Below are 57,671 nucleotides of genomic sequence, written 5' to 3' on the forward strand. Positions count from 1 at the left end.
GGTTGGTTGAAAAACATTTTCTTTATCATCAAAAAATAACCCCATGCAGTACATTGCATAACTGTCTGCCAGTATGTCTTGTTCCTGAGCTATTTCTGGGGACATAAGTGTTAATTCTGGATATGCATCTTTCAGCACAGGAATAATCAAAGCAGAGAGAATGCAGGTTACATTTGCCTGATGGATATGCGCAAAGCGTGCTGCGTAGGGAAACCATGCAAGCGTATCGCCCAAAGTGCCGACAGGAAATTGAATGACAACTTTTTTGTTTTTCAAATTCAATTCATGTTGGAAAACAATGCGAGCTTCTTTTTGAGGTAAAATATCTTCAACAATAATACCAAAGCGAACGTAAAAGCGTTTGGCAGAGTGTACGGTAGCGCCCGTATTTTCATTCTGGAACAGAATATTCCCTGTATCCAGGTCACGTAATGTAATCCGCCATTTTCCTTCTGTACGTGCAGGCAGAACAATACGGGCACCCTGATTGAAATCAAACAGAATTCCATCAGGCCCATGTAAAATTGGGAAAGCAGAAGGGTTGATGTAAGGAGATTTGACCGAAGCCGAATGGTTTGATGAAGCTTCGGTGATACCATCTGCAGAAGACGTAGAAATTGTAGTTTTTGAATTTGAAAAAACTTCGGTCATGAAACAATCAGTCCAAATATTTAAGAAAAATTATGGAGCCTGAAATTTACGCCCTTCATGGTAACCATAGAAAACATAATGGAGGAAAGGCCCTAATGGAAAAGATGCAATATCTGGATTCAAGCGCAAATAAGTTTCTGTATCAAAATCAGGGTTAGGATTTCTTTTTTCGTGTGCACCAAAATCCATGAAATGAACAAGAGGATCAATCCCAGCTTCTGCAACATCGGGATTTACTAAAAGATACCATTCACCATCAAAATAGATGGGAAATGTCTTTTCCTGGGAAGGAACTATTTTTTTCATCCGGACTGTTGGGGTGCGAGGATTACGTGATTCCAGATTTGCTGTTTTACGAAGCATAGCTGTTCCATCAAGATCATAAAAAATCTCTCCCTTAATACTAACGATAAGGGAGAGATTTTTAATTTTTAAGCAGATTTTGTTTTTACACGTGTCGTTTGCTGATCATTCACAACATAAGGGCCAGCAGCACGGATGATCATGGAGAGTATCCCCATTTTCCCATGTGACAGATGATCCCCTAAAGGCAGTTCGGCATTGCCATTTGTCCATGCACAATCTGTCCAATCGGTCTCATGCCAACCTTCTGGCTTCTCGGCCTGAAGGTGAGAGGTGATGTTGAATTGCTGTTTAGCGCACATCAGATGCACCTCGGAGACTGCAACCCCCATATGGCGTCGATCATCCACAAACGGACCAATCACATCAGATGGACGACTGGCACGTGAGACAATACGCACAGACTGCGTATCAGGCGGCAGCATGAAACTATACTGATGCGCCGTCTTGCGCATCGAACGCACAGTAGCTCCTGTATCCGTTACGAGATGCAGATCTGGATCATCCGTGAATTCCATCGTTTCTACCGGCATCTGTGCGCCAACCACACTGTTTTCACGCCATTCCAGTGCTCGAAATAGTGGCTCCACAAAGGAACGATCAACACAGAGTGGCGCACCGGCATCATGTTCCCATGTCCGAGGCTTTCCACCCAGCATGATAACGGAACCTTCCTGACGGAAAGAAGAGCGGTTCCCGGTATCCAGATAGCTTTCGGTCAGCATGCCGTCTGCCCGGATAACGGAATGCTTCTCTGTTTCTACATGGTAATAATCGTAGGAGGTAATGGATTTGTCATAGAAGATGGACACGCCATTCACCAGCATACGTACGGGCACAAACCGATCTTTAAAAAACAAGCAGTGCTCGGCAGTAATCAGCATATCCTTATAAGGCACACCATCGGCAATAGCGTCTTTCAGAACACGTACAGGATATCCGGCTTCATCATCAGGACGTTCAGGGCGGACGGTTGTATGTGCCTTGCCTGCCCAGATAACAGAACGTGTTTCTGTTTTGCCATCCACATAGACTGTGATGTTATCTCCAAAACGGATGTTTTCTACAGGCACATCACCTTGTGGGGTCTGGATCATGCTACCCGCAAGAAAACAGGTTTCTATGGCAAGCGTGCCATCACTATTTTCAACGAGATCAAATTGTTGACCATCCACAATATCTGAAGTTTTGGGGTCAAGTGTAACACTCGCTGTTCCACCACTTCCTGTCACTGTCAGGGTATATGTGGCAGCATCGTAGCTATATTTGGCAGAGGAATCATATGTCAGGGTAGAAAAATCAATAAGCCCACCACTTTGCAGGCCGACATTTGTAGCTGAACCACCATTGCCAACAGTTAATGTTCCACCGCTACTAATGATACACTGGTCAATGGTTCCGTTAAGGTAACCACCTGAACTCGTGGCGGAATCATACGAATATCCTCTTTCTACCGAAACGTTGCCGCCATTTTCAATGGTAGCTGAAGCGATGCTACCACCTGTGTTGTCTACACTCCCGCCGTTGGAAACGGTAATGTTGGAAACCTGAGACTTGGCATCAATATCAACCTCTGTTGTGTTATTGACCTGAACACCTGTAACAGTAGCGCCAGATTCAACCTTCATACTGGCACTTGTGGTCAACGTCACATTGGAAAGTGTGCCTCCTCGTAGGTCAATACCCGCACTATTGGAGGCCGAGACAGTGTCAACTGCGCCGCCTGACTCTACGATAAGATCAGCACTTCTACTGCCATCCAATGAAATATGAGAAGCACTGCCACCATCAAGCGCAAAGATATTACCACCCGAGGTAACTGTGGCGCTATTGAGTGTTCCGCCACTTTGCACAACGATAGATCCAATACCACCCCCATTCTGGGTCAGAGTGGCATTTGTCAAAGAGCCTTCCACAACAACATGGTCAGCTGTGTTGTAAGATGCACCATTGACTGTTTGACCAGCGGAAATCGTTTGGGTAGCCGCAGGAAGCGGATAATTAGACATCGTAACCGTAGCTTTCTTTGCCGCTTTCATGAAGAGCGTAAAATCGTGAAAAGAAATCCGGCTTCATGAAATATTGAGAAGAGACAAATATCCGATGTGAAAACACATCGGATATTTGCAAAAACTCCCTTCATCAAAAGAATGGAGGGAAGTATTCGGGTTAGGCAGAACGTCTGTTTTCCAAAACAGCTTTCGTGTTCTGTTCCAGATAGGGGCCAGCAGCTCGGATATTCAGAGAAAGAATACCCATTCCGCTCTGTGTCAGTTCATCCAAGGGCAAAACAGCATCACCATTTGTCCATGCGCAATCCGTCCAGTCTGTTGCGTGCCAACCAACTGGTTTTTCAGATTGAAGATGCGCAGTAATGTGTGTTTGCTGCTTGGCTGTCACAAAATATACGTCAGCTACAGCAACGCCCATCATGCGGCGGTCATCCACAAATGGCCCGATCACATCCGCTGGTCGGCTGGCGCGAGAGACAATACGCACACAGGCTGTGTTAGCCGGCAGCATAAAGCTGTAACGCTCACCATCATGGCGAATGGGGCGAATGATGGCCCCGCTTTCCGTGACGAGATGTAGATCTGGGTCGTTTGTCAGGTTTGACTTTGCAAGAGGAACTGAGGTCGTCTGTGTCAGACAACTAGTCCGTGCTTCCAGCTTTTGAAAAAGCGGTTCAACAAAGGACCGTTCCACTCCTAAAGGTGCACCGGCGTTCTTTTCCCAGCTTTGAACCGCACCACGTAAGGTGACAACAGTACCTGTCTGACGGAAAGAAGAACGGTTGCCTGTATCCAGATAGCTTTCTGTCAGCATGCCATCAGCCTGAATGACGGAATGCTGCTCGGTTTCCACATGATAGTAATCGTAGGAGGTAATGGATTTGTCATAGAAAATAGACACGCCATTCACCAGCATACGTACGGGCACAAACCGATTTTCAAAAAACAAGCAATGTTCCGCAGTAATCAGCATGTCTTTGTAAGGCACACCATCGGCAATGGCATCCTTCAGAACACGTACAGGATATCCGGCTTCATCATCTGGTAAGCCGGGCCGAACAACAGCATGTGATTTACCAACCCAGACAACGGGCCGGGTCACTTCCTTGTTGTTCTTCCAGTCGAAAGCAACAACTTCATCACCAATCTGAATATCTTCTACAGCTAAATCACCTTCACTCATACGGATCATGCTGCCAGACAGAAAACAGACTTCGTAGTAAAGACCACCATTACCATCAGAAATAATTTTGTTTCCGATTTTGTCGGCATCAGGAATATTCAGATGAAAATCAACACTATTTCCATTTTCATCTATACCAATAAAATCAATACCAGAAGATGTGGTGTTGATGTTCGTGACGCTCTTCAGATCAACGAGATCAATTTTACCGCCATTTTCCAAACCGCTAATCACGTTGGTGGGCATGGTGTTCCCACTGATAGTCAGCAGAGAACTACTGCCTGCCAGAAGTATATCACCACTACCGGCAGCACCGTTCAGGATCAGCTGACCACCATTGCTTACCGTAGTCGTGCCAACCAGTGTACTGGCACTATCAACATCAACAATACCGCCGCTCTCAACCGTAGATGCACTGAGCACACCACCACTGATAATATTGGCTGAACCGCTACCCAAGATGGTGGCACTGATAACAATGCCACCCATGTCTTTCATGACACCGCCCGACACAGTTACAACAGTGGCTGTCCCAGCGATTTTACCAGTAGAGTCTGTTTGAACATTGAACTGCCCTGCGCCAACCGTGCTGCTGGTAACAGAGCCCCCCAGCACATTCAACTGAGCCTGGTTACCGTCAACAGAATTGCCTGTACCTGAGGCACCGGCCTGAATGTTGATATAACCTGCAGATGCCGTAGAACTATCTACAGAAGCTCCACTAAGAACATTCAGACTACCGCCTTGTGTTGTAATGCCAGAAGCATAACCGCCAGCTTCAACATTGGCATAATCCTGTGTCTGATTGGCTGTATCTGTATTGCTGAGCGTACCTGAGCCTGAAATGGTGCTATTTTCAAATACACCTTTGTCGCCCACAAAAATGGTGCCGCCATTTATAGTCGCATTGTCCACCGTGCCACTGGAAAGATAAATACGTCCTACAGCCGTCCCACTGCTGCCATCCTGTACACCGCTAGCTGTTCCGCCCTTGTTAACCCACAACTCACCGCCTGATAGGGTGCTGTCCGTCAGCGTGCCACCCACAGCATTTAGCTGGCCGCCCTCAAAAACAGTATTACCTGTTCCGGAACCGCCAGTAGATACGTTAATATAACCGGACGACGCATGGGAACTTTCTACAAATCCACCACTACCGATGTTCAGACTACCACCCATTGTGGTAATTCCGGAGGCCGTGCCACCGCTTAGGACATTAACGTAGTCCTGCGTCTGGTTGGCTGTACCTGTATTTGTGTAGTTGCCGCTTCCAAAAATATTGGAATCGCCAATCAGGCCACCGCTCCCAATTTCAACGGCACCACCATCAATACTGCCGTTTACCAGCTTTCCACCATTACTGGCATAGGCCAGAGCATAGTTGCTGATGGTATAATCTTTAACAATTGCAGTGCCACCATCACCATGCGCGCTGATGGTGGCGACTGAAGCCACGCCGTTCCATCCTTGTGAACCAAGAGCAGTTACATAATCTACAGTGCCCCCGTTTCCAACATTCAGTGTACCACCACCATTTACTATGACATCATCTAATGATGCTTGAGCATATGGGTTACCACTAAAAACGTATGTCGTCTGGTTTACTTGTGTCGTCATAAAATCAGACCTCTCTTAATTCTTGAATTACGCAAAAAAAAGAACGTGTATTTTTTTTGTCTTGAATGTTTTTGTTGCATTAACAATACTTGAGGTGTAGGCGTTTCTGTGACTATTTTACATGGCAAGAGTAGGAATTCTGCTCTTGCGTAATTCAAGAGTTTTACAAGAAACCTTTGAGTATTTTTATGTGTTTAAGATTGAATGAAATCAGAGACTACACGCCGTAAAGTGGGATATGCCCGTGTCAGCACAATCGGGCAGACTCTCGAACTTCAATTAAAAACACTCAAGGAGTTTGGATGTCGCGGTATTTATCGCGAGAAGGCAAGTGGAGCCGATGCCGATCGTTCCGAATTAAGAAAACTTCTCAAAAATCTCAAACCAGGCCAGACCGTAGTCGTCACCCGTCTGGATCGTCTGGCACGTAGTACATTCGACTTGTTCTCAATTGTTAAAACTATTTCCGAACGCAAGGCTCTTTTTTACTCTCTGGCTGAACCCTGGACTGATACCAGCACAAGTACAGGTCGGCTTATGCTTGCAGTCCTTGGTGGCTTGGCCGATGTGGAACGTGACCTGATCCGGACACGCACCTCAGAAGGACGTGCACGCGCTCAGGCGTTAGGTAAGCGTATGGGACGCCCCACCAAAATTACCGATGCACAAAGACGCGCCATCATTGATCGCAGGCAAAGAGGAGAACCTCTAAAATCTATTGCCCTCGCCTTTGCGATAAGCGAGAGCACAGCATCACGGATAGCGCGTAGTAAAGACAGTCATCGCCATTATGGTAGAAGGGGTGGAAAGACCCCGATAACGTAGAACTATGGACTGTCATGGGATATATAAAATGGCGGAGAGAGAGGGATTCGAACCCTCGGTACAATTGCTTGCACAACGGTTTTCGAGACCGCCCCGTTCGACCGCTCCGGCATCTCTCCTATATCGCGAGCTTATAGACACGCTTTTCTAGCCCATGCAAGTACGTGAACTCCATATTTCTATTGACGCGCCTTACCCTCACCGCTTAAAAAGCCGCCCTAATCCACACAGATGGAACCATGCTGCGCGTATTGTGCAGCCAAAGAAGAAAAAGCGACCAGAATTTTCGCCTGTATCTAACAAGGTACCGCGAGAATCCAGAGATCGGAAGAGACAGTTTATGTACGCAGTTATCCGCACCGGCGGCAAGCAGTACCGGGTTGAGCCCAACATGGTGCTGAAGGTTGAAAAGCTGGAAGTTGAAGCCGGCGCAACCGTTACATTTGATGAAGTTCTGGCCGTTGGTGGCGAAAGCGGCAGCCAGATTGGTGCCCCCACCGTGGCCGGCGCAAAGGTAACGGCAACCGTTATCGCTCAAGACCGCCTCAAGAAGGTCATCATCTTCAAGAAGCGCCGTCGGCAGAACAGCCGCCGTAAAAATGGTCATCGCCAGCCGGTTACCGTTCTGCGCATTCAGGAAATCAACGCAGCTTAATCCCGCACAGGGTATTAAGCTGGTTAAGACCACGGAGGACTTAGGTCATGGCACAAAAAAAAGCTGGCGGTTCATCCCGTAACGGGCGCGATAGCGCCGGACGCCGCCTTGGCGTCAAGAAATTTGGTGGCGAGCAGGTTATTGCTGGCAACATCATCGTGCGCCAGCGTGGTACGAAGGTGAAAGCTGGCGTAAACGTTGGTGTTGGCAAAGACCACACCCTGTTTGCACTGATTAACGGCAATGTTCGCTTCGAACGCCGTGCAGAAGGCCGCGTACATGTTTCTGTGGACGCGCTGCCTGCCGCTGCTGAATAAGTAGTTCGGTTTTTCCACCGCACGTTTTCCCGTGTGGCCGGAGCAGAAACAGGGGCCGGTCCTCAGGATCGGCCCTTTTTCGCGTTCTGGACTTGAGTAAGGTATGTCATGAAGTTTCTGGATCAGGCAAAAATCTACGTCCGCTCAGGAGATGGCGGAGATGGCGTGACAGCCTTCCGGCGGGAAAAATATATTGAATTCGGCGGCCCCGATGGTGGGAATGGCGGGCGTGGCGGCGATGTTATTTTTGAAGCCGTACCTAACCTGAACACCCTTATCGATTTTCGCTACACGCAGCATTTCCGTGCACGCAAAGGCGGCAATGGTGCCGGGTCTGACCGCACAGGGGCTGCGGCCTCTCCTGTTATCATCAAGGTGCCGATTGGCACTCAGATTATGGATGATGACCGCGTCACCTTGCTGGCGGATCTCAACGAAGCCGGTAAACGCATTACCCTTTGCCGCGGGGGGGATGGCGGCTACGGTAATGCGCATTTCAAGAGCAGCACCAACCGCGCCCCTCGTCGGTCTGATAAAGGCTGGCCGGGTGAAGAGCGCTGGGTTTGGCTGCGCCTGAAGCTGATTGCAGATGTGGGCCTTGTTGGCTTGCCCAATGCTGGCAAATCTACATTTCTTTCTGTTGTTTCTGCTGCAAAGCCCAAAATTGCAGATTATCCTTTTACAACCCTGCACCCCCAGCTTGGCGTTGTGCGCCTTTCCATGACGGAAGAGTTTGTTGTAGCGGATATTCCCGGCCTTATTGAAGGCGCGCATGAAGGCACTGGGCTTGGAGACCGTTTTCTGGGCCATGTTGAACGCTGCGCCGTGCTGCTGCACCTTATAGATGGTGCCGCTGGTAGCGTTGTAGATGCATGGCGCACCATACGGCATGAACTTGCCGCTTATGATGGCGGGCTAGCAGAAAAGCCGGAAATTATCGCACTCAATAAAATGGATGCCATGACCCCGCGGGAAGCTTCTTCTCGGCGTTCTGCGCTGGAAAAAGCCAGTGGCGCACCGGTCGTGTTAATTTCTGCTGCAACCCATCAGGGCGTGCCAGAACTTTTGCGCATGCTCCAGAATCAGGTGACCGAAACCCGCAAGAACGCGGATAAAAACCCCGCCTGAACACTTAGCTACAAGCAGGCCCCTCTAGCCCCTTTCCTTTTACGGAACTGATCCATGACCGGATACACCAGCCCCTCCCTTACCAATGCCAAACGGCTTGTTGTTAAAATAGGTAGCGCGCTGGTGGTGGATCCAGAAAAACAGGCCCCGCGTCAGGAATGGTTAGCCAGTGTGGCTGCCGATATTGCATACCTGCGCAAACAGGGTACGGCTGTTACCGTTGTATCCTCTGGTGCTATTGCGCTTGCCCGGCACACATTGGGGCTAGCTGGCGGCACACTCCGCTTGGCAGAAAAGCAGGCGGCGGCGGCTGTGGGGCAGATTAGCCTCGCACAAGCATGGAGCAATGCCCTTTCAGCCCACGGCCTTGTTGCCGCCCAGCTTTTGCTAACCCCGGAAGACACGGAAGACCGCAAGCGCTACTTGAATGCCCGCGCAACGCTGAACACTCTGCTGGAAATGGGATGTGTTCCCGTCATTAACGAGAACGATACCGTTGCCACTGCCGAAATCCGTTTTGGCGATAATGACAGACTGGCAGCCCGCGTTGCACAAATGACGGACTCGGATCAGCTTGTGCTCCTTTCTGATATTGATGGCCTATACACAGCAGACCCGCGCACAAACCCCGATGCACAGCATTTGCCCGTGATTGAAACTCTTACCCCAGAAATTGAGGCCATGGGGGGTGAACCTCCTCCGGGTTATTCTTCCGGAGGTATGCGCACCAAACTATTGGCAGCGGGTATTGCAACGCGCTCAGGCTGCGCCATGGCTATTGCTTTAGGGAAAACATCCCACCCGCTCCGCTCTTTACTGGAAGGTGGGCGCTGCTCATGGTTTTTGCCGCAGGATTGCCCCCATACAGCCCGCAAGCAATGGATTGCAGGCAGCCTAACACCCGCAGGTGAGATTATGGTGGATGATGGTGCCGTAACCGCTCTGCAACAAGGTAAATCCCTTTTACCAGCAGGCGTGCTTGGCGTAAAAGGCGATTTCTCTCAGGGTGATCTGGTAGAAATTATCAATACTGATGGCATCGTGCTGGCACATGGGCTTGCTGCCTACGATGCAGATGACGCCCGGCGCATTGCAGGCCATCGTTCTACCGAACTTACAGATATTCTGGGATGGCATGGACGAGACGAGATCATCCATCGTGATGACCTCGTCATGATCTAAAACTTAATCGTTTGCCGGATTTTTTCTGGGCCAGTTCAGCACAGGTTCTGCACGGCCAGTATGCTCGTCAATACGCGGCATCTGAACAGATGGGTTGGGCTGCGGAGCCTCATGTGAAAAATCAGGCCGGTACGGTGGCTGATTAGCATCTGGCGCACGCTGCCGACGCAAGATTTCTGCACCAGTTTCCGCTGGTGGAGATTCTGGCTCGTGCCACGGCATGCGGCGCACCACCGGCTTTGCTGGGTCTGGCGCAAGATGCGGTGTTGGTGGGGCTTCTTCTCGCGCTTCATACGCATCAGAAACCTTAGGTGTCCGCAGTTCGGGAAAAACTGGCACTGCACGAGGTGCCGCAGAAGGTTTTTTCACCTCCGGCGGACGCACCTCTTCCACCACCACGCCGGGTGATGTTCTGCCGTCCCGCTCTGCCACAACAGACAAAGCTGGCTCCTGATACGCAGGAGCACCCCGCACGGCCTGCGCACGCAATTCGGCCTGAATTTCTTCCAACTGGAGAGAAATCTCACCCAACCGCCCTTTTACCCCAAACACGGCAAAAGGCATCATCATGAAAGCAAGCCCGAACAACACGCCAAAAGCCAGAACCAGAAGCTGGCCCCAAACAGGCATCCAATCAGGAAAAGACAGAGACATCATGGGAAATAGACCCGACTAGCCTTTTACATACCCAATGCGCGACGGTAGATATCCAGCAGTGTTTCCTGCTCTTCTACTTCAGCAGGTTCCTGCTTACGCAGGCGGATGATCTGGCGAATAACCTTTACATCAAACCCGGCAGACTTTGCTTCTGTAAAGATATCCTTGATATCTCCAGCCAGAGCTTTGCGCTCTTCTTCCAAGCGTTCAACGCGCTCAATAATGCTTCTCAGCCGATCTGCGGCAATACCGCCAACAGCTGCATCTTCATCCCCGGAAATGCGTTCGCCATCCATGCTTCGGCCTCCTAAATTTATATACAAACACCCAACACTGCGCAGGCAGAACCTGCTAACATTGCCAGATAGTGAAGCGCGGGCTTATCGCGCCACGTGTATGTGGTCAATGATGCAGCACATCAGAACCTCTTGCAAACACACGGGCGGCCTTCCATAAGCACAGCACCTTGTTCTTGTTCTGGGCATTTTGCCCGCAAACCACGACTTTTTTACGGCGGGCACCCCCCTCCGGCTGACCAGCGAGAACCCTGCATCATGGCTCTTGTGAACCGCACGGAACCTTTTGACTTTGTTATCTTTGGCGCGACAGGTGATCTGACACGCCGAAAACTGCTGCCTGCATTTTTGCGCCGCTTCCATGCCCGCGAATTTGATGAGGAAGCACGGATTATCTGCACGGCGAGGTCTGAACTCACCACTGAGCAGTTCCGTAATTTGTGCAGCGCCACTTTGCACGAATTTGCCCCCGATATTGCCAAAGACACAGAAACGCTGAACCAGTTTCTGGGGCTTTTGACCTATGTGTACCTTGATGCCACGCAGGATGCCTCTCACTGGCCGGAACTCAGCGCCACGCTCCCTAACCCAGAACGCACGCGGGTTTTCTATTTTGCCACGGCACCGGCGCTGTATTCCGCCATTTGCGCTGGGCTTTCCCACCATAACCTGATCACTCAGCACACACGGGTTGTGCTGGAAAAACCCATTGGCACAGACCTACAATCTGCCAATGAGATCAATGAAGGTGTGGGCCGCTACTTTTCTGAAGATGCCATTTATCGGATTGACCATTATCTGGGTAAAGAAGGCGTGCAGAATATTCTGGCCCTACGCTTTGCCAACCCCGCTCTGGAACAGTTATGGTCTTCCCAGGCGATCGCCCATGTGCAGATTACCGCAGCAGAAACAGTGGGCGTGGGAGACCGCGGCTCCTACTACGATAAATCCGGCGCATTACGAGATATGGTGCAGAACCACCTTTTGCAGGTTCTGTGCATGGTTGCCATGGATGCCCCAGCCTCTCTGCGCGCAGATGATCTGCGGAATGAAAAGCTGAAAGTGCTTAACGCCCTGCGCCCCATGACACCGGATATGGTGCGTAAAAATGTTATCCGTGGGCAATACACAGCGGGCCGCGTAAAAGGAGAAGATGTTCCGGGCTACGTGGATGATCTGAAAACGGGCCGCCCTAGTGATACCGAAACATTTGTAGCCATTCGCACCAAAATTCGTACGGCCCGCTGGGGTGATACGCCTTTTTACCTGCGCACAGGCAAACGGTTGGCTACAAAAACCACAGAAATTGTAATCCAGTTCCGCCCGCAGGTTTGGCCTATTTTTACCAACATGCCCTCTCCCGGCCGGTTGGTTATCCGCATTGCCCCGCATGAAGAACTCTCACTTGTTCTGGCAGCGCGAGACCCCGGAGCAGGTGGGTTTAGAGTGCGCAACGCCACACTGCATATGTCTTACGAAAACGAATTTTCTGTGCAGTATCAGGATTCCTACGAGCGCTTACTGCTAGACGCTGTAAGAGGAGACCCTGCCCTTTTTATCCGGCGCGATGAAGTTGAGGCCTCGTGGAAATGGGTAGAGCCTATTCTGGACTCCTGGCGCTACGCTCTTACGCCGCTGGAACCCTACCCCGCCGGAAGCTGGGGCCCTCCAACCACGCGTGCACTTCTAGCGCGTGATGGTGCCCTTTGGCACGAAGATATGCTGACATGAACACACCCTCCCCCAAAAAAATGACTGGCCGCGGGCCATTTGCAAAACGCACTCTGCGCCAACATATCCTGCGTCGGCTGGCAATCGTTCTGCCGCTTTCTTTAATGATGATTCTGTTGGCCAAAACCGGCACGCTGGATCGACTGGTGGATTCCTACACCTTCAAACCCGCAAGCTGGTTTGATGATACAGCCTTGGTGCAGCACCTGCGCCTGAAGGTCACCCATAATGGCATGACGCATGATCGGCCGGATTGTCTGCTGTTTGTGGTGAACGGAAATGATGCGCCCACGGCATCACGTATTGATGTTATGGAAAAGCATTCCGGCACTTGCCCCGGCCCGAAAGATGATTTGCCTAAACTGTTTACGTTGCGTGTAGATAGGCTGAACCGCATTGTTTATTCGGATCAGGGGTCACCGGGGGTTTTTCACCCCATTCCATAACGCACTAAGGTTAATTTTATGCGGCAAAGGCTTTCTTCAGCGCCTTACCCCCCAAGCGTAAGGCCGCCTTGCCATGCGGCATAAAGGCGTAAAAGTTCAGAAACGCATGCAGGGCACCGGGGTAACAGTGATATATCACTTTAACTCCCGCCCGCTCCAAAGCCTGCGCATAGGCCGTGCCCTCATCACGCATTGGATCACATTCGGCTGTAATAATAACGGCTGGCGGTAAGCCTTGTAAATCTGGGTTTAAGCCCGGCGCAAAACGTGGATGCAGCCAGTCTTCTTCCTTTTGAATATACTGATCTCCATACCACTGCATGGACCTGCGGGAGAGAAAATATCCTTTCTCGTAAGTGCGGTGAGATGGAAAAAGCTTCTCTCCGTATAAGGATGGATAATACAACAACTGTATAACAGGTTTGGGCCCCAGCCCCGCGCGCCCATCCTGTGCCAAAACAGCAGCCAGATTTCCACCAGCACTATCCCCCGCAACGGCAACTTTACCCCCCCAATACCGGGCAGAAGCACCAGCAAGCCACTGCAAAGCAGCCTGACTGTCATCAATAGCAGCGGGAAAAGGATGCTCTGGCGCCAAGCGATAATCGGGCAAGAGCACAGCCGCCCCAGAAGCCCGCGCCAAGCGGCAGCAAATACCGTAATGGGAATTCAACCCACAGTGCACAAACCCCCCGCCATGCAGGTACAGCAACGCGCCCCTTACCCGCCCATAGGGAATAAAAAGGCGCGCCCGCATAGGCCCCGCAGCACCGGGGATAGATAATGTCACGACCCTTCGCATCGGCACAGATGAAAGACTTACCGGGAAGGAAGGCGTATCCATAGCCTTGCGCAACCGCACAAGAAACGCAGCCATTTCCTGTGCTACATTATGGGGCCTGTCTGCTTCAGGCGCATCTTTGCCCGCATACTTCCGTTTAAGCTGCTCCTGCCATGTGATACAGCGCAGCAAAAGCCGAGATGGAAGATTGGGCCGTGCGGGCACAGAGTTTTGAGGCACATCAGAAAAATCAGACATAGCTACCTGATTACCGGCAATTTTCTGCATCGTCATGCCTTCATAACATCAGTTGCGGCTTGACCTGAACGCAAGCCCGACGCAGGGTGCGCTCCGTCAGGTGGTTGGGCGGTCGCTGTCCTGCTCTTTAACGGGTAGGAGAGAGGAAAGTCCGGGCTCCACGGAAGAACGGTGCCGGCTAACGGCCGGCGAGGGTAACCTTAGGGAAAGTGCCACAGAAAACAGACCGCCTTCCGGGTCTGACTTTGTAAAATCCTTATGGGATTTTATGGGACAGGCTGAAGGTAAGGGTGAAACGGTGCGGTAAGAGCGCACCGCTCCGCTGGTAACAGAGGAGGCACGGTAAACCCCACCGGGAGCAAAACCGAATAGGAACAGCAGAAACCCTTGTGGTTTCGGGGGTTCTTCCGCCCTGCTGTTCGGGTTGGTTGCGAGAGGCATGTTGCAAAACACGCCCTAGACGAATGACCGTCCAGCCTCTTTACAGAGGTGGACAGAACCCGGCTTACAGACCACCTGACACTCTCTTTATCTGCATTCATCCCGGTTTTTTCATCAAAAAAAGAACATAAAAAGAACAGAAAACGGCAATCTTTTGTTTGCCGCCACAAAATCAATACATTCGCGTCAGAAATCTTTTCTGCATGAATACTTAAATAATGGCGGTTTTCTGCTGTTTTTTCTGTCATTTTAATTTGCGTCCCATAACATCCCATGCTATCCCATACCAAACCACAAGTGTGGTGAAGGCGGTTCTGTTCCCCGCTGAATTGCGAACGGAAAGGCTGATTCTGCAAAGGCTTCTGACGTACGTGGGCGTATTTCTCGGCACGCATGAAAATCGATTCGACGCCAAGGGGCGTATTTCGATTCCTGCCGGGTTCCGTTCAGTACTCAAAACGCAGCAGACGGAAGGTGACGCGCTGATGATTCTCCGCCCCTCCCATACCCTGCCCTGTGTTGAGGCATGGCCTGCCGTGGCTTTTGCACGCCTGACTGAACCGCTTGATCGGCTGGACATGTTTTCTGATGAGCATGATGATCTGGCGGCTGCCCTATATGCTGATGCTTACCCCATAGACCCCGATCGTGAAGGCCGCATTATTTTACCCGAATTTTTACGTGATCATGCCGGGCTGGCAGATAGCCCCACGGCTGCCTTTATGGGCGTTGGTCGTATCTTTCAGATATGGGAACCTCAGGCCGCGCAGCAGCGCCGGGTAGAAGCACGCCAGCGTTCACGCCGCGTTAGCATTCCGGCTACAGGTGGGGCAGATTCAAAAGGGCGCAATGCATGAACGCTCTTTCTGCCTTTACACCCCCTGAAACGGCTCAGGGCCATATTCCCGTTATGTTGCCAGAAGTTCTGGAATATCTTCATCCCGCAGATGGTGAGCGTATTCTGGATTGCACGTTTGGTGGAGGCGGCTACAGCTCTGCCATTCTAAAAAGCGCAGATTGCAATGTCTGGGGTATTGACCGTGACCCGGACGCAATTGCGCGCGGGCAGGCACTCAGCCGTCATTTCCCTGCCGCCGATGGCACATCTCGCCTCCATATGTTGCAAGGCAGCTTTGGCAACATGCAGGCGCTTGCCAGTGCCGCAGGCATTTCCACGTTCGATGGCATTGTGCTGGACTTGGGCGTCTCCTCCTTCCAGTTGGATGAAGCTGACCGCGGCTTTTCCTTCCGTATGGAAGGCCCGCTGGATATGCGCATGGAAAAGTCCGGGCCATCAGCCGCAGATATCGTCAACAAGGCACCGGAAGCAGAACTGGCAGATATTTTCCATTTTTATGGAGAAGAGCGCCACGCACGCCGTCTTGCCCGCGCTGTTGTAAACGCACGTTCGGAAATGCCTTTTGAAACCACGACACAACTGGCCAATCTTGTACGCTCTGTTATTCCCAAAGATCGTTCCGGCATAGATTCCGCTACGCGCGCCTTTCAGGGCCTGCGCATTGCCGTGAATGATGAGCTGGGCGAAATTGAGCGCGGGCTTGAACAGGCGCTGGATATGCTGGCACCTGGTGGACGACTGGTTGTTGTTTCCTTCCATTCACTGGAAGACCGTATCGCCAAACGCATGGTGCAGCATGCCACGGGCAAGGATAAAAGCTTTTCACGCTATGATCCTCGCGCCGCAGGCACCCCAGCGCCAGAAGCCGATTTTGTGGCCCTTACACACAAAGCGCGGCGGCCCACCGATACCGAATGTAGCTATAATCCGCGCGCCAGAAGTGCACGGCTGCGCGCTGTCATGAAACGTGCTTCAACCCCTGCTTCCGTAAAAAAGGGCTAAGTCCATGATCCCCCGTCCATTTACATGCTGCTGTGCGGTTCTGGCGATTGCATCTGGCTTTTTCCTTTACACAAAGAAGCACCAGACCACCCTTCTCGATCAGCAAATTTCGCAGATCGTGAAGGAAACGGAGCACGTTCGCACACAAACATCCATCCTGCGCACGGAATGGGCTTTGGAAAACCAGCCTGAACGCTTGGCCCAGCTTGTGGCGCGGCATGAGGCTGGGTTGCAGACCATGAACCCTACGCAGTTTGTGCGTATGGCTGATTTGGAAAGCCACCTGCCTGCGGTTGTAAAAGATGCCCAGCCGCCTGCACCAGCATTGGTTGCAGACAAATCAACCAATGTTGCCCCCCCGCCAGTTATTGCGCCCACAGTGCACGCACCGGCTGTTGTGGCTGATGCACGCCCTGCGCACGTAACACCACCGGCAGTTCTCCATCAGGCGCGCCCCGTGGCCGCACCAACTATTGTTGCTGACGTACCGCATGTTGCAGCGGAACCTGCCCCTCGTCCACGCGCAACATCTGTAGCTGATGCCGCACCTGTTCTGCATGTACCTACCTTACATCATGATCACCCTCATACTGCGCCTGAACCCGTAGCTGCACCAGTGCGTGTTGCACAGACAACCGAGCCCGCCGTACCTTCGCACCCTGTGCACCATATGGCTGTAGAAACACCGCGCCCGCAGGCTGTTGCCTCCACCAACGTGGATGACGATGCACCTGTAGCCCCGGTTCGCCACAGCCTTACCCATGCGGCATCCCCTGCCATTCGGCACGTTGCACAAGCTTCGGATGATGATACGGCGCCAATCCGCCATCCTCTGCCAGTTGCAGCGGCTAGCTGGCATGCTACACGCCCGCATCGCGCATCTTCGGCGCCTTCCAGCTATATGGAAGCGCGCGCGACTTCCGGCTATAGCAGCGGTTCTTTGCTCAGCCGCGGTGGTGATGCGCTGCCGGCTCCGGTTCCGGTTGCCAACTGATTTTTGTGGTTAAAGGCCTTTCTGACCTGACATGTCTGTCTCCCCCAATGACCCCGACCCAACGCGTACAGTAGGTGTTACGGGGGACGATTTGCGCGCCCGCGCACATCGGGACCAAATGCATGTAAGGCTTTTGGGTGTTGCTGGCGGTTTTTGCCTAATTTTTGCCGTTGTCGCCATTAAGCTTACTATTGCAACCGTCGTTCACCCCATGGCGCCAGAAAAGCGGCAGATTGCGCCACAGGTTCCTGAAATTCCTAAAATTGACCCCAAGGGCAGCCTTGCTGGTGATTTCTCTCTGCCACAAGTGCACCGTGCTTCCATTGTGGATCGCAACGGCCAAACCTTGGCGCTTTCTCTGCCTGTTGCGCAGGTTTATGCAAACCCGCAAGAGCTGATCGACCCCAAGGATGTTGCGCACAAGCTAAAGTCTATCCTGAAGGATATAGATGAGCAGGAAACCGCTGATCGCCTTTCCCGCCCCAAGCAGTTTGTTTACATCGCACGTAATATTTCGCCCCAACAGGAACTGGCCATCAATAACCTTGGCATTCCGGGCATCTATTTCGAACCGGGTGAAAGGCGGCATTACCCGCTAGGCCGCATGGCCGCCCAGATTATGGGCACTGTTGATATTGACGATCACGGCGTGGCTGGGATTGAAAAATACTTTGATAAGCGCCTGCTTTCTGATCATCGCCCGCTCCATCTCTCACTGGATATTCGTGTTCAGTCTGCTGTGCGTGAAGAAGTGGCAAATGCCATGCAGACATTCCAAGCCATTGGGGCATGTGGCATTGTGATGGATGTACGCACCGGTGAAATTATCGCCATGGTCAGCCTGCCTGACTTTGATGCCAATAATTTTGCCCATGCCACTAATGATGAGCGCTTTAACCGTGCGGTTACTGGTTTGTACGAACCGGGGTCTACCTTTAAGCTGCAAACTACGGCTATGGGGCTGGAAACAGGCACTATCCATATTTGGGATCGGTTTTCATCCGTACCGTTGCATATCGGGCGCTTTACTATCCGCGATATGAAGAGTGACCATTTCTCTCCGTGGCTGACATTGCCCGAGGTGATGGCTTATTCCTCCAACCCGGCAGCCGCACATATTGCGTTGGATGTTGGGGGCAAAAAACAGTCCGAATGGCTGCGTTCCATGGGGTTTTTCTCCCCCGTTCCGGTGGAACTGCCAGAAGCTGCACGCCCATTGGTGCCACATCAATGGGGTATTGCCACGGTTATGACAGTTGGGTTCGGGCATGGTGTGGCAGAACCCCCATTGGCTATTGTGCGTGGCACAGCAGCTACGGTTAATGGCGGTATTCTGGTAACGCCTACTTTGCTGGATAAGGAAGACCCAGCCAATGCCACAGCCAGCGCGCCCGGCATAAGCCCGCAATTTGCCAGCGGCATTCAAAATGCAGCGCTTGAGCAAAGCGTGGAAGATGATACTCAAAGCAGCGGAGCAGATGCCCCAGTTACGCCCGCAGGCCCGCGTATTCTTTCCGAAAAAGTATCCAGCCTTCTGCGTCGTCTTTTACGGTTGGATGTTACCCACGGCACAGGGCGCACTGCGGAATCTCCGGGGTATTTTGTGGGCGGTAAAACCGGCACGGCAGAAAAAATTGGCCCACATGGTGGCTACCTGAAGCACGTCAATATCTCGGCTTTTACAGGCATTTTCCCCATGAACTCACCGCATTATGCTGTGTATGTTATGCTGGATAGCCCCAAACCCACCCCCCAAACCCACGGCTGGACCACTGCAGGCTGGAACGCGGCACCTACTGTTTCCAAAATTGTTTCACGCATTGGCCCCATGCTCCAGATTTTTCCAGATACAGAGCATGCTGAGCAAATTGATGCGCAAATGGCTCTGCCCCTGCACCCTGCAGTGCCGCGTGGCGTAAGGCCACTTGGCCCTGGGAACGATCCGGGAGACCCGCGTAAAGCGGAAGCCGAACACAAGGCAGAAAAAGAAGCCCTTAAACGTGCTATGGCTGAACGCAAAAAAGCGGCTGCGGAGGTTATGGACGAATGAGCCTTCCTCTTTCCACCCTTCTTGCTGCTGTAGGGCTTCCGGCTCTGCCCGGAAATCCTGAAATTTCTTCCATTACAGCGGACAGTCGGCAGGTAAAACCGGGCACGCTTTTTGCCGCGTTGCCGGGTGTAAAAACCGATGGCCGGGCCTTTATCGCAACTGCCGTGCAAAATGGTGCAGCAGCAGTTTTGGCACCCGCAGATACACAATGGCCGACTGATGTACCCGCCTGCCCGCTGGTTCTGGCATCTAACCCACGCCACGCACTGGCGCTTATGGCGGCTGTTCTGGCGGGGCCGCAGCCACAGCATCTGGTAGCTATTACTGGCACAAATGGCAAAACCAGCACTGCGGATTTTATGCGCCAGATCTGGGCGTTGCTGGGCTTTAAGGCCGCTGCCATTGGCACTCTTGGCCTTACCGGGGCGGAAGATACGTCCATTTCATTTCCAGCACTTACCACGCCAGATCCGGTTGCCCTTGCCAATGGGCTGGCAGCGCTTACTCAAGCTGGCTTTCAGCATGTGGCGCTGGAAGCCTCATCCCACGGGTTGGAACAAGGGCGGCTAGATGGTTTACATCTTGCCGCAGCGGGTTTTACCAATCTAACACGCGATCACCTGGATTATCATCTGACCATAGATGCCTATCGCACAGCCAAATTGAAGCTGTTTGATACCCTTTTGCCAGAACATGCCATTGCGGCTGCCAATGCCGATATGGATGCACAAACGCTCCAAGCTATTCGTGCCATTGCCGCACAGCGGAACCTACGGCTAAGGCTGGTTGGAGAGCACGGCACAACACTCCGCCTTGTGGCATATAACGCTCTCCCCGCCGGGCAGGAATTGACCATTGAACACGATGGCCGCACGAGCACGGTTCTGCTGCCTATTCCGGGACGCTTTCAGGCAGACAACGTATTGCTGGCTGTAGCCTTGGCCGCACAGGATAATGCCGAAATTGCGCGTATTCTCCCCCTTCTGCCCCATCTTAAAGGGGTGCGGGGACGTCTGGAACGCGCAACAGTGCTGCCCAACGGAGCCTGCGCCTATGTGGATTACGCCCATACGCCAGATGCACTGGCACGGCTTTTGGCATCTTTACGCCCCCACGCACGCGGCAAACTGATTGTTGTTTTGGGCGCAGGCGGAGACCGCGATAGTGGCAAGCGCCCTCTTATGGGGCAGGAAGCCGTAAAAGGTGCGGATATTGCCATTATTACAGATGACAACCCGCGCACAGAAAACCCAGCCTCCATTCGTGCAGATATAAAAACCGGTGCTCCGCAAGCGCTGGAAATTGCAGATAGAAAACAGGCAATAGCAGAAGCTCTTTCCATGCTTAAAGCAGACGACGTACTGGTTGTGGCCGGCAAAGGTCACGAACAGGGACAAATTATAGGCAATACCATTTTACCGTTTGATGATGCCGCCGTGTTGCGCACACTGGCGGGCCATCCATGAGCCTTTTGTGGACGCGCAAAGAACTGGAAACCGCAACGGGTGGAACGTTTTTAGGAAATGCCCCTGTTTCCATTACCGGCATTTCAATTGATACACGTTCCCTTGCCCCCGGAGACCTGTTTATTGCCCTCAAAGGCGACAACAGCGATGGCCATGCGCACATTGCTACAGCGCTAGAAAAAGGTGCCGCGGCCGTTCTGGCTCATTCAGCCGAAGGGTTAACGGACCCGCGTATTCTGCTGGTATCTGATACCATGCTGGGCCTTCAAAAACTGGCACTGGCCGCACGGGCGCGCTTTAAAGGTAAAGTTGTAGCCGTAACGGGCAGCGTGGGTAAAACCACCACCAAGGAAATGCTGCGCCTTTGCTTGGCACCTTCTGGCCCGACACATGCGGCCGAGGCCTCCTACAACAACCATTGGGGCGTACCGCTTACCCTTGCGCGCCTACCGCGAGAGGCTGCTTTCTGTATCAGTGAAATTGGCATGAACCATCCGGGAGAAATTCTTCCGCTTGCCAAAATGGTGCAGCCAGATGTGGCCGTTATCACCACCATTGGCTCAGCGCATCTGGGCCATATGGGCAGTCTGGATGCTATTGCGGTAGAAAAAGCCTCCATTATTACCGCACTGCCCGCAGGCGGTATTGCCATTGTGCCGGATGATGCGCACGGCACGCCGTTTTTTACAGCAGCAGCAGTAAAAGCGCAGGCTGTTTTGTGGCCCTGTGGTGTAAACCCTCAAAGCACTGCACATCTAAGCCATTTGCAAACTGGTGCTGATGGCTCTCACTGTGATGTTTCCATTTTGGGCAAAACTTTCAACGTCCACCTTCCCGCCCCCGGCACTCATCTGGCCCGCAACGCCGTTGTGGCACTCGCAGCTTGTGCCGCCCTAGGTGCAGATGTTGCAAAAGCCGCGGCCGCATTGGCAGCTTTCCGCCCGGGCAAAGGTCGTGGTGCCCTCACCAAAATTGCCGGTGGGGCCATTACGCTGCTGGATGAAAGTTACAATGCCTCAGCGGCTTCTATCCGGGCTGCTTTGGATGTTGTGCGCCATATTCCTGCCACGCGCCGTATTGCCGTTCTGGGCGATATGCGTGAACTGGGTGAATTTTCCATTTCCGAACATCAAGCGCTTGCTGCCCCTACAGCCAGTGCTGCTGACCTCGTTTTTTGCTGCGGATCCTACATGAAAACCCTTTTTGATGCCCTTCCGCCCTCTAAGCAGGGCGCATGGGCAGAAAGCGCTGCTTTACTTGCTCCTCATGTCTGCGCGGCTTTGCGCAAAGGAGACGCCGTGTTGGTGAAAGGCAGTTTAGGGAGCCGCATGCGTGATATTATTGCAGCAATCAACGCACTTCCCGCAGTGGAGTGTGCCTAATGCTGTATATGCTGATTTCTCACGCTGCGCATGATGGACACATCACAATCCTGAACCTGCTGCGCTACATCACGTTCCGCGCGGGGTGTGCGTGTATGACAGCCCTTGGCATCAGCCTGCTTCTTGGCCGCCCGCTTATTAGAATGCTGCGCCGTATCCAACGCGAAGGTCAGCCCATTCGCGCCGTTGGCCCTGAACGCCACATTCTGGAAAAAACCGGCACGCCCACAATGGGGGGGGTGCTTATTTTGATTTCTCTGGTGATCTCCATGCTGATTTGGGGAGATCTGGAAAACGGGTTTGTGTGGGCCGTTATGCTCACCACGCTGGGTTTTGGCGCCATTGGGTTTGCAGATGATTACCGCAAACTTGCGCGCCGCAACACGGATGGTCTTTCCAAACGCGCCCGGCTTGGTGGAGAATTTGGTATCTCGCTTATCTGCGGGTTATGGCTGCAATATCTTATGCCACCAGAACTGGCAAACCATCTGGCTTTTCCGTTTGTAAAAGACCTTCTGCTGCCGATGGGTATTCTCTACCCTGCGTTCGCCATGATCGTGATTACCGGCTTTGGCAATGCGGTTAACTTTACCGATGGGCTGGATGGGCTGGCTATTGGCCCCGTTATTGTGGCTTCCTTAGTGTTTGCCATTCTTTCCTATCTGGTCGGCAACCACGTTTTTGCTGATTACCTGCAAATCCACGCCGTGCCCGGTACGGGGGAACTGGCCGTATTCTGCGCCGCTCTTGTGGGGGCTGGCCTTGGGTTTTTGTGGTTTAACGCCCCTCCGGCCTCGGTCTTTATGGGGGATACAGGCTCTCTTTCCCTTGGTGGCGCACTGGGTTCCCTAGCCGTAGCTATCAAGCATGAACTGGTGCTGTGCATTGTGGGTGGCCTGTTTGTGGCGGAAACACTTTCTGTGGTCATTCAGGTGTTTTGGTACAAACGCACAGGGCGGCGTGTGTTTCTTATGGCCCCTTTCCACCACCATTTTGAGAAAAAAGGGTGGGCAGAACCCAAAATTGTCATCCGGTTCTGGATTGTCTCCATTGTTCTGGGGCTGTGTGGTCTGGCCACGCTGAAACTAAGATGAACGGCTTTTCACCCTCCCTGTTTTCCGGGCAACGCTTTGCTGTTTTCGGGCTTGGCAAAAATGGCTTGCCTGCAGTGCTTATGCTGGCCAGCACAGGTGCCACCGTACAGGTATGGGATGATGGTGAAGGTGGACGCAAAGGGCTGGCAAAAGCACTTTCCACTCTTGCGCCAGATGTTGCTGCACGTATTCAGTGCAAGCCGTTTGAAAGCCTAAATGGGTTTGAAGCACTTATTCTTTCCCCCGGCATTCCACACGACTTACCCAAGCCACACCCTATTGCCCTTATGGCCAAGGAAGCGGGCATTCCCATTCTTTCCGATGCGGAACTGCTTTATCGGGCTGTGCGCAAATCTGGCAGCAAAGCCCGTTTTGTTGGCATTACAGGCACCAACGGCAAATCAACCACCACCACTTTGCTGGCCCATATTCTGGCAGAAGCCAAACTGCCCGTAGCCGCTGGTGGCAACCTGGGGCCAGCCGCCCTTGCCCTGCCTTTGCTACCGGATAACGGCGTATATGTGCTGGAAATGTCGTCCTACATGCTGGAACGGCTGGATACCCTGCGCTTTGATGCCGCATGTTTACTGAACCTGACGCCAGATCACCTGGACCGTCACGCAGGCATGGATGGCTACGCTCAATCCAAAAAGCGGGTGTTCACCGGCCAGACAGGCAAGGATCTGGCTGTTGTTGGCATAGATGATACATGGTGCTGCACCATTGCAGCAGAGCTGGAACATGAACCTGCCAAGTGTGAAACCATTTCTGGCACCAATCCGGCCTGTTCTTACTACGGCAAGGATGGCGCCATATGGCACCACAGCACATGCATAGCACAAACCGGGCTAAGCCTTCCCGGTGCCCATAATGCAGAAAATGCCGCTGCTGCTATTGCAATAGCGCGCTTTCTGGATGTGCCAGATGCAACCATTGCGCAGGCTGTAGCCTCCTTTCCCGGCCTTCCACACCGGCAAAAGCTTGTAGCTTCCTGCAACGGGGTGGATTTTGTGGATGACAGCAAAGCCACCAACGCAGATGCAGCCTCACGCGCCTTGGGGTGTTATGAAAAACTGGTGTGGATTGCAGGCGGCACGGCAAAAGAAGGCGGCATTGCCTCTCTCACGCCCTATTTCCCGCATATTGCACATACATTCCTGATCGGGCGGGATGCTCCGCAACTGGCCCAAACACTAAAAGAACACAACGTGCCTTTTACTATGGCAGAAACACTGGAAAACGCCGTGCCTGCGGCTTATACGGAAGCGCACCTTACGCATACGCCTGTTGTGCTGCTTTCACCCGCCTGCGCCAGCTTTGATCAGTTTTCTGGGTTTGAGGCACGTGGCCTGCGCTTTCAGGAACTGGCAGATGAGGTTTGCGCCCGGCATGCGGGCATGACAGAGCAGTGAGAGACTGATGGCCGGTTCTTCCCGCACCGATGATTCCCCGTTTGGCCGCTGGTGGCGGAATGTAGACCGGACAACTCTGATCTGCACCTTCATCCTTATTGGTTTTGGCTACATCCTTATGCTGGCAGCCAGCCCTGCTGTGGCCGTGCGTATTGGCGCATCGCGCAATATGTTCATTTTCAAGCAGGTGATGTTTTTAGGCATTGCGGGGGTTATCGTGGTGGGCATTTCCATGCTCTCCCGCAAGGCTGTGCTGCGCCTTTCCATAATAGGCGGCATGCTTATGCTAGGGGCAACAGCACTTACCCTTGTGCATGGCATAGAAATTAAAGGGGCGCGGCGCTGGATTGCCCTGCCCATGATGTCTCTCCAGCCATCCGAGTTTTTAAAGCCCTGCTTTGCCGTTGTTACAGGCTGGCTGCTGACGCAGCGCCGTGTTTCACGCTACTTTCCCGGTATGCTTATTGCCTTTGCCCTATATGGGTTGATTATGCTGCTGCTGAAATCTCAGCCGGACATTGGCATGCTTACGGTTATTACGGCCGTGTTTCTGGTGCAGCTTTTTGTAGATGGCCTCAACCTCATTCTGGTTGCATTTGGCTTTGGCTGCATGATTGCCGCCGGTATTGCTGCGTTTTTCATCTTCCCGCATGTGCGTTCCCGCGTTGAGCGCTTTATGCACCCCGGCGTGGGGGACCACTACCAGATTGATACCGCCCTGCGCGCCTTTGGCAATGGTGGCCTACTAGGCCGTGGCCCCGGTGAAGGCCGCGTAAAAGATCTGCTGCCAGATGCCCATGCAGACTTTGTGTTTGCTGTGGCGGGGGAAGAATACGGGCTGGTTGTGTGCATGCTCATTATCTGCGTATTTGGCGTGATTGTGGTGCGCACTCTGCTGCGGCTGATCCGTGAGGACGATCCATTTGTTGTGATTGCCACATCTGGCTTGGTGACAGGCTTTGGCCTGCAAGCATTTGTGAACATGGCTTCTTCCTTGCATCTTATTCCCACCAAGGGCATGACACTGCCATTTATTTCCTATGGTGGGTCTTCTGCCATGTCTGTTGCGTTGGCTATCGGCATGGTGCTTGCTCTTACACGGCAACAACAGGGGCGTTCCCTGGCTGGCAATAGTTTTGTAACCACACTCAGACAATGGCGGTCAGCATGAGTTCACGTACTATCGTCATTGCCGCAGGCGGCACTGGCGGACACTTCTTTCCGGCCGAAGCGCTGGCAGATACATTGGCAGAACGCGGCCACCACCTTGTGCTTATGACAGATGGGCGCGCTGGTAAGCGGGAAAGTGGTGTATTTGCCCGTGGCCCGCAATATGTTCTCAATGGTGCTGGTGTGGCTGGGCGTGGGCCAATCCGTGCCATTCGTGCAGGCGTCACCCTGTTGGCAAGTGCATGGAAAGCGCGTGCCATTCTCCAACAAATCAAGCCTGATGTAGTGGTAGGTTTTGGGGGCTATCCTTCCGTGCCGCCTTTGTTAGGCGCACGGCTGATCGGGCGTAAACACCCCGCCCTGATTATTCATGAGGGCAATGCTGTGTTGGGTAAGGCCAATGCGGTTCTTTCCCGCTTTGCGGATGTTATTGCTACGTCTTTCCCTTCCGTTGCCAAGCTACCTATTGGCGCGCGTACCGTGTTTACAGGTATGCCCGTACGCCCCGCCATTGCCGCCCTTGCGGGTGAAGGATGGGTGCCACCAACAGACCATATTAACCTACTGGTATGGGGTGGTTCTCTGGGTGCGCGTATTTTCTCTCAGGTTGTGCCTGCTGCTATAGCCAAATTGCCGGAAGGCCTGCGCCAACGTATCCATATTACACAGCAGGCGCGGCAAGATGATCTGGATGCCGTGCGCACTGCATATGCAGAAATGGGTGTGCAGGCACGTGTTGAATCCTTCTTGCAGGATGTGCCCGAACTTCTAGCCTCCGCCCATCTGGTTATCGGGCGTGCTGGCGGCTCTTCTGTGGCAGAAATTACAACAGCGGGCCGCCCGTCCATTCTGGTGCCTTTGCCCATTGCCGCCAGCGATGAGCAAACGGAAAATGCCCGCGCCATTACCAATGCCGGAGCAGGCTGGATGATACGCCAGCCAGACTTCACCTCTGCGGCCCTTGCCAGCCGCCTGAATGATCTTTTCACCGCGCCGGATGAACTGGCACAGGCAGCCCAAGCCGCTGCCACGCTTGCCCGCCCGGATGCTGCCCTCCGCCTGGCCGATATAGTAGAAGAATGCTTCAATCCTTCCCCTGCACCCGCCCATCCGACGACCTCCAGCGAGACGGAGACACGCGCATGAGAGCCCTCCCCCTTTCCATCGGAACCATCCATTTTGTCGGTATTGGCGGCATTGGCATGTCCGGCATTGCGGAGGTGCTGTGCCTATTGGGATATTCTGTGCAGGGCTCGGATATTGCAGAAAACGCTAACGTTAAACGCCTGCGGGCTGCGGGTATTCCTGTAACCATTGGTCATAAAGCCGAAAATTTGGGTGATGCACAGGTGGTGGTTATTTCCACTGCTGTTAAGCGCGATAACCCGGAAGTTGTTGCCGCACGCGCCAAGCTAATTCCGGTTGTACGCCGGGCAGAAATGCTGGCTGAACTCATGCGTCTGCGCTGGTCTGTTGCTGTGGGTGGCACACATGGCAAAACCACCACCACCAGCCTTGTAGCTGCCGTGCTGGAAGCCGCCAAGCTGGACCCGACAGTTATTAACGGTGGTATTATTGAAGCCTACGGCACCAATACCCGTATGGGGAAAGGTGACTGGATGGTGGTTGAGGCAGATGAGAGCGATGGCTCCTTCCTGCGCCTGCCTTCCGTTATTTCGGTTGTTACCAATATGGACCCGGAACATCTGGACCATTGGGGCTCCCCCGAAGCAATGGAAGCAGCTTACGACCAGTTTGTTTCCAACGTGCCATTTTACGGATTTGCCGTGCTGTGCATTGATCACCCAGCCGTGCAGCAGATGATCCCGCGCCTGTCTGACCACCGGATTGTCACCTATGGGTTCTCTCCACAAGCCGATGTGCGTGCAGAAAAACTGATTACTGACAAACTGGGCGCCACGTTCGAAGTCACGCTAACAGATCGCGTAAGCCGCCACACCCGCAAGGCTGGCCCCTTCCGTCTGCCTATGCTGGGTTCTCACAATGTGCAGAACGCTCTGGCCGCCATTGCCGTAGCAACGGAAATGGACATCAGTGATGACGTCATCCGTTCAGGCCTAGCCAGTTTCCGTGGTGTAAAACGCCGCTTTACCCGCACGGGGGAAGCCGGTGGCATTACGGTGATTGATGATTACGGCCATCATCCTGTTGAAATTGCCGCTGTACTGAAAGCTGCCCGGCAAGCTGGTGCCAACCATGTTATTGCCGTTATGCAGCCGCATCGCTATTCGCGCCTGAAAATCCTGTTCTCAGATTTCTGCGCCTGCATGAATGATGCAGATACCGTGATTGTGTCAGATGTGTACGCTGCGGGTGAAGACCCATTGCCCGATGCCAGCCGCGACAAGCTGATTGAAGGCCTGCGTGAACGTGGGCACCGTTCGGTGGTACCATTGTCCAGCCCAGACCATTTGGCAGAAATGATCAACGCCATCGCCAAACCGGGGGATTATGTTGTGTGCCTTGGCGCAGGCACTATTACCAACTGGGCGCAGGCTCTACCTGCCCAGCTTGCTGCCCTGCAGGCAGAAGACAAGGGTGGCAACGCGGCATGAACAATCCGGCCTCCATGCAAGATATGGTCAAGCATGCCTTTGCCAATATGCGCGGAAGGCTAACACCACAGGCACCTTTGGGCCCACGCACGTGGTTTCGGGTTGGTGGGGCGGCAGAATGGCTGTTTCAGCCTGCTGATGCCGAGGATCTGGCTGGTGTTTTGCAACGCCTTTCCCCCGAACTGCCCATAACGGCTTTGGGAGCTTGCTCTAACGTCATCATCCGTGATGGTGGGTTGGAAGGCGTGGTGGTGCGTATGGCGCGTGGGTTTGCTGACATTACGGTAGAAGCTGACGGCATTATAGCTGGCTGCGCCTGTCTGGATGCCACCGTGGCCGAACATGCTGCACAGGCTGGGCTTTCTGGGCTGGAATTTCTGGCTGGCATTCCCGGTTCCATTGGAGGAGCTGTGCGGATGAACGCAGGCGCTTATGGGTCAGACATCGCCAATGTTCTGGATTGGGCCGAAATTATTACCCGTGATGGCAGCCTGATCCGGCTGGATAACGCTGCCCTGCGGTTTGGCTATCGTCGCTCTGGCCTGCCGGAAGGTGCATTTGTTATTCGTGCCCGTTTGCGGGGCACACCTGCAAATCCGCAAGATGTTGCCAACCGTATTGCAGAAGTACGCGCCGCGCGTGAGCTTTCTCAGCCTGTGCGAGCACGCACCGGGGGCTCCACCTTCCGCAATCCAGATGCAGAAACATCTGCTCGTAAAGCTTGGGAACTGATTGACGCCGCAGGGTGCCGTGGGCTGCGCCACGGAGATGCGCAGGTAAGTGAAAAACACTGCAATTTCCTCATCAATCTAGGCAATGCCACAGCAACCGATCTGGAAGAATTGGGGGAAGACGTGCGCACACGCGTTGCCCAGAATTCTGGCGTTTCCCTGCACTGGGAAATCAAGCGGCTAGGTAAAACGGAGGCCTCCCCCAAATGAGTGCACCAAAACGCGTTACCGTGCTGATGGGCGGAATGTCTTCCGAGCGCGTAGTCAGCCTTTCCTCCGGGCAAGGTGTGGCTGAAGCGTTGCGCAGCAAAGGGTATGATGTTTGCACGTTGGATGCCCAAGCAGATCTGGCAGCACTGGTTGAAACACTGAACACACAAAAGCCGGATGTGGTGTTTAACGCCCTACATGGTCGTTTTGGTGAGGATGGCTGTATTCAGGGCATTCTGGACTGGATGGGCATTCCCTATACCCATTCGGGTATTCGGGCCTCGGCCACTGCCATGGATAAAGCTGCTGCCCGTGCTATTTTCCAAACTGCCGGATTGCCTGTAGCCGAAGGGATGGTGGTAGATATTGCCACCCTTGCCGATGCAGATCCCCTGCCCACACCATATGTTGTGAAACCACTCAATGAAGGCTCATCCGTTGGGGTTTCCATTGTGCGCACGGGTTCCAACACGCGGGCAGATATTGTTAAAAACTGGACTTTTGGCCCACAAGCCCTTGTAGAAGCCTTTATTCCGGGCCGTGAAATTACCGTAGGTGTTATGGGAGATCGTGCTCTCACCATTACGGATATTACCCCCACCGGCACGGGGCATGATTTTTACGACTATGATTCCAAATATCAGGTCGGCGGTTCTGCCCACGTTCTGCCTGCACAAATTGATGCTTCTAGCGCCAAACTTGCGCTGGAAGTTGCTGTAAAGGCTCATCAGGCTTTGGGCTGCTCTGGCGCATCGCGCTCTGATTTCCGGTTGGATGATACCAATCCGGAGCAGCCACAGCTCATTCTGCTGGAGGTCAACACGCAACCGGGTATGACGGCAACTTCCCTGTTACCCGAACAGGCCGCCTATTGTGGCATCAGCTACCCGGAACTTTGCGCGTGGCTGGTTGAACAGGCTACCTGCCGACAATGAGGGTGCCCCCATCTCCTGCTGACAGGCCCTCTCGCATCGGGCTTTTTCTTAGGCGGCAAAAACGCTTGCTGCGGCCTATTACCGGGCTGCTGTTTCTGGCCGTTCTGGGTGGTGCTGGATATATCAGCCTGAAAATTCCTGCTGTGCAGGAACAGCTCGCCCCTTTGCGCGATAAGCTGCTGGGTACCTCTGCCCTGCGCGTTACCAGCATTCATATTGACGGTGCACAGCTCACCAGTGAGCAAAGTATTCGGGATGCATTGGGTGTGGAAGTTGGAGACCCCGTGCTGGACTTTAGTGTTTCCGCTGCACGGGAAAAACTGGATACCCTGCCTTTTGTTGATCACGTTACCATAGAACGCCATCTCTCTGGCGAAATTGACGTGCATATTACCGAACGCCTGCCCTATGCTGTCTGGCAGCATCAAGGGCATTTTGAACTGATAGATAAGCAAGGCAACCGTGTGCCAGACCAAGGCATGACAGGTAAGGATGCAGAAGCCTTTACCAAATTGCCGTTGGTTGTGGGGGATGGCGCAAACACATCCGCTGCCAACCTGATTGATATTATAGCACAAGAACCAGACATTAAAGCCCGTGTTACGGCTGCTGTACGTGTCAGTGACAGGCGTTGGAATCTTACACTGCGTGATGGCGCAACCGTGCTTTTGCCAGAAGGCGAGGAAGCACCGGCCATTCACAGGCTGGCAAAAATCAACGCTACAACACGGCTGTTGGATCGGCCCGTGCTGCTGATAGATATGCGCCTGCCAGACCGGTTGACCATTAAGGAAAAACCACCTGCATCTCCACCACCATCGGATGCAGGAAACAACACGCAAGATACTTCTGCACCGCACAAGGCAGATGCTCCCAAACCAGTCTCGCATCCTGTGCACCCTGCGGCTAAAGAAGCAAAAAAAGATAACCCGGAGGAAAACCCAGATGAGTGACCCCACGCGTTCACCCGCTTCCTCTGGATTTAGTCTTTCTGATCGGCTGCATAAAAAGCGCACGACAGCGGCAAATGGCTCTTCCCTGCTGATGAGTGGCGGGGAAAGCTCTCTCCCCCTGCCACCTAGCGAGAAAAACAAACGGCCACATACATGGCGCAATGGTTACACCGCTGTTCTGGACATTGGCTCCACCAAAATCACCTGCCTGATTGGCAAAGGTGAGCCCAACGGCAATTTACGCGTGGTTGGTTATGGCTGGCGGCGTTCTGCTGGTGTGCGTAATGGGGCCATTACAGAGTTGCAGGAAGCAGAAGCTGCCATTCGGGCCACCGTTGGGCAGGCCGAAACCATGGCAGAGCGCCCGATTGACAAGGTGGTGGTTAATCTTTCCTGCGGGCATCCGGCCAGCCGTCTGTTTAACGTGCGCTGGCCTATTGGCGGCCGGGTTGTCACAGAAGCAGATATTCGGCGTGTGGTAACGGAAGGCCGTATTCAGGCCACCGTTCAGGGGCGTGAAGTTATTCATACCCTCCCCATAGATTTTACCGTGGATGATACGGAAGGCGTTTCAGACCCACGGGGCCATCTGTGCGAAACGCTCAAAGCTCGCCTGCATATTATAGATGCGGCCACCACAGCACTGATGAATCTGGAAACTGTGCTGAGCCGTGCGGAACTGAAAATGGAAGCCTTGGTTTCGTCTCCTCTCGCTTCTGGCCTTTCCGTGCTGGATGCAGATGAGCGAGACCTTGGCACTACCGTAGTGGATATGGGGGGTGGCACCACATCTCTGGCGGTGTTTGGTGAAGGGCAAATTCTGCATACGGCTCAGATTGGTGTGGGCGGCCTGCATGTTACGCGTGATATTGCGCGCGGGCTCAGCACCTCCTTGGAAAATGCCGAACGCCTGAAAACCTTTTACGGCAGCGCAGATCTGGCATCAGATGTTGAAGATGAAGTGCTTACCGTTGAACTTTTGGGCAATGATGTCCCGCATTTTGAGCAGGTTTCACGCGCACAGCTCGGCCATATTATCCGCCCGCGCGTAGAAGAAACATTGGAACTGGTGCGTGAAAAACTGGATGGAGCAGGCCTTGGCACTGCGGCCAGTGGGCGCATTGTGTTAACTGGCGGCGCATCCTTGCTAGATGGCATTCGCCCTATGGCAGAACGCATACTTGGCATGCCAGTCAGTTCTGGACGTCCTTCTGGGGCAGGGTTTACGCGCTCCGTTCGCCTTGGGCGGCCTAAGCATATTATTGGGCTGCCCGAAAATACTGCTGCTGCTGCTGGCTTTGCAACAGCAGCTGGATTGCTGTTCTGGGCTGCCAGCGCAGAACGTCCTTTTGGAGACGTGGAGTTTCGGGAAGCAGCCCCTTCCGGCTTTTTACAAAAACTCGTCGCTTTTATTCGAGAGAGGGTTTGATTTAGCTTACAAATTCTTGGTAATCTGAATGTAATCTTATTTCTCTAAGCATATACCGGTAAGCTGCAGCCGTTCGGGAGACACACATGACACTCAACCTGACCGTTCCACCCCAAACACATGCTGATTTTTCCCCAAAAATCACAGTTATTGGTGTTGGCGGTGGGGGAACGAACGCAGTTGACAACATGATTGCGTCCAACCTGCAGGGTGTTGATTTTGTTGTTGCCAACACCGATGCCCAAAGTCTGGAAAAAAGTCTGGCAGATAGCCGAATCCAGCTTGGCCCACATCTGACCCACGGTTTGGGTGCCGGCGCAAAGCCAGAAGTAGGCCGGGCTGCGGCAGAAGAAGCAGCAGATGAAATTGCACGGTATCTGGATGGCGCTCACATGGTTTTTATCACCACCGGCATGGGTGGTGGCACGGGCACAGGCGCAGCCCCCGTTATTGCCCGCATGGCGCGTGAGCGGAATATTCTGACCATCGGTGTTGTCAGTAAGCCTTTTGCTTATGAAGGCAAACGCCGTGGACGCGTTGCGGATGAAGGTATCAAGGAACTTCAGCAGTATGTTGATACGCTGATTGTTATTCCCAACCAGAACCTTTTCCGTATTGCCAACGAACGCACGACTCTACGTGAAGCCTATCAACTGGCTGATCAGGTGCTCAACATGGGCGTGCGCGGCGTAACCGATCTGATGATGGATCGTGGTTACGTTAATCTGGATTTTGCCGATATCCGCAGCGTGATGGCTGAAATGGGCAAAGCCATGATGGGCACAGGTGAAGGTGAAGGTGAAAACCGCGCTGTAGAAGCAGCAGAAGCCGCTATTTCCAACCCGCTGCTGGAAGATACCTGCATGTCCACCGCCAAGGGCCTGCTGGTGAACGTAACCGGTGGCGAAGACATGACCTTCTTTGAAGCAGAAGAAGCATTTAACCGTGTCTGCCGTGAAGTGCCTGAAGATGCGAACATGATCTTCGGGACTGTTATTGATGAAAAAATGAGCGGCCGTATCCGGGTATCCGTGGTTGCCACTGGCATTGATATGCCTTCCGATTCGACCGATCGTCCGCATTTGGTGGCGGTTGAGGGTGAAGCTCCGGCAGAACAGCCGCAGGCTGCTGTTGGTGGCGCCGCGCCAGCGCCGACTGCTGCGCCTGTTCCACCCACAACAACGCAGGCTGCGCCTTCTACACAGGCCACAGCGGCACCGCAGCATGCGCAGGTTTTTCAGCCCGCTGGCGCCAATAATGTTTCTGCTCCGCCAGCACATACAGTGCCGGTACAGGCTGCGCCAACAGCAGCCACCAACCACCAACCTCAACAGCTACGCCCGGCGGTATCTCCCCGCGCTGGTCTGTTTACTGAAACGCCGCGCCAACCCGCCGCAGCCCCTCAGCAGCAGGAAGCCCCAGCACATCGCAGCCTTTTTGGCCGCGTAACTGGTGCGTTCCGCCGCAACGGAGCCGATGCTTCCCGGCAGGAACCCAACGCTCAGCCGCGCCCCACCATCAGCCAAGCTGATCAGGGATCTGGCCTGCGTTCTGGTGAAGGAGATTCCGGTCTGGAAATTCCTACCTTCCTGCGCCGTTAATTTTTTATACTTTACTCTATAAATGCGTCGCCTTTCATAAGGCGGCGCATTTTTTATGTAATAGATGGCAATAATCGTTGACTGGCTTCTCCCAGAAACAAGCTTTAGCGTTGTCATAACTTTCTATCTACGCAAGCATAGGATGCCCAGATAATGGACGGTCTGCTAAGGGAGCCTCTCCTGTATTCCGATATTGTAGAAAGCCCAGTATCTTTTATGCCATCTGTAAGGAAAACCCCGTCTGCTTTGCAGCATACGCTTCGTCATGCCATTTCGTGCACTGGCACGGGGCTGCATACGGGGCAATCCATTCGCATGAGCTTGCATCCTACCTGTGCCGGACATGGCATTGTGTTCCAGCGTACAGATCTGCCCAATGCGGCCCCCATTGCGGCCCGGTACGATAATGTGTTGGAAACACGCCTAAGCACCGTTTTGGGTGAAGCTCAACGCCCAGAAAACCGGGTGGCTACGGTTGAGCATCTTATGGCGGCCTTGAATGGCTGCGGCATAGATAACGTGCTTGTTTTGATTGACGGCCCGGAAACTCCGGTTTTTGATGGGTCTGCCGCCGATTTTGTATTCCTGCTGGATTGTGCCGGGCGGAAGGCGCAGGATGCCCCCCGCCGTTTTATTGAAGTTTCCAAGCCCATTCGGATTTGCCATAATGATTCATGGGCAGAGCTTCACCCCATAACAGGCCACCACCTTCATCTTTCCCTGAGCATTGATTTTCCGGCAAAAGCCATTGGCCAGCAAAGCTATAGCGCCGAGCTTACGCCGTGGTCTTTCCGCCATGAACTGGCAGATAGCCGCACTTTTACCCTTAAAGCGGAAATTGAAGCCCTGCATCGCGCCGGACTGGCACGCGGTGGCTCGCTCGACAATGCCATCGTGGTGGATGATGACCATATTCTCAACCCATCGGGCCTGCGTAAGCCGGACGAATTCATTCGGCATAAAGTCATGGATGCGGTGGGGGATCTCTACCTTGCCGGTGGCGTATTGTTGGGTGAATTCCGGGGCCACAGATCTGGCCATGCGTTGAACAACCAAGTTCTACGCGCCCTTTTTGCAGACCAGAATGCGTGGCGTGATATCACGACATCCCTACCCGCTGCGTCCGCCGCCTGATGCCTTTTTGGCGCAATAACGAATCAATAGCTGTTTCATTGCTTTTCTTGCGCAGTGGGCATGCTATAAGATGCCGTCTCTAAATGAAGAGCCGGTATGTCTGACATTTGTATCAAACCACAGTTACTTCGCCACGTCCTGCCCCGCGTGCTTTCAGTTGCCCTGCTGACGAGCCTGGCAGGCTGTGGCTTGTTTAATGAAAACAAGAAGCTGCCGCCGGCTCCCAAAATTGCTGCGCCTGAAACCCTTTACAATAACGGCATTGATGCCCTGCGCACTCGGCGCTATGCCCTTGCAGCTTCAGAGTTTGAAACGCTTCAGCAGAATTACCCCTATTCTGGTTACATCGCGAATGCCCAGCTTATGGAAGGCTACGCGTATTACCTGAAAGGGAAATACCCCGAAGCCGTGCAGCAGCTTAACCGCTTTATTAGCCTACACCCCACCAGTTCAGATTCCGCCTATGCCTATTATCTGCGCGCCCTGTGCTTTTACGAGCAGATTGCAGATGTCCAGCGCGATCAACAAGGCACGGCAGAATCTATGGATGCACTGGAAGAAGTGATCACACGCTTTCCGCAGTCCAAATACGCACGTGATGCGCAGCTAAAAATTGACCTCTGCCGAGACCATCTGGCCGGTAAGGAGATGCTGGTTGGCCGCTATTATCAGCGTGAAAAGAACTACGAAGGCGCGATCAACCGCTACCAACGTGTGGTGCAGGATTTCCAGACCACCAACCATGTGCCCGAAGCATTGGAACGCATGGTGGAAGTGTATCTGGATCTGGGATTAACGGATCAGGCGCGTAAATCTGCCATTGTGCTGGGTTACAATTACCCCGGCAGCAAATGGTATCGCTATGCCTATGATAATCTGCACCGCTATCATTTGCTAACGGATAAGTTCCCTATTCCCGGCAAAATTGTTTCTGCATCTGATATGCCCAAAGATGCCGAACCCGGAACAGCTGGCGCCAAAAAAGGCACAGCTATGGAACCAGATGCTCTGGCAACAGATACGCGTAATGAAAACACACAGCCGCAGGCCATGCCTATTAAGGCAGCACCTGTTACACCTGTAAAAGCAGAACCTACCGCTCCGGCCGCCCCTGCAAGCTCACCTGCAAAATAAAGAACACATAGAGAACATTTTTCTGGCGGCTCGTGCCTGAAATGAGTATTGTGCATTTGCCGCCCCTCGCGGGCGGGGCAAGCAGAAAGCTATTGGCTTTTGTGTTTTGCCGTCTTTCCTGTCCTTTGGGCGCAAGCCCGGAAAACCGGATGCCATTATGCTAACAAGCCTTTCCATCAGGGATGTTGTTCTGATTGAAACGCTCGATCTCTCAATCCACGCAGGTTTTACTGCACTTACAGGGGAAACCGGAGCGGGCAAATCCATTCTGCTAGACAGTTTGGGCCTTGCCATGGGTGATCGTGCAAGCGCTGGCCTAGTACGTGCCGGTGCACCAGAAGCGCGCGTAACTGCCAGTTTTGATGTTTCTGCTTCACACGAGGCATTCGGCATTCTGCAAGAGCAGGACATTCCCGCAGAATTACAGGAGCCCTTGGTTCTACGCCGTGTTATCTCCAAGGAAGGCCGCTCCCGCGCGTGGATCAACGATCAGCCTGTTGGTATCACGCTTTTGCGGCGCGTGGCCGCAACCCTCATTGAAATTCAAGGCCAGCACGAGCAAATGGGGCTGGCCGATTCCAGCACACATCGCGGTTTGCTTGATGCTTATGGTGTCAAACCTTCCCTATTAAGTGGTACTGCTGGTGCGTTTGATCGTTGGCAAACCCTGCGCTCAGAACTTGCCAATGCACATCGCGCTTTAGAAGAAGCCGCGCGGGAAGAGGAATGGCTGCGCCATACGGTTGATGAACTCACAGCCCTCGCCCCGCAACCGGGTGAGGAAGATGAATTGGCCCAACAGCGCCATGCGCTTCAACAAGCTGAACGACGTGGAGAAGCTGTAGCCGCAGCCCTTTCCGAACTCACCCCCAAAGACAGACGCTCCCCCGGCCCAGCCGCCGCCTTACGTGGCGCAACCCGCGCCCTGCTACGCCTTGTGCCAACAAATGCGTCTGCTCCCTCCCCAACATCGGCAGAAGCCGAACCGTTGGAAGCCCGCACAACAGAAGCCCTCACAGCGCTGGAAAATGCCGAAAACGCTTTGGCAGAAGCCGAAAACCTGCTCTCCCGCTTAGCTGCGGACACAGAAGCCAACCCGCGCCTGTTGGAAGATACAGAAGAGCGCCTGTTCGCCCTTCGCACCGTGGCACGCAAACATTCCATTCCCGTAGATGATCTGGCAGAGTTGCTTACTCGGCTTTCTAGCCGCCTGACAGCACTGGAAAACGGCACGGCGGCGCTGGAATCTCTTAAAATTGCAACTGAAGAAGCGCGGCTAACATATATTCAAAAAGCCAAAGCGCTGCACGAAGCCCGCACCAAAGCTGCCAGCAAGATGGAGCAGGCCGTTACCGCAGAATTAAAGCCTATCAAACTGGAAAAAGCCCGCTTTCTGGTGGATATCAAGCCGCTTCCTGCTGAACAGTGGAGCAGGCAGGGTATGGAACAGGTGATCTTTCTAATCGCGGCCAACCCCGGCCAACCAGCAGGGCCTTTAGCGAAAGTTGCGTCTGGTGGTGAGCTTTCCCGCCTTATGTTGGCGCTTAAACTGGTTCTGGCTGGTCAATCAGGTATTGGCACACTGATTTTTGATGAAATTGACGCGGGCGTTGGGGGAGCTACAGCCGCCGCCATTGGTGAACGCCTGCATCGGCTTGCGCAAAATGTGCAGGTTCTGGCTGTTACCCATAGCCCTCAAGTGGCGGCCAGCGCAGATGCACATTTGCGTATTGGCAAACTTACCCGCAACGGCCAAACCGTAACACACGCCACCCCACTTACAGACACAGAGCGTAATGAGGAAATTGCGCGTATGTTGGCCGGTGATACAGTAACCGATGCCGCCCGCGCCGCTGCCGCCAGCCTACTTGGACATGACAATAATGCCTGAACCCGCCTTTCTTCCCGCTACAATGACACTCCAACAAGCACGGGAAGAACTGGAGCACCTTGCTGCCGAAATTGCCCACCATAACGCGGCTTACTATCGGAACGATGCGCCAGAAATCAGCGATGCAGAATATGATGCCCTGCGTAGGCGGTATGATGCCATTGTGGCTCAGCACCCACAGGCCGAACCAGAAAACAGCGCAGCCCAAGCCGTAGGGGCCGCACCCGATACAGCTTTTGGCAAGCACATCCACCTTGTGCCCATGCTCTCACTGGACAACGTGTTTGACCGGGAAGATTTTGAAGGCTTTATCAGCCGCGCCACACGCTTTTTAGGGCTGGATCAGGAAGCGACAGAACAACTGATTTTTGTAGGGGAGCCCAAAATTGATGGCCTTTCTATCAGCCTAACCTACGAAAAAGGCCGTTTTGTACGTGGCACCACCCGCGGCGATGGCACTGAAGGCGAAGACGTTACCGCCAATTTGCGCACGCTTAAGGATTTGCCGTTACGCCTTTCTGGCTCCTACCCCGATCTCATCGAAATTCGTGGTGAGGTTTTTCTTTCCAAAAAGCACTTTCTGGAACTCAACGCAGCGCAAGAAGCTGCAAACAAACGGCTGTTTGCCAACCCGCGTAATGCAGCCGCGGGTTCATTACGGCAGCTAGATTCCAAAATTACGGCACAACGCCCGCTGTCCTTATTCGCTTATGCGCTTGGTTTCTGCTCAGAAAAAATCAGCCGCAGCCATTGGGCTTATCTGGAGCAACTCAAAGCATGGGGCTTTCCGGTTAATCCGCTTTCTCGCCAGATTAAAGGCGTAGAAGATGCCGAAGTCTTTTTTGCGGAAGTCAGCCAGAATCGGGCTGAACTTGCCTACGATATTGATGGCGTTGTTTACAAAATTGATGATCTGGCCCTGCAAGAACGCTTAGGTTTTGCAGGCCGCGCCCCGCGCTGGGCCATTGCGTGGAAGTTTCCGGCGGAACAGGCGGTTACCCGCCTGAAAGAAATAGAAATTCAGGTTGGCCGCACAGGTGCGCTCACCCCTGTTGCACATCTGGAGCCGGTAAATGTTGGTGGTGTGCTGGTTATGCGCGCAACCTTGCATAATGAAGATGAAATTGCCCGCAAGGATGTCCGCCCCGGTGATATGGTTTTTATCCAGCGGGCGGGGGATGTTATCCCTCAAGTGTTGGGCGTTGCCCCTTCTACAGATAGCACGCCCCGGCAGGCCCCTTATCACTTCCCCGATCATTGCCCTGCTTGCGGTGCGGCGGCGGTGCGGCCAGAAGGCGAAGCTGTGCGCCGTTGCACAGGTGGGCTCACCTGCCCCGCGCAGGTTGTGGAGCGGCTGATCCACTTTGTTTCCCGCCAAGCGTTTGACATTGAAGGCTTGGGAGACCGTAGTATTCGTGAATTCCACGATATCGGCCTGATTTTAACACCTGGTGACATTTTCCGTCTGCATGAACACGCCGCAGATATAGAAAAGCGCGATGGTTGGGGCGAGCAATCTGTTCAAAAGCTGTTGCAGGCCGTAGAGAGCCGCCGCACCATTTCTCTTTCTCGTTTTATTTATGCGCTTGGCATCCGTCGGATTGGCGCCAGCAATGCCCGCCTGCTGGCACGCCACTATGGCACCTATGAAAACTGGTTTAACCAGATGCAGGCTGCCGCCATTATTGGATCTGACGCACGGCTGGAACTGGGTTCCATTACCGGTATAGGCACAACCACAGCGGAAGATCTGGTGGCCTTTGTGGCAGAAGAACATAATCTGCAAACATTGGCGGATTTACGCGCAAATCTGACCATAACGGAAGAAACCGCAGCATCCGAAGGTGCCTTGGCTGGCAAAACCATTGTGTTTACCGGCACCCTACACACCATGACACGGCCAGAAGCCAAAGCAACGGCAGAACGCATGGGCGCTAAGGTTTCGGATTCTGTTTCCAAAAAAACAGATCTGGTTGTTCTGGGGGAAAAAGCTGGCTCAAAGGCCAAAAAGGCTGTGGAACTTGGCCTTCAAACCATGGATGAAGCAGAATGGAACGCTTTTTGCTCCGAGCAGGAATAGCGCAGCGCGGCACACTTTTTTTTGTATTCTGATACAAAAGAGAGATTGCCCGCCCAGCAAAACTGCGTCATGCTACTTTCCAACGAAGGGATGGATTACAAAGTCGTCCAAAACCAAGAATAAAAATAGTACGCAGGCCAGCCTATCGCCCCGTTATCTCCTTTTCCTCCCCTCGGTCGGGGCTTTTGGCTTTACTGTGTGCAGGAATGAAGTGAACGGCACATGACCAAGTGGATCTACAGTTTCGGCGCAGGCCAGAGCGAAGGCAACGCCGGGATGCGCAATCTCCTCGGCGGTAAGGGAGCTAATCTGGCAGAAATGGCCAATATTGGCCTGCCCGTCCCCCCGGGGTTTACCATTACCACTGAAGTCTGCACGGCGTTCTACGAAAACGGACGGAAATACCCGGCTGAACTGGAATCCCAGCTTGAAGAAGCTATGGGTCTGGTTGAAAAAGCCATGGGTCTGCGCTTTGGCGATGCCAATGCCCCTTTGCTTGTTTCTGTCCGTTCTGGCGCACGTGTTTCCATGCCCGGCATGATGGATACAGTTCTCAACCTGGGGCTGAATGACAGCACCGTTGAAGGGCTGGTAAAATCATCCGGTGATGCCCGGTTTGCATGGGATAGCTACCGCCGCTTCATTCAGATGTACGGCTCCGTTGTGCTGGGTGTTGCCCACCACCGCTTTGAAGATCTGCTTGAGCAGATCAAGCGTGCCATCGGCAAGGAAGATGATACATCTCTGAGCGCTGAGGAATGGCAGGAAGTCGTTAAAGGCTACAAACAGATTGTTCTGCAGGAAACCGGCACCGCTTTTCCTGAAAGCCCGAAAGAGCAGCTTTGGGGCGCCATTGGGGCCGTATTTGGCTCATGGATGAACCCACGCGCCAACACTTACCGCAAGCTGCATGATATTCCGGCAAGCTGGGGCACAGCTGTTAACGTGCAATCCATGGTGTTCGGCAACATGGGTGATGATTGCGCCACAGGCGTCTGCTTCACACGTGATCCTTCTACCGGTGAAAACATTTTCTACGGTGAATACCTGATCAACGCTCAGGGTGAAGACGTTGTGGCCGGTATCCGCACACCACAGCCCATGGCTGCATCCCGTGCGGCTGAAGGCCAAGTGCCTATGGAAAAGGCCCTGCCCAACGCGTATCAGGAACTGCTAAAAGTGCGCGATCTGCTGGAACGCCACTACCGCGATATGCAGGATATTGAGTTCACGGTGCAGGCTAACAAGCTGTACCTGCTCCAGACTCGCTCTGGTAAACGCACAGCCGCAGCCGCCCTACGCATTGCCATTGATATGGCCAAGGAAAACCTGATCACGCAGGAAGAAGCCGTTAACCGCGTGCCTCCTGCATCTCTCGATCAACTTCTGCACCCTGTGCTGGATCCCAAAGCAGAACGTCAGCTTTTGACACGCGGCCTTCCCGCTTCTCCGGGTGCGGCAACGGGCGTTATCGCGTTCTCTGCTGAAGATGTGGAAGACCGTGCAGCCAAAGGTGAAGATGTTATTCTGGTGCGTGTTGAAACCTCTCCAGAAGACGTGCACGGCATGCACGCTGCCCGCGGTGTGCTAACAACACGTGGCGGCATGACATCCCACGCTGCTGTGGTGGCCCGTGGCATGGGCCGCGTGTGCGTAGCCGGTGCTGGCAGCATTGCCGTGGACTACAAAGCCCAGACCATGAAGGTAGATGGCCACACGCTTAAAGCTGGTGACTGGCTTACACTGGATGGTGGCACGGGTGCTGTTTACAAAGGCCGTGTTCCCACCATTCCACCAACACTCTCTGGTGACTTTGCAACCCTTATGGGGTGGGCAGATTCCATCCGTCGCCTTGGTGTGCGCGCCAATGCTGAAACGCCAGAAGATGCGGCAACAGCCCGCCGCTTTGGTGCGGAAGGTATTGGCCTGTGCCGGACGGAGCATATGTTCTTCGGCCCTGATCGTATTGGCCATGTGCGCCAGATGATTATGGCGGATGACAAAGCCACCCGCGCCAAAGCCATTAACGCGCTTCTGCCCTTCCAGCGGAGTGACTTTACAGAACTGTTCCGCATTATGGCGGGGCTACCTGTAACCATTCGTCTGCTTGATCCGCCGCTGCACGAATTCCTGCCGCATGGTGAAGCTGAGCTGGAAGAAGTGGCCAAAGCGCTTGGGCAGGATGTTGAAACCCTGCGCGCACGCCGGTCTGCACTATCTGAAGCCAACCCGATGCTGGGCCATCGTGGTTGCCGTCTGGGCATTACATACCCAGAAATCTACGCCATGCAGGTGCGTGCCATTGCAGAAGCGGCTCTTGATATTGCCAAGGAAACAGGCAAGCCTGTTGCTCCAGAAATCATGATCCCACTGATTAGTACCAAGGCAGAACTGGATCTGGTGCGTAAAACCTGTGAAACAGCCATTGCTGATGTTCTTTCTGAACGGAAGGCAGAGCTGTCTTACAAGATCGGCACCATGATCGAACTGCCACGTGCAGCCATTACGGCAGATCAGATTGCGCAGAGCGCAGACTTCTTCTCCTTCGGCACAAACGATCTGACACAGACCACCCTTGGCCTTTCCCGCGATGATGCTGGCTCCTTCCTGCCAGAATACGTGGAAAAAGGGCTGCTTCCGCAAGATCCGTTTGTCTCGATCGACCGCGAAGGCGTTGGCGCACTGGTGCGTATGGGTGTGGAAAAAGGCCGTGCCACCAAGTCCGACATCAAACTGGGCATCTGTGGTGAACACGGGGGCGATCCGCTTTCCATCTCCTTCTTTGAAGAAGTTGGGTTGGATTACGTCTCCTGCTCTCCCTTCCGGGTGCCCGTTGCCAGATTGGCCGCAGCACAGGCTGCACTGGCTGCCAAAAACAACAAGGCCGTAAAAGCCTGAACAAAAAGGTGGCCGCCTCTCACCGAGGCGGCCATTTTTGAATCTAGATCATGCAAAAAAAAATCACGCTACACCTTGTCTCCGAAGCAACGGGCCAGACACTGGATTCCGTTGCCCGCGCCTGTATTGCGCAGTTTCCCAACACAGAAGTGCATCTGCGCCACTGGAACCTTATTCGCACGCAACTTCAGCTCCGCCGGGTTTTGCGCCATATCGCGCTGGATCGTGGGCCAGTTATGTCTTCCCTGACAGACCCAACCTTGCAGGCTGATATGGAAGCAGGCTGTGCAAGCCTACAGGTGCGGCTATTAGATGTGCTGGATAACGCCTTGCACTTTCTTACGGAAGAAACGGGAGAAGAAGCTACGCTTCATCCGGGTGGCCAGTACATCATGGATGAAACCTATTATCAGCGCATTGAAGCCATGCATTATGTGCTGGCGCATGATGATGGGCAGGAAACCAAAGGTCTGAACGAAGCTGATGTTATTCTAGTTGGTGTCTCGCGCGTTTCTAAAACACCTACCTGCTTTTATCTGGCAAATCGGGGCCTAAAGGCAGCCAATGTTCCCTTGGTAATGGGCATTGAGCCACCGCAGGATCTGTTTACTACCAATAAACCCGTTATCGGGCTGACAATAGACCCAGAACGCCTCATTGAAATTCGCCGTAACCGTTTGTCTCAAATGGTGCCATCCAAAGCCAAGATCGATCCTGTGGCAGATTATGCCTATATTGATCTGGAAAAAGTGCAGGAAGAATTGCACTGGGCGCGCCGCTTGTGCCGCCGCCATAACTGGCCGGTTATTGACGTTACGCGCCGATCTATTGAAGAAACATCCGCTGCTATTCTGGATCTGATTTCCGCCGGGTAAAAACACCTTCTTCTTCCTGTATGCATACAGGAAGAAGAAGGAAGTCCGTTCTAGTCAGCCATTTCTTCTGGAGTCAGGTGCTGGATGCGTATCGCCTGCCCTTGCGCATTATAATAAATAATGCTGCTTCCACGCCGCTGTGCATAACCATCTGGCTTGCCATCCTGTGTCCAGAATAACAACCGGTTGGCATCTGGCTGTTCCTGCACTTTATCGCCCTCTGGCTTGTAGCGATATTTGCTAAAATCCTTATGGGCACGGGGCAGCGGCGGCTTGGTTGCCAAGTTGTGCATATCTGCTGGACGATGCGTTTCTGCATCGTCATCGTCGCCCAACCCACCTTCTGCCATAGCAGACGGTATATTCAGAATAGGTAGAGCAACTGCGCAAACACCTGCCAGAACCAAACACTTCTTACGCAACACAGGCACCATGCTGCTGCTTTCCTTTTTCTGCTCCACTGCTAGCAGATACATAATCTGCAAAGCCGCGAAATGCGATTGTTTCCATATATTGGAACAAAACGATCCTACACCCAACAGGGCAAGCCTGTTTTTCACCATCCTGTCATGCCATTTTACCAAAGAAACAACCTTAATAAGGCCATAACTGCGGCTTTCTCATCATACATCCATCAGAATACATATTTGCTGGGCTTTAGGCAGGTTGTATCATTAAGCGCATGACCGAAACGCTTCTAAGCCCCTTTACTCTGGAACGGGATATTAAAAAAAGCCGCTTTCTTGCCAATGCTACGCCCATAAACAGTATAGAAGAGGCCGAAGCTTTTATCAGCCGCATCGCAGCCGCGGGGCCAGATGCCACGCATCATTGCTGGGCGTGGCAATTTGGCCCACATTGCCGCTGCCATGATGCCGGAGAGCCATCAGGCACTGCTGGGCGACCAATTTTACAGGTTGTTCTTGCACAAAAGCTTGATCGGGTTGCCATTGTGGTATCGCGCTGGTTTGGCGGTATCAAGCTTGGGGCTGGCGGCCTTGTGCGTGCTTATGCTGGCACTGTGGCAGAATGTTTGCGGGAAGCCCCAAAAGAACCGCTGATAGACCGTATCAAACTGAGCTTTCATTGCCCGTTTTCATTGATCGGGCTGCTACAGTCTCGTTTGCCTGAATGGGGAGTGGAGGCTGACACGCCAGAATTTGATGCTCTGGGTGCTCAATTTATTCTTACGCTACCCACAGACTGGCAGGAAAACATCACTCAACGCATCACAGACCTGACGAATGGTCAGGCCCAGATACGCTTGGTGGAAGAAAATTAGCGCGGGATAACCCACCCATTGCCGGTAGAATCCCCAACCTGCCCGGAACCAAACGGGCTGCTACTCTGATAGGCAGAACCATATTTGGAAATATCGGAACCGGTTACCGAGTCACGATGCACCTTGGCCAGATGATCCGGGTCTGCGCCATGCTGAAAATCCATGGATGGTGCATCCTGATACCCCGGTGGCAGGTTACGATGCCCATGCACGGTCTTCTTTTCAGAAGACTGGCTCTGCTGGCCATTAGAATCGAGGCTGCCAGAACCTTCAGAGAAGGAAACATTATCATCAGGCATCAGGGCTGGATCTGCATAAGCTGCAGAAATACCAGCCATAAGGCCAAATCCAACACATATGCCCGAAAGCGCCGTTACAAACGGTTTACGCAGCTGCGCCATTGCGCGTTACCCCGCGAAAAAATGAAAATTTACCCTGCCCGAAAAACCGTTCCAGCCGGGTTGTGCTGGTGCTATATTGCACCAACATGGCAAAATGCCAAACCAAGCGGCCATATGCCCGCCATACATTATAAGGCAAGCACACGCGTTTGGCATTAAAGATGAAATTTGCCTATTGGCGCTGTTTTAGACATAAAGGCTTCCCCTTGGCATCCGTACGCGGGTGTAAGGTGCTTTATGTCTCTTTATTCAACCTCTGACCTGACCACCCTTAAACTGACAGGAACCGCGTTATGAGTGCAACGCTCACCCAGCCCAACCCGACGTCTGCGACCTGGATGCCGGATAGCTGGCGTTCGTTTCCCGTAAAGCAGATTCCCAGTTATCCGGATCAGGCCGCGCTTAAAACGGTTGAAGATCGGCTAAGTTCCTATCCGCCGCTGGTATTTGCCGGGGAAGTACGCACCCTGCGCAACCATCTGGCGCAGGCTGCTACCGGGCAAGCCTTTGTGCTGCAAGGTGGCGCATGCGCTGAAAGCTTTGGTGAATTCAAAGCCAACATCGTGCGTGATACCTTCCGCGTGCTGTTGCAGATGGCCGTAGTGCTGACATTTGGCGCCAAAGTGCCGGTTGTTAAAATTGGCCGTATGGCTGGCCAGTTCGCCAAGCCGCGCTCTTCCGATACGGAAACCGTAAACGGTGTTACCTTGCCGTCTTACCGCGGCGATATCATCAACGGTTCAGATTTTACGCCGGAATCCCGTATTCCAGACCCTGTTCGTATGGAAACCGGCTACTTCCAGTCCACCGGTATCCAGAACCTTCTGCGCGCGTTCTCTCACGGTGGGTATGCCAACCTGCATCAGGTGCATCGCTGGAATCTTGGCTTTGTTGAGCGTTCTCCGCTTTCCAACCGTTACCGCGTTATGGCGGAACGTATTGGCGAAACGCTGGCATTCATGCAGGCATGCGGGCTGAACGCAGCATCTGCCCCGCAGATTGATGAAACAGAGTTCTACACCTCTCACGAAGCGTTGCTGCTACCTTATGAGCAGGCTCTGACACGCATCGACTCGACATCTGGTGAATGGTACGACTGCTCCGCCCACTTTGTGTGGATTGGGGACCGCACCCGCCAGCCTGATGGCGCGCATGTTGAGTTCCTGCGCGGTGTGCGTAACCCTATCGGCATTAAGGTCGGCCCCACTACCAGCGTGGAAGACATTAAAAAGCTGACAGAAATCCTGAACCCGAAAAACGAAGCCGGGCGTATTACGCTTATCTCTCGTATGGGTGCGGATAAGATTACAGAAAAACTGCCCCCGCTTATGCGGGCCGTAAAAGCTACTGGGCAGACTGTAACGTGGCTGACAGACCCTATGCACGGCAACACCACCTCTACGCAGCAGAAGATCAAAACACGCTCCTTCGATTCCATCGTGAAGGAAGTGAAAGGGTTCTTTGCCGTGTGTGCGGCAGAAAACGTGCCTGCTGGTGGTGTGCATCTGGAAATGACAGGCCAGAACGTAACCGAATGCGTAGGTGGCGCGCATTGCCTGACAGAAGAAGATCTGGGCAATCGTTATGAAACCTTCTGTGACCCGCGCCTGAATGCTGAACAGTCTTTGGAACTGGCCTTCCTGATTGCGGAAGAACTCAAAAGCGAACGCTAAGGCATACACGCTTTTATGAACTCAGCCTGAACACTCAGGCTGATCACAGAACCGGGGGGTGGGGTTTACCTTGCCCCCCGTTGTTCCCATCATCCCTGCAGCCCCAATGGCAGAAAGAGCAGATCAGGATGACACATTCCTTCTCCAAACCTTCAGCAGGCGTCTGTTCCGCCCGCACAGCAGCACCGCTTCCCGATGCGGAAATTCGCGCGCGTACAGATTCCTATTTTAATCGTACCCGCCAGATTGTCGGCCGGTTTGGAGATTGCGAGGTTACATACGCCTTCTTTATCCGTCGTCCGGTTATTTCTGCTCCGGGGCTGATGCTGGAATGGCTGAAAAACGTTATGGCCGAGCGCCAAGCCCCCTACTCTGTCGATGTGGTGCACCCAGAAGGTGAATGGGTGGGCGCTGGCGAGCCATTGGTTTACGTAACAGGTTCCTTTACCCATCTGGCTGATCTGGAAACACTGCTGCTGCAAAAACTTGGTAGCCCTTGTGTTGCGGCACATCGCGCTTATCAGATGGCACTTTCCCTGCCGCATACCCGCTTTTTAGCCATGGATGCCCGCCATTGCGCTGGCTATGAAATGCAGGAGCTTATGGCCTATGCGGCTTCTGTTGGGGGGCGTGAAGCGCAGGAAAACGGCGCTATCGGATTTGTAGGCACAGCCAATGATGCCGTTGCACCCTTTTTTGGCGGCACGCATGGCGCAGGCACCATGCCACATGCTTTAATTGGATATGCAGGTTCCACCGTGCGTGCGGCTGAAATGTTCCACGCGGAATTTCCTCATACAGATCTGGTTGTTCTGGTTGATTACTTTGGGCAGGAAATTACGGACGCGCTGGCCGTTTGCAACCGCTTTCCCAAACTGGCGGCAGAAGGCAAGCTGGCTGTAAGGCTGGATACACATGGCGGCCGCTTTATGCAGGGGCTGAATCCGCAGGAATCTTATGCGGTCGTCAACCGCCATGCACCTGAAGCACTACGCCGTTACCGTTCTGATAAAGAACTGCGCTACCTGATTGGCACAGGTGTTTCTGCCGCAGCTATCTGGAAAATGCGCGAGGAACTGGATCACGCAGGCTTCCCGCACGTTAAAATTATTGCGTCTTCTGGCTTCGGTGTTACCAAATGCGCCTGTATGGCAGACGCACACGCCCCCGTTGATGTTGTGGGTACTGGCTCCTTTATCCCTGAACTATGGAACGAAACCTACGCCACAGCCGATATTGTCTCCTACAACGGCGTTGAACGGGTAAAAATTGGGCGGGAATTCCTACTTCCCTCCTTCCGCAAAACCACCAAAGGCGAACAGACATGACCGACAAAACCGATACCGAAGACAAAACATGGAAAGTTCGCATTCTGGATCTTTCTGGCGGTGCGGAAGATAACATTGTGGAAGATGTTGGCGTTTTTCATGATCTGGCACACGCCAATGCATTTGCCCGCGCCTATGTGCGCGACAGTATAGAACGCTGCCGCACCCCCGGCGCCAGCGCCAAGGATGTGCTCACAACGTGGTTCAGCTTTGGTGAAGATGCTGTGGTACTAGATGCAGGTGAAGATGGCTGGCATTCCGCCAATGAGCTGGATGATTTTACAGCCCACCGCGCAACACCCATGGAACGAGACTGGCGTATGCTGGACCCGCGTCGGCTGGTTGAAGATAATGAAGACCTGACAGACCTTTACGCAGCGCCGGACGATGCAGATAATGGTGGCCACCAGCACTAACACAGCATAACGCTGTGGCTGGCCTTTCCTGTTCATTCGCGCCATAAGCTTCTGTCATGAAACTCCGTTTTGCTCCCAGCCCTACCGGCCTCCTGCATGTTGGCAATGCCCGTCAGGCACTTGCCAATGCCCTTTACGCCCGCCGCCACGGTGGCCAATTCCAACTTCGTATTGATGATACGGATATCGGCCGCTCCCGCGAGGAGCTGGTAGAAGCTATCCAGAAAGATCTGCACTGGATGGGCATTCAGTGGGATGAAACCTTCCGGCAGACAGAACGGCTGGACCGCTACGCTGCGGCCATTGAAAAACTGAAGGCCTCTGGCCACCTTTACCCCTGCTTTGAAAGTGAGCAGGAACTGGCCGCCAAGCGCGAAACACAGATCCGCCAGCGTCGTGCTCCGGTTTATGATCGTGCCATGTTGAAAATGACTGCCCAGCAGCGCGCACAGGCTGAAGCAAACGGTAAAGTACCCTACTGGCGCTTCAAACTTTCCAACACCATTGTACGCTGGCGCGATATGGTGATGGGTGATTGCCAGGTAAAACTTCCTTCTGTTTCAGACCCCGTTCTGGTGCGCACAGATGGCACAGTGCTGTACACACTGGCTTCTGTTGTAGATGATCTGGAAACAGGCATTACCCACATTATTCGTGGGGAAGACCACGTAACCAACACCGGCGTGCAGATTGATATTGCCCAAGCTCTTGGGGCACATCCTGATCACTTCCGTTTTGCGCATCTGCCACTGCTGCTTGATGAAAATGGTGGTAAACTTTCCAAGCGGTTTGATGCGTGCTCTCTGCGCACATTCCGGCAGGATGGCATAGAAGCAACAGCGCTTATCTCCTATCTTGCTCGCCTGGGGTCTTCGGATGACCCAGTGTTGCTGCCGTTTGATGAACAGGCCAAGATCTACGATATCTCCCATATCTCCCGCTCTGCCGCTCGGTTTGATACCCGCCAGTTGCTGGCCATGAACCACAAACTACTGGCCCAGACACCTTATGCAGATGTGGCAGACAGATTACCTAAAGGGGCCACAGAGGCATTCTGGCTGGCTATTCGCGGAAATATCGAACTGCTTTCAGAAGCACGCCTTTGGCATAATGTAACGGATGGAGATATCATTCCCCCCGTGCAGGAAGGAGAAGATGACTTCCTGAAAGAAGCCGCAAGCCTGCTACCTGCCGAACCGTGGAATGAAACCACATGGAAAGCATGGACAACCGCTGTGCGTGAAAAAACAGGCCGGTCTGGCAAAGCCCTGTTTCACCCCCTTCGTCTGGCCCTGACAGGTGAAGAACAAGGGCCGGAACTGCGTGATCTTCTACCATTAATTGGCCGCAATCGCGCCTTGGCGCGGCTGCTCCCTTCTGCATAAAGAATAACACGCATGCCCCCGCAATCAGCGCCTTTCCCACCTACCTTTATACCGGGCAAAAGGGATGCGCTGATTGTAGTGGATGTGCAGAACGATTTTCTGCCGGGCGGCACCCTGCCTGTGCCTAAAGGCCATGCCATTGTACCTGTTATCAACAAATTGGCACGTTTACCTTTTGGGGTGATCGTAACCTCGCAGGACTGGCACCCACCTGATCATGTTTCTTTCAATACCCACCATCAAAAGGGTTTGTGGCCCCCGCATTGTGTAGCCCATACATACGGGGCAGATTTTCCCAAAGATTTACACCTACCCGACCATACCCTGCATGTGTTCAAAGGTGCGCAGGCCGATCAGGATAGCTACTCTGCTTTTGGGGCCAAGACAGAATCGGGCCTATTGCTGGATACAGTTTTAAAACAACATGGCATCATGCGTGTTTTTGTGTGTGGCTTGGCATTGGAATACTGCGTGCAGGCCACAGCAATAGATGCACACAAAGCCGGATATGCAAGCGTGCTTCTAACAGATGCCACCCAAGGGTTAGAGGCTGATCCCACCCGTGCTCTTACGGCCTGTCAGGCAAAAGGCATTTTGCTGTATTCTGGGTTACAATTACACATATCTTGCCCAACGTGCTGATTCATACCCTACGCAAACCAGCCAGAGGTTTTTATGCGTAACAGTTTTTCTCGCCGTCGTTTTGGTCTTTGCTGTGCTGGTATGGGCATTTCTGCTCTGGCTGGGCCACCCATTGCTGCACGTGCAACATCCATTCCCGAACTGATGGAACGCGAACCGCCCATGCTGGAGACCCTTAAATGGGCGCCGCATGTGCATAAGGCCATTCAGAACGTTATCAACGCCAACGGGCAATATTCTTCCATCTATAATCCGCAACGTCGGCCTTATGTGGTGGTGGACTGGAACAACACAACCATTGTGGGCGATGTGCAGGAAACGCTGTTCCTCTACATGCTGGAACACTTTAGCTTTCTAATGCGCGCAGATGAATTCCGGCACCTTATCCACGTGCATGCATTTGCGCACCCCTTGCCTGCACCATTTTTTAATATGGCTGGGCAACCCGTTTCCTTCCCGGTGCTGGTAGATGATCTGATAGAGGATTATCGTGCGCTGGCGGCCCGTTACGGGCATATGCCGCATCCGCTCCCACGCGATGTGTTGGCAAAAGATATTACTCTGCAAGCTTTTCGGGCCAGAATGGCCTTTTGCCAACAGGCCGTTGCCACACTGCACGGGCCAGAAGCCGCGCAACGCTGGATGATACGGCTGGTGGCTGGACAAACGGCAGCAGATGTTATTGCCCTAAGCCGCGCGGCAAATGAATGGTGCCTTGGGGCCTCCATTACCACACAAACGTGGGAATGCCCGGCAGAGCGCCCCGGCAAAGCTGGCCCTGTATCTGCCAAAGTTGTGCAGGCCCTACGGCTTACGCCAGAAATGGCCAACCTGTTCCAGATTTTGCAAGAACATGGGATAGACCCGGTTATCTGCACCTCCGGCATGGAGGATATTACTGCGCTGTTCGCAACATCAGCAGAGTATGGATACAACCTGCCGCGTGAACATGTTTTTGGCGCACGTTTGGCAGAACGCAAAAAAATCCTGCTTTCTACCGAGGCTGCTCATTACCCCTTCCCGGCAGATGCTGGCAAAACAGCCATTATTCACAAATATTTTGTCGCAAAACGGCAGATGCCACCGTTAATGATTTTTGCGGGGGAAGACTGCTCCGCTCATATGCTGGACGCTTTTCCTGATACCAAGCTGTGTTGCCTGATTAACCGCAAACAATCTGCCCCTATGCAGAAATTTCTGCAAAAGGCTGCACAATCTGCATCAGACACCACGCCTCGCCAGTTTTACTTGCAAGGGCGTGATGAAAACACAGGAGAGTGGTTGCCAGAAGAAGGCAGTATTTTACTTGGTGAAACCAATCCTTCTTTACCCACCTGATGTTATCAGGATTTGGGCTTCCACCGGTTTAGCAACAGAGAATTGCTGACAACTGAAACAGAACTCATGGCCATAGCAGCCCCTGCCAGCACTGGGTCCAACTTACCAAGTGCCGCTAGTGGCAAACCGAGAATGTTGTAGATAAAGGCAAAAAACAGGTTCTGCCATATTTTGGAAACCGTGGCGCGAGAGAGGGAAAGCGCATCCACCAAGGCCATCAGGTTGCTGCGCATCAGCACAACATCAGCCGTTTCCAGCGCAATATCTGCTCCAGCCCCTATGGCAAACCCAACATCGGCTGAGGCAAGGGCCGGGGCATCATTTATACCATCGCCCACCATGCCAACGCACTTACCCTGCTCTTTCAACTTACGAATTTCGGCTGCTTTGCCATCTGGCAGCACACCAGCAATAACTGTTTTTATACCCACCTGCTGGGCCACATCCTGCGCAACACGGGCGTTATCCCCCGTTAGCATAACCACATCCAGCCCCTGCTGCTGCAAGGCCGCTACAGCTTCATGCGCTTCTGGTCGGATCTGATCTGCCAGCGCAAACCATGCCAGAACCGTTTGCCCCTGCGCCACCCCCACAACCGTACGCCCCTGCTGCTGCCAGCTTTGGGTGAATTCATGATCTACCTTACAGCCAAGAGTGCTAAGATACGTAGGAGAACCCAACGCGGCAGATTGCCCCTGAAACTCTGCGGTAACACCTTGCCCCGGCACCGCCTGAAAGCCAGATATCTCTGCCGCTGTTACATCCTGCGCTCGTACATAATTAACAACTGCACGCGCCAATGGATGTTCGGATTGGCTTTCCAGCGCATATGCCAGAGCCAGCGCATTTTGTGCAGAAGCAGGCGCTATAACCTGAACATCCACAACTGCGGGCTGCCCTTGGGTTAAGGTGCCTGTTTTGTCCACCACAAGCGTTGTAAGCTTACGTGTCTGCTCCAGTGCGTCTGCATTACGGAACAAGATACCCGCGCGCGCGCCCAGCCCCGTGCCCACCATAATGGCGGTAGGAGTTGCCAACCCCAGAGAACATGGGCAGGCGATCACCAACACGGAAATAGCGTTAACAAGGCTTTGGTCCCACACGCCTGTCAACAACCAGCCTGTTGCAAATGTCAGCACAGCCAGCGCCAGCACAACCGGCACAAAAACAGATGCCACCTTATCTGCCAGCCGCTGCACACTGGCTTTGCTACCCTGCGCCTGCTCCACCATATGCACAATGCCTGCCAGAACGGTCTGGCTGCCAATTCCGGTTACTTTGGCCCGCAGCGCGCCAGTCTGGTTTAATGTGCCTGCAAACACATTGGCTCCGACCTGCTTGGTAACAGGCACGCTCTCACCCGTCAGCATGGCTTCGTTCACATCCGATGCGCCAGAAAGCACCACGCCATCTACAGGAATACTCTCACCCGGACGCACCAAAAACACATTGCCAATTTGCAATTGTTCTACGGGTTCATCCGTTATCTGCCCGGCACGTTCAACATGCGCCGTTTTGGGTTGGAGCCGTAACAGACTTTCCATCCCAGCCCCTGCACGCGCCTTGGCCCGTGCTTCTAGCAGACGCCCCAGCAAAACCAGTGTAATAACCAGCGCGCTGGCCTCAAAATAAACAGGCTGATCAAGCCCAAACAACACCACAACCGCACTGAAACCATAAGCAATGCTGGTGCCCAAAACCACCAACACATCCATAGTAGCAGCACCACTACGCAATGCATGCCATGCGCCTGCATAAAAGGAACGGCCACACCAAAACTGAACTATAGTGGCCAGACCAAGCTGTACCCATAGCGGCAACATAACCGCATGGTGTGCGCCTACCATCATGCCCACCATTTCCAGCAAAAACGGCAAGCTTAAAACCGCTGCCAGCACAAAACCCGTAAGCGCTGTGCGCCATTCCTTCTGCCGCTGATGCTTGGCTTCTTCTGCTGTTTTCTGCTGGAAAACGCTTGCGCCATATCCGGCTTTTTCCACCGCTGCTATCAGCGTTTGCACGGTTACAATACCGGGAACAAAGGTCACATGCGCACGCTCGGTAGCCAGATTAACATTTGCATGTACGGATGGCAGGGCGTTCAGCACCTTTTCCACCCGCCCGGCACAGCCTGCACAAGAAAGCCCTGTAAGAGCCAGATCTACGCTGGATGTCTGTGCCCCAAACCCGGCTTTAGCTACGGCACCTAACACATCTGTTACGCTGCTTGCACCGGCCCCCAGATCAACCTGTGCTTTGGCTGTGGCAAAATTGACAGAGGCTTGCACGCCCTCCAACCTGTTCAGCACTTTTTCCAGCCGGGCAGCGCATGCAGCGCAGGACATCCCTTCTACCGGGAAACTGATTGTCTGGCTCATTCACCCTACTCCGCCTGTAGCTGCACACCTGCGTATCGCACCAAAACCAACTTATGATACGACTTTCTGCGTTGCAGGACATTTTCTTGCTCTCATATACACATTGCAGATATGGTGGCGAGATGATGGATCGCATCCTGCCTTTCAGAAAAATTCTGAGCAGCCTGCTTTTTGTAGCAGTGCTGGTGGGTTTGCATGCGCTTCTGCCGGGCAAGGTGTTTGCATCTACCCATGCAATGGGTGGGTGGCCTACAAGTATGCAGTCCGCCGAATGCCATTCTCATGATGCCATGAGCATGCCGATGGAACATTCGGCAGTTGCACCACCGGCAGCCCATGCGGCCCATTGTGCCTTGCAAAACCATGCACACCATCATCAACAACATTGTTGCCAGACAGACTGCTTTGCATCTGGGCTTTCTGCGCTTCTGCCTTATGCGCCTGTGCATGAAGCCGCATGGCAAATACCTGCACATCGGTTACGCAGGAATGTTCTGTTTCTACCAGATTACGCTGCCGCACCTCTGCTAAGGCCACCCAAACTGCATAACGCCTGATTTTTCACACGTTTTAATCAGTCGGTCTGCGCGTTCTTACATACGTGCAGCATAATGCAGAATGGACAATACCCATGCATATTCCTCCTGCCTTGAAAGGGAGAAATGTGTCTCGTCGGCAGTTTATAACTGGCGGCAGCGCATTGGCGGCCATGTATGCTTTTCGGCCACCTCAACAGGTTTTTGCTTCTTCCCACACATCCGGAATTGTACCCCCGCACACCAGCAGTAATTTTGATCTGACCATCGGTTGGGCAAACGTAAATATTGTGGATAAGCCGCAGCGCGTACCCACCATGAATGGCGGTGTGCCCGGCCCTATCCTGCGGTGGCGTGAAGGCGATGATTTACGCCTGAACATTCATAATACGTTGGATGAAACAACCTCCATCCACTGGCATGGCATACGCTGCCCGGCCCATATGGATGGGGTGCCGGGGCTAAGCTTTGCGGGCATTGCACCCGGCGCACACTTTACCTATCGCTTTCCTATCAAACAGAGCGGCACATACTGGTACCACAGCCACTCCAACATGCAGGAAGCCATGGGACTGTACGGGGCCATTGTGATTGACCCCAAGGAGCCAGACCCCAACAGTTATGACCGGGATTACGTTATCCTGCTTTCAGACTGGTCTGATGTGGCGCCCCATACCATCATCAACAAGCTGAAGTTTCAGGACGACTACTATAATTTCCGTCAGCGCACGGCTGCCTCGTTCTTTCATGATGCCAAGAAATCTGGCGTCTGGCCTACACTAAAAGACCGTATGCAATGGGCAGGCATGAATATGTCTGCTACGGATATTTCAGACGTCAGCGGCATTATTTACACCTATCTGATGAATGGCTGCACGCCTGCTGCCAATTGGACCGGTATTTTCAAACCCGGTGAACGCATCAGGCTACGGTTTATCAACGCCTCCGCCATGACCTTTTACGATATCCGCATTCCCGGCTTACAGATGGATGTCATTCAGGCAGATGGAAATAATGTTGAACCCGTGCGGGTAGATGAATTCCGCATTGGTGTGGCGGAAACGTATGATTGCATTGTGCAGCCACAAGACAACCAAGCCTACACCATTTTTGCCCAAAGTGAGGACAGAACAGGATACGCTCGCGGCACGCTCGCCCCCCATTCCGGCATGAGTGCGCCCATTCCCCCGATGGATGAACGCCCCGTACGCACCATGGTAGATATGGGTATGCCCATGCATCAGGTAGCAAAAACACATGCGCCACCCTTGAATGTAGAAAACCAAAACCGTGCCGCCATGCCCATCAACCGGCTGGCAGACCCCGGTGATGGCTTACAAAACAATGGCCGACGGGTTCTGGCATACGCAGACCTACGCGCCACCCACCCAGCCACAGATCAACGCCCACCCTCGCGCGAGATCACGCTGCATCTTACCGGCAATATGGAGCGTTATATCTGGGGATTTGATGGTAAAAAATTCTCGGAAGCTGAGCCCATTCCGCTGCGTTTGGGCGAACGGGTACGCTTTACCCTGATCAATGACACCATGATGGAACACCCCATCCACTTGCACGGCCTTTGGAGTGAACTGGAAAATGGGAACGGCCTGTACAACCCCGTAAAACACACCATTATTGTGCAACCGGGCGGGCGGCTTAGTTACTTGGTGTCTGCCGATACACCGGGTTTATGGGCTTTTCACTGTCATCTGCTTTACCACATGGATCTAGGCATGTTCCGCACGGTGGTGGTGTCATGAAAACATGTTTTTACCGCCAGATTTTGTGTCGTTGGCTCCTGTTGGGCATGCCCGCTCTGCTTATGGCTTTTACGGTTATTCCGCAGGCTAAAGCGGCTTCCATGCACCAT

48 protein-coding genes, 1 tRNA gene, 1 other RNA gene and 1 pseudogene (1 of these 51 running past the window's edge) are annotated in these 57,671 nt (G+C 53.3%); 40 read left to right on the forward strand and 11 right to left on the reverse strand.

Annotated elements, in window-relative coordinates:
* The 4 genes and pseudogenes from FKW19_RS04330 to FKW19_RS04345 form a co-directional block, all read right to left on the reverse strand.
* Nucleotides 1-651: pseudogene (locus FKW19_RS04330) on the reverse strand (autotransporter strand-loop-strand O-heptosyltransferase); the annotation flags it as partial.
* A 30-nt stretch (nucleotides 652-681) separates the two neighbouring features.
* Entirely contained in the window at nucleotides 682-1,014 is a 333-nt protein-coding gene (locus tag FKW19_RS04335) for a hypothetical protein (protein ID WP_238331322.1), read from the reverse strand.
* 68 nt (nucleotides 1,015-1,082) lie between these two features.
* Nucleotides 1,083-3,023 (reverse strand): Hint domain-containing protein, encoded by a 1,941-nt coding sequence (locus FKW19_RS04340; RefSeq protein WP_238331321.1) that lies wholly within the window; start codon nucleotides 3,021-3,023, stop codon nucleotides 1,083-1,085.
* A gap of 160 nt (nucleotides 3,024-3,183) precedes the next feature.
* Nucleotides 3,184-5,826: a Hint domain-containing protein gene (locus tag FKW19_RS04345; protein ID WP_089179324.1), complete on the reverse strand. Its 2,643-nt coding sequence runs from the start codon at nucleotides 5,824-5,826 to the stop codon at nucleotides 3,184-3,186.
* Between the two features lie 204 nt (nucleotides 5,827-6,030).
* Between FKW19_RS04345 and FKW19_RS04350 the strand changes: the two genes are divergently transcribed.
* Complete coding sequence (locus FKW19_RS04350) at nucleotides 6,031-6,651, forward strand: recombinase family protein (RefSeq protein WP_006117400.1); 621 nt, start codon at nucleotides 6,031-6,033, stop codon at nucleotides 6,649-6,651.
* Between the two features lie 29 nt (nucleotides 6,652-6,680).
* Here FKW19_RS04350 and FKW19_RS04355 read toward each other — a convergent pair.
* A tRNA-Ser gene (locus FKW19_RS04355) sits at nucleotides 6,681-6,770 on the reverse strand.
* 221 nt (nucleotides 6,771-6,991) lie between these two features.
* On the opposite strand from FKW19_RS04355, the gene rplU reads away from it, so the two are divergent.
* The 4 genes from rplU (at nucleotide 6,992) to proB (ending at nucleotide 9,933) form a co-directional block, all read left to right on the forward strand.
* A complete protein-coding gene (rplU, locus tag FKW19_RS04360; protein ID WP_026019364.1) occupies nucleotides 6,992-7,306 on the forward strand; it encodes a 50S ribosomal protein L21 in 315 nt (104 codons plus the stop codon).
* Nucleotides 7,307-7,353: 47 nt separating this feature from the next.
* Nucleotides 7,354-7,623, forward strand: a complete 270-nt coding sequence (gene rpmA, locus FKW19_RS04365; RefSeq protein ID WP_003623041.1) for a 50S ribosomal protein L27 — start codon at nucleotides 7,354-7,356, stop codon at nucleotides 7,621-7,623.
* A 108-nt stretch (nucleotides 7,624-7,731) separates the two neighbouring features.
* Entirely contained in the window at nucleotides 7,732-8,751 is a 1,020-nt protein-coding gene (gene obgE, locus FKW19_RS04370; RefSeq protein WP_089179326.1) for a GTPase ObgE, read from the forward strand.
* Between the two features lie 54 nt (nucleotides 8,752-8,805).
* Nucleotides 8,806-9,933 carry a glutamate 5-kinase gene (gene proB, locus FKW19_RS04375; RefSeq protein WP_089179327.1) on the forward strand — a complete coding sequence of 376 codons (1,128 nt, stop codon included), beginning with the start codon at nucleotides 8,806-8,808 and terminating at the stop codon, nucleotides 9,931-9,933.
* A 3-nt stretch (nucleotides 9,934-9,936) separates the two neighbouring features.
* On the opposite strand, the gene FKW19_RS04380 is transcribed toward proB, so the two are convergent.
* Nucleotides 9,937-10,590, reverse strand: a complete 654-nt coding sequence (locus FKW19_RS04380) for a hypothetical protein (RefSeq protein ID WP_063354406.1) — start codon at nucleotides 10,588-10,590, stop codon at nucleotides 9,937-9,939.
* Nucleotides 10,591-10,613: 23 nt separating this feature from the next.
* Nucleotides 10,614-10,886 (reverse strand): DUF2312 domain-containing protein, encoded by a 273-nt coding sequence (locus FKW19_RS04385; protein WP_003623048.1) that lies wholly within the window; start codon nucleotides 10,884-10,886, stop codon nucleotides 10,614-10,616.
* A gap of 96 nt (nucleotides 10,887-10,982) precedes the next feature.
* Between FKW19_RS04385 and zwf the strand changes: the two genes are divergently transcribed.
* Nucleotides 10,983-12,617, forward strand: a complete 1,635-nt coding sequence (gene zwf, locus FKW19_RS04390; protein ID WP_089179328.1) for a glucose-6-phosphate dehydrogenase — start codon at nucleotides 10,983-10,985, stop codon at nucleotides 12,615-12,617.
* On the forward strand, nucleotides 12,614-13,063 hold the full coding sequence (locus FKW19_RS04395; protein ID WP_035351951.1) for a hypothetical protein: 450 nt from the start codon (nucleotides 12,614-12,616) through the stop codon (nucleotides 13,061-13,063). The genes zwf and FKW19_RS04395 overlap by 4 nt, the downstream gene beginning before the upstream one ends.
* A 16-nt stretch (nucleotides 13,064-13,079) precedes the next feature.
* Here FKW19_RS04395 and FKW19_RS04400 read toward each other — a convergent pair whose 3' ends face one another.
* Entirely contained in the window at nucleotides 13,080-14,138 is a 1,059-nt protein-coding gene (locus FKW19_RS04400; protein ID WP_089179329.1) for an alpha/beta hydrolase, read from the reverse strand.
* Nucleotides 14,139-14,198: 60 nt separating this feature from the next.
* Between FKW19_RS04400 and rnpB the strand changes: the two genes are divergently transcribed.
* From rnpB to FKW19_RS04515, 23 genes are all read left to right on the forward strand, one after another.
* An RNA gene (rnpB, locus tag FKW19_RS04405) (RNase P RNA component class A) lies at nucleotides 14,199-14,626 on the forward strand.
* A 288-nt stretch (nucleotides 14,627-14,914) separates the two neighbouring features.
* On the forward strand, nucleotides 14,915-15,400 hold the full coding sequence (gene mraZ / locus FKW19_RS04410; RefSeq protein ID WP_035351980.1) for a division/cell wall cluster transcriptional repressor MraZ: 486 nt from the start codon (nucleotides 14,915-14,917) through the stop codon (nucleotides 15,398-15,400).
* Complete coding sequence (gene rsmH / locus FKW19_RS04415; RefSeq protein ID WP_089179330.1) at nucleotides 15,397-16,404, forward strand: 16S rRNA (cytosine(1402)-N(4))-methyltransferase RsmH; 1,008 nt, start codon at nucleotides 15,397-15,399, stop codon at nucleotides 16,402-16,404. The genes mraZ and rsmH overlap by 4 nt, the downstream gene beginning before the upstream one ends.
* A 4-nt stretch (nucleotides 16,405-16,408) precedes the next feature.
* A complete protein-coding gene (locus tag FKW19_RS04420) occupies nucleotides 16,409-17,398 on the forward strand; it encodes a hypothetical protein (RefSeq protein WP_089179331.1) in 990 nt (329 codons plus the stop codon).
* Nucleotides 17,399-17,429: 31 nt separating this feature from the next.
* On the forward strand, nucleotides 17,430-19,448 hold the full coding sequence (locus FKW19_RS04425) for a penicillin-binding protein 2 (protein ID WP_089179332.1): 2,019 nt from the start codon (nucleotides 17,430-17,432) through the stop codon (nucleotides 19,446-19,448).
* A complete protein-coding gene (locus FKW19_RS04430; protein ID WP_089179333.1) occupies nucleotides 19,445-20,914 on the forward strand; it encodes a UDP-N-acetylmuramoyl-L-alanyl-D-glutamate--2,6-diaminopimelate ligase in 1,470 nt (489 codons plus the stop codon). The genes FKW19_RS04425 and FKW19_RS04430 overlap by 4 nt, the downstream gene beginning before the upstream one ends.
* A complete protein-coding gene (gene murF, locus FKW19_RS04435; RefSeq protein WP_089179334.1) occupies nucleotides 20,911-22,296 on the forward strand; it encodes a UDP-N-acetylmuramoyl-tripeptide--D-alanyl-D-alanine ligase in 1,386 nt (461 codons plus the stop codon). The genes FKW19_RS04430 and murF overlap by 4 nt, the downstream gene beginning before the upstream one ends.
* Nucleotides 22,296-23,390: a phospho-N-acetylmuramoyl-pentapeptide-transferase gene (mraY, locus tag FKW19_RS04440; RefSeq protein ID WP_063354414.1), complete on the forward strand. Its 1,095-nt coding sequence runs from the start codon at nucleotides 22,296-22,298 to the stop codon at nucleotides 23,388-23,390. Before murF ends, mraY begins: the two co-directional genes overlap by 1 nt.
* Nucleotides 23,387-24,802, forward strand: coding sequence for a UDP-N-acetylmuramoyl-L-alanine--D-glutamate ligase (gene murD / locus FKW19_RS04445; protein WP_089179335.1), 1,416 nt, complete (start codon nucleotides 23,387-23,389; stop codon nucleotides 24,800-24,802). The genes mraY and murD overlap by 4 nt, the downstream gene beginning before the upstream one ends.
* A 7-nt stretch (nucleotides 24,803-24,809) precedes the next feature.
* Nucleotides 24,810-25,973, forward strand: coding sequence for an FtsW/RodA/SpoVE family cell cycle protein (locus FKW19_RS04450; RefSeq protein ID WP_006117418.1), 1,164 nt, complete (start codon nucleotides 24,810-24,812; stop codon nucleotides 25,971-25,973).
* Nucleotides 25,970-27,118, forward strand: coding sequence for an undecaprenyldiphospho-muramoylpentapeptide beta-N-acetylglucosaminyltransferase (murG, locus tag FKW19_RS04455; RefSeq protein WP_089179336.1), 1,149 nt, complete (start codon nucleotides 25,970-25,972; stop codon nucleotides 27,116-27,118). The genes FKW19_RS04450 and murG overlap by 4 nt, the downstream gene beginning before the upstream one ends.
* Nucleotides 27,115-28,548 (forward strand): UDP-N-acetylmuramate--L-alanine ligase, encoded by a 1,434-nt coding sequence (gene murC, locus FKW19_RS04460; RefSeq protein ID WP_035351936.1) that lies wholly within the window; start codon nucleotides 27,115-27,117, stop codon nucleotides 28,546-28,548. The genes murG and murC overlap by 4 nt, the downstream gene beginning before the upstream one ends.
* Entirely contained in the window at nucleotides 28,545-29,489 is a 945-nt protein-coding gene (gene murB / locus FKW19_RS04465; protein WP_089179337.1) for a UDP-N-acetylmuramate dehydrogenase, read from the forward strand. Before murC ends, murB begins: the two co-directional genes overlap by 4 nt.
* Nucleotides 29,486-30,424, forward strand: a complete 939-nt coding sequence (locus FKW19_RS04470) for a D-alanine--D-alanine ligase (protein WP_089179338.1) — start codon at nucleotides 29,486-29,488, stop codon at nucleotides 30,422-30,424. Before murB ends, FKW19_RS04470 begins: the two co-directional genes overlap by 4 nt.
* Nucleotides 30,421-31,377 (forward strand): cell division protein FtsQ/DivIB, encoded by a 957-nt coding sequence (locus tag FKW19_RS04475; protein ID WP_063354420.1) that lies wholly within the window; start codon nucleotides 30,421-30,423, stop codon nucleotides 31,375-31,377. The genes FKW19_RS04470 and FKW19_RS04475 overlap by 4 nt, the downstream gene beginning before the upstream one ends.
* Entirely contained in the window at nucleotides 31,370-32,806 is a 1,437-nt protein-coding gene (gene ftsA / locus FKW19_RS04480; protein ID WP_089179339.1) for a cell division protein FtsA, read from the forward strand. Before FKW19_RS04475 ends, ftsA begins: the two co-directional genes overlap by 8 nt.
* 86 nt (nucleotides 32,807-32,892) lie before the next feature.
* Complete coding sequence (gene ftsZ / locus FKW19_RS04485) at nucleotides 32,893-34,407, forward strand: cell division protein FtsZ (RefSeq protein ID WP_089179340.1); 1,515 nt, start codon at nucleotides 32,893-32,895, stop codon at nucleotides 34,405-34,407.
* Between the two features lie 153 nt (nucleotides 34,408-34,560).
* A complete protein-coding gene (lpxC, locus tag FKW19_RS04490; RefSeq protein ID WP_089179341.1) occupies nucleotides 34,561-35,541 on the forward strand; it encodes a UDP-3-O-acyl-N-acetylglucosamine deacetylase in 981 nt (326 codons plus the stop codon).
* A gap of 96 nt (nucleotides 35,542-35,637) precedes the next feature.
* Entirely contained in the window at nucleotides 35,638-36,675 is a 1,038-nt protein-coding gene (locus tag FKW19_RS04495; protein WP_063354424.1) for an outer membrane protein assembly factor BamD, read from the forward strand.
* Between the two features lie 157 nt (nucleotides 36,676-36,832).
* Nucleotides 36,833-38,566 carry a DNA repair protein RecN gene (gene recN / locus FKW19_RS04500; protein ID WP_162870704.1) on the forward strand — a complete coding sequence of 578 codons (1,734 nt, stop codon included), beginning with the start codon at nucleotides 36,833-36,835 and terminating at the stop codon, nucleotides 38,564-38,566.
* Nucleotides 38,559-40,646, forward strand: a complete 2,088-nt coding sequence (ligA, locus tag FKW19_RS04505) for an NAD-dependent DNA ligase LigA (RefSeq protein ID WP_089179343.1) — start codon at nucleotides 38,559-38,561, stop codon at nucleotides 40,644-40,646. The genes recN and ligA overlap by 8 nt, the downstream gene beginning before the upstream one ends.
* Before the next feature lie 222 nt (nucleotides 40,647-40,868).
* Nucleotides 40,869-43,544: a pyruvate, phosphate dikinase gene (gene ppdK / locus FKW19_RS04510; RefSeq protein WP_089179344.1), complete on the forward strand. Its 2,676-nt coding sequence runs from the start codon at nucleotides 40,869-40,871 to the stop codon at nucleotides 43,542-43,544.
* A gap of 50 nt (nucleotides 43,545-43,594) precedes the next feature.
* Entirely contained in the window at nucleotides 43,595-44,419 is an 825-nt protein-coding gene (locus FKW19_RS04515; RefSeq protein ID WP_006117432.1) for a pyruvate, water dikinase regulatory protein, read from the forward strand.
* A 50-nt stretch (nucleotides 44,420-44,469) separates the two neighbouring features.
* On the opposite strand, the gene FKW19_RS04520 is transcribed toward FKW19_RS04515, so the two are convergent.
* Nucleotides 44,470-44,895, reverse strand: coding sequence for a hypothetical protein (locus FKW19_RS04520; protein WP_035351972.1), 426 nt, complete (start codon nucleotides 44,893-44,895; stop codon nucleotides 44,470-44,472).
* A 206-nt stretch (nucleotides 44,896-45,101) separates the two neighbouring features.
* On the opposite strand from FKW19_RS04520, the gene FKW19_RS04525 reads away from it, so the two are divergent.
* Complete coding sequence (locus FKW19_RS04525) at nucleotides 45,102-45,701, forward strand: YigZ family protein (protein WP_089179345.1); 600 nt, start codon at nucleotides 45,102-45,104, stop codon at nucleotides 45,699-45,701.
* On the opposite strand, the gene FKW19_RS04530 is transcribed toward FKW19_RS04525, so the two are convergent.
* Nucleotides 45,698-46,102 carry a hypothetical protein gene (locus FKW19_RS04530; RefSeq protein ID WP_089179346.1) on the reverse strand — a complete coding sequence of 135 codons (405 nt, stop codon included), beginning with the start codon at nucleotides 46,100-46,102 and terminating at the stop codon, nucleotides 45,698-45,700. The two genes, FKW19_RS04525 and FKW19_RS04530, sit on opposite strands and share 4 nt — an antisense overlap.
* A gap of 293 nt (nucleotides 46,103-46,395) precedes the next feature.
* Between FKW19_RS04530 and FKW19_RS04535 the strand changes: the two genes are divergently transcribed.
* The 6 genes from FKW19_RS04535 to FKW19_RS04560 all read left to right on the forward strand — a co-directional run bounded on the left by FKW19_RS04535 (nucleotide 46,396) and on the right by FKW19_RS04560 (nucleotide 52,884).
* Nucleotides 46,396-47,775 (forward strand): class II 3-deoxy-7-phosphoheptulonate synthase, encoded by a 1,380-nt coding sequence (locus FKW19_RS04535; RefSeq protein ID WP_006117437.1) that lies wholly within the window; start codon nucleotides 46,396-46,398, stop codon nucleotides 47,773-47,775.
* A gap of 80 nt (nucleotides 47,776-47,855) precedes the next feature.
* Nucleotides 47,856-49,103, forward strand: coding sequence for a hypothetical protein (locus FKW19_RS04540; protein ID WP_006117438.1), 1,248 nt, complete (start codon nucleotides 47,856-47,858; stop codon nucleotides 49,101-49,103).
* Nucleotides 49,100-49,519 carry a hypothetical protein gene (locus FKW19_RS04545; RefSeq protein ID WP_063354428.1) on the forward strand — a complete coding sequence of 140 codons (420 nt, stop codon included), beginning with the start codon at nucleotides 49,100-49,102 and terminating at the stop codon, nucleotides 49,517-49,519. Before FKW19_RS04540 ends, FKW19_RS04545 begins: the two co-directional genes overlap by 4 nt.
* A gap of 56 nt (nucleotides 49,520-49,575) precedes the next feature.
* The gene (gene gltX, locus FKW19_RS04550; protein WP_089179347.1) at nucleotides 49,576-50,904 is read left to right on the forward strand and encodes a glutamate--tRNA ligase; all 1,329 of its coding nucleotides are present in this window, start codon (nucleotides 49,576-49,578) and stop codon (nucleotides 50,902-50,904) included.
* 12 nt (nucleotides 50,905-50,916) lie between these two features.
* On the forward strand, nucleotides 50,917-51,546 hold the full coding sequence (locus FKW19_RS04555; protein ID WP_089179348.1) for a nicotinamidase: 630 nt from the start codon (nucleotides 50,917-50,919) through the stop codon (nucleotides 51,544-51,546).
* Nucleotides 51,547-51,579: 33 nt separating this feature from the next.
* Nucleotides 51,580-52,884 (forward strand): lipoprotein pyruvate-formate lyase, encoded by a 1,305-nt coding sequence (locus tag FKW19_RS04560; RefSeq protein WP_089179349.1) that lies wholly within the window; start codon nucleotides 51,580-51,582, stop codon nucleotides 52,882-52,884.
* 5 nt (nucleotides 52,885-52,889) lie between these two features.
* On the opposite strand, the gene FKW19_RS04565 is transcribed toward FKW19_RS04560, so the two are convergent.
* Nucleotides 52,890-55,262: a heavy metal translocating P-type ATPase gene (locus tag FKW19_RS04565; RefSeq protein ID WP_150150522.1), complete on the reverse strand. Its 2,373-nt coding sequence runs from the start codon at nucleotides 55,260-55,262 to the stop codon at nucleotides 52,890-52,892.
* Nucleotides 55,263-55,384: 122 nt separating this feature from the next.
* Here FKW19_RS04565 and FKW19_RS15365 point away from each other — a divergent pair, with 122 nt between their 5' ends.
* The 3 genes in view from FKW19_RS15365 to FKW19_RS04580 are tightly spaced (at most 44 nt apart) and all read left to right on the forward strand, a layout consistent with a single transcriptional unit that may run on beyond the window.
* A complete protein-coding gene (locus tag FKW19_RS15365; protein ID WP_162870703.1) occupies nucleotides 55,385-55,819 on the forward strand; it encodes a hypothetical protein in 435 nt (144 codons plus the stop codon).
* A 44-nt stretch (nucleotides 55,820-55,863) separates the two neighbouring features.
* Complete coding sequence (locus FKW19_RS04575; RefSeq protein ID WP_089179352.1) at nucleotides 55,864-57,561, forward strand: copper resistance system multicopper oxidase; 1,698 nt, start codon at nucleotides 55,864-55,866, stop codon at nucleotides 57,559-57,561.
* On the forward strand, nucleotides 57,558-57,671 hold the beginning of the coding sequence (locus FKW19_RS04580) for a copper resistance protein B (RefSeq protein WP_089179353.1). The gene runs 882 nt beyond the window's last position; 114 of the gene's 996 nt are visible here — the first part of the coding sequence; the start codon lies at nucleotides 57,558-57,560; the stop codon falls past the right edge of the window. Before FKW19_RS04575 ends, FKW19_RS04580 begins: the two co-directional genes overlap by 4 nt.

Origin of the sequence: Acetobacter sp. DmW_125128, from assembly GCF_008704325.1 — a bacterium.
In the GTDB taxonomy this organism is placed as follows: Bacteria; Pseudomonadota; Alphaproteobacteria; order Acetobacterales; family Acetobacteraceae; genus Acetobacter; species Acetobacter oryzifermentans.

Excerpts from the sequence above, each read along its gene's own strand:
- FKW19_RS04335 (WP_238331322.1), bottom strand. The coding sequence starts at position 1,014 with ATGCTTCGTAAAACAGCAAATCTGGAATCACGTAATCCTCGCACCCCA.
- FKW19_RS04340 (WP_238331321.1), bottom strand. The coding sequence starts at position 3,023 with ATGTCTAATTATCCGCTTCCTGCGGCTACCCAAACGATTTCCGCTGGT.
- FKW19_RS04345 (WP_089179324.1), bottom strand. The coding sequence starts at position 5,826 with ATGACGACACAAGTAAACCAGACGACATACGTTTTTAGTGGTAACCCA.
- FKW19_RS04350 (WP_006117400.1), top strand. The coding sequence starts at position 6,031 with ATGAAATCAGAGACTACACGCCGTAAAGTGGGATATGCCCGTGTCAGC.
- rplU (WP_026019364.1), top strand. The coding sequence starts at position 6,992 with ATGTACGCAGTTATCCGCACCGGCGGCAAGCAGTACCGGGTTGAGCCC.
- rpmA (WP_003623041.1), top strand. The coding sequence starts at position 7,354 with ATGGCACAAAAAAAAGCTGGCGGTTCATCCCGTAACGGGCGCGATAGC.
- obgE (WP_089179326.1), top strand. The coding sequence starts at position 7,732 with ATGAAGTTTCTGGATCAGGCAAAAATCTACGTCCGCTCAGGAGATGGC.
- proB (WP_089179327.1), top strand. The coding sequence starts at position 8,806 with ATGACCGGATACACCAGCCCCTCCCTTACCAATGCCAAACGGCTTGTT.
- FKW19_RS04380 (WP_063354406.1), bottom strand. The coding sequence starts at position 10,590 with ATGATGTCTCTGTCTTTTCCTGATTGGATGCCTGTTTGGGGCCAGCTT.
- FKW19_RS04385 (WP_003623048.1), bottom strand. The coding sequence starts at position 10,886 with ATGGATGGCGAACGCATTTCCGGGGATGAAGATGCAGCTGTTGGCGGT.
- FKW19_RS04395 (WP_035351951.1), top strand. The coding sequence starts at position 12,614 with ATGAACACACCCTCCCCCAAAAAAATGACTGGCCGCGGGCCATTTGCA.
- FKW19_RS04400 (WP_089179329.1), bottom strand. The coding sequence starts at position 14,138 with ATGACGATGCAGAAAATTGCCGGTAATCAGGTAGCTATGTCTGATTTT.
- rsmH (WP_089179330.1), top strand. The coding sequence starts at position 15,397 with ATGAACGCTCTTTCTGCCTTTACACCCCCTGAAACGGCTCAGGGCCAT.
- FKW19_RS04420 (WP_089179331.1), top strand. The coding sequence starts at position 16,409 with ATGATCCCCCGTCCATTTACATGCTGCTGTGCGGTTCTGGCGATTGCA.
- FKW19_RS04425 (WP_089179332.1), top strand. The coding sequence starts at position 17,430 with ATGTCTGTCTCCCCCAATGACCCCGACCCAACGCGTACAGTAGGTGTT.
- FKW19_RS04430 (WP_089179333.1), top strand. The coding sequence starts at position 19,445 with ATGAGCCTTCCTCTTTCCACCCTTCTTGCTGCTGTAGGGCTTCCGGCT.
- murF (WP_089179334.1), top strand. The coding sequence starts at position 20,911 with ATGAGCCTTTTGTGGACGCGCAAAGAACTGGAAACCGCAACGGGTGGA.
- mraY (WP_063354414.1), top strand. The coding sequence starts at position 22,296 with ATGCTGTATATGCTGATTTCTCACGCTGCGCATGATGGACACATCACA.
- murD (WP_089179335.1), top strand. The coding sequence starts at position 23,387 with ATGAACGGCTTTTCACCCTCCCTGTTTTCCGGGCAACGCTTTGCTGTT.
- FKW19_RS04450 (WP_006117418.1), top strand. The coding sequence starts at position 24,810 with ATGGCCGGTTCTTCCCGCACCGATGATTCCCCGTTTGGCCGCTGGTGG.
- murG (WP_089179336.1), top strand. The coding sequence starts at position 25,970 with ATGAGTTCACGTACTATCGTCATTGCCGCAGGCGGCACTGGCGGACAC.
- murC (WP_035351936.1), top strand. The coding sequence starts at position 27,115 with ATGAGAGCCCTCCCCCTTTCCATCGGAACCATCCATTTTGTCGGTATT.
- murB (WP_089179337.1), top strand. The coding sequence starts at position 28,545 with ATGAACAATCCGGCCTCCATGCAAGATATGGTCAAGCATGCCTTTGCC.
- FKW19_RS04470 (WP_089179338.1), top strand. The coding sequence starts at position 29,486 with ATGAGTGCACCAAAACGCGTTACCGTGCTGATGGGCGGAATGTCTTCC.
- FKW19_RS04475 (WP_063354420.1), top strand. The coding sequence starts at position 30,421 with ATGAGGGTGCCCCCATCTCCTGCTGACAGGCCCTCTCGCATCGGGCTT.
- ftsA (WP_089179339.1), top strand. The coding sequence starts at position 31,370 with ATGAGTGACCCCACGCGTTCACCCGCTTCCTCTGGATTTAGTCTTTCT.
- ftsZ (WP_089179340.1), top strand. The coding sequence starts at position 32,893 with ATGACACTCAACCTGACCGTTCCACCCCAAACACATGCTGATTTTTCC.
- lpxC (WP_089179341.1), top strand. The coding sequence starts at position 34,561 with ATGGACGGTCTGCTAAGGGAGCCTCTCCTGTATTCCGATATTGTAGAA.
- FKW19_RS04495 (WP_063354424.1), top strand. The coding sequence starts at position 35,638 with ATGTCTGACATTTGTATCAAACCACAGTTACTTCGCCACGTCCTGCCC.
- recN (WP_162870704.1), top strand. The coding sequence starts at position 36,833 with ATGCTAACAAGCCTTTCCATCAGGGATGTTGTTCTGATTGAAACGCTC.
- ligA (WP_089179343.1), top strand. The coding sequence starts at position 38,559 with ATGCCTGAACCCGCCTTTCTTCCCGCTACAATGACACTCCAACAAGCA.
- ppdK (WP_089179344.1), top strand. The coding sequence starts at position 40,869 with ATGACCAAGTGGATCTACAGTTTCGGCGCAGGCCAGAGCGAAGGCAAC.
- FKW19_RS04515 (WP_006117432.1), top strand. The coding sequence starts at position 43,595 with ATGCAAAAAAAAATCACGCTACACCTTGTCTCCGAAGCAACGGGCCAG.
- FKW19_RS04520 (WP_035351972.1), bottom strand. The coding sequence starts at position 44,895 with ATGTATCTGCTAGCAGTGGAGCAGAAAAAGGAAAGCAGCAGCATGGTG.
- FKW19_RS04525 (WP_089179345.1), top strand. The coding sequence starts at position 45,102 with ATGACCGAAACGCTTCTAAGCCCCTTTACTCTGGAACGGGATATTAAA.
- FKW19_RS04530 (WP_089179346.1), bottom strand. The coding sequence starts at position 46,102 with ATGGCGCAGCTGCGTAAACCGTTTGTAACGGCGCTTTCGGGCATATGT.
- FKW19_RS04535 (WP_006117437.1), top strand. The coding sequence starts at position 46,396 with ATGAGTGCAACGCTCACCCAGCCCAACCCGACGTCTGCGACCTGGATG.
- FKW19_RS04545 (WP_063354428.1), top strand. The coding sequence starts at position 49,100 with ATGACCGACAAAACCGATACCGAAGACAAAACATGGAAAGTTCGCATT.
- gltX (WP_089179347.1), top strand. The coding sequence starts at position 49,576 with ATGAAACTCCGTTTTGCTCCCAGCCCTACCGGCCTCCTGCATGTTGGC.
- FKW19_RS04555 (WP_089179348.1), top strand. The coding sequence starts at position 50,917 with ATGCCCCCGCAATCAGCGCCTTTCCCACCTACCTTTATACCGGGCAAA.
- FKW19_RS04560 (WP_089179349.1), top strand. The coding sequence starts at position 51,580 with ATGCGTAACAGTTTTTCTCGCCGTCGTTTTGGTCTTTGCTGTGCTGGT.
- FKW19_RS04565 (WP_150150522.1), bottom strand. The coding sequence starts at position 55,262 with ATGAGCCAGACAATCAGTTTCCCGGTAGAAGGGATGTCCTGCGCTGCA.
- FKW19_RS15365 (WP_162870703.1), top strand. The coding sequence starts at position 55,385 with ATGATGGATCGCATCCTGCCTTTCAGAAAAATTCTGAGCAGCCTGCTT.